This window comes from Microbacterium soli, from assembly GCF_039539005.1.
In the GTDB taxonomy this organism is placed as follows: Bacteria; Actinomycetota; Actinomycetes; order Actinomycetales; family Microbacteriaceae; genus Microbacterium; species Microbacterium soli.
The window spans coordinates 56,170-111,211 of sequence record NZ_BAABCP010000001.1; the positions used below are offsets into that span (position 1 = coordinate 56,170).

A 55,042-nucleotide genomic window follows, 5' to 3' on the forward strand; every position below is an offset into this window, starting at 1 on the left:
AACAGCGCCGTGCGCACCATGCCGACATGCGGCAGGCCGGTCGGCGAGGGGCAGAAGCGCACACGGATGTCTGGCCCGGTGGCGGTGGTGGTGAGGGGGTGCACAGTAGCCATATCCCGTCGATTCTACCGGGGCGGATGCTGCGCCCGAAGCCGCGCATCAGGCGACGCCGAAGCCCGTCAGCGGATGCGCCCGAGCGGCGACAGCACGGTGATGGCGACGACGAACACGAGCGCGACGATGCTGAGCCCGCCGTAGCCGAAATGCGTGAGCACCGGGCCCGCCGCGGCCGCTCCCACAGCCGCGGTGAGACTCATGAGCGAGTCGCTGATCCCCTGGCGCCGAGGACGCCGCGGCACCGTCGACGACTCGGTCAGCAGTGCGGCGCCGGCGACCGTGGCGGCGCTCCACCCGAGACCCAGCAGCACCAGGGCGATCATGACGCCCGCCGGGTTCTCCCCCGCGACGATGGCCGTCACCAGTGACGCCGCCAGCACGGCCTGTCCCAGCAGCACCACGCGGATCCTCCCCCACCGGTCGGCGAGGATGCCGAACACCGGCGACAGCCCGTACATCCCGGCCACGTGCAGGGCGATCGTGATGCCCACGAGCAGCGTCACATCCGTGCTGGAGGGCATCCCGCCGCCCATGCCGTGCGCCATGTGCTTGAGATGGATGGGCGTCATCGCCATGACAGACGCCATCACCGCGTGCGACCCCGCCACGGCGAAGATCGCATACCGTGCGGCCACCGGATGGTCCTCACCGGCTCCCAGCACCGCCGCGCGCGAGGGCGACTCGACCATGCGCAACGCCGTGAGCAGCGGATCCGGCCGCAGCGCCACGAGATACAGCACGAGGGCGGCGGCCTGGGCGACGAAGGAGAACAGGTATGAGCCGGTCAGCGGCGGCATCCCGACCGCCTGGCCGACCACCTCCCCCGGCGTCAGCAGCAGCGGACCGGCCACACCGCCGACCGTCGTCGACCACACGACGATCGACAGATCGCGGCCACGATGCTCGGGCGAGGCGAGGTCTGCGGCCGCGAAACGGGACTGCAGGTTTCCGGCGTTGCCCATGCCGATCATGACGATCCCGACCAGCAGCAGCGGGAACACCCGCCAGGCCGCCGCTGAGATCACCACGGCGATGCCGATCAGCGCCAGCAGGTTCCCCGCCGTCAGCGACAGCCGCCGGCCCCGCCGGGCCGCGAAGCGGGCGAGCGGGATCGCGAACGCCGCGGCGCCCAGGGTGACGGATGCCGTGGCCAGGCCCGACAGCGCATCGTCGCCGGACAGGTCCGCCGCCAGCAGCGCCCCCAGCGACACGGTCGCACCGAAGGCGATGCCGCCCAGCACCTGCCCGAGCGACAGCACACGGACGGTGCGCCGTTGCACGGCCCTGAGCCGGTCGGCGGTCAGCGTGCTCACGGGGTGGGCGGCGCGTCCCGCACCGGGTTGCGCAGCGTCCCGATCCCCGTGATCTCGATCTCGATGGTGTCGCCGGCCTGCACCGGTCCGACGCCGGCGGGGGTGCCGGTCATGATGACGTCGCCCGGGAGCAGGGTGAACACCGCCGAGGCGTAGGCGATGATGTCGGCGACGGAGTGGATCATGTCCGTCAGCGGGGCCTGCTGGCGGACCTCTCCGTTGACCCGGGTCTCCAGACGCGCAGACTCTGCGTCGAACTCCGTCTCGATGACCGGGCCCAGCGGGCAGAAGGTGTCGAAGCCCTTCCCGCGCGTCCACTGCCCGTCCTTGCGCTGCAGGTCGCGTGCCGTGAAGTCGTTGCCCACCGTGTACCCGAACACGTGGTCGAGCGCGTCATCGGCCGAGACGTTCTTCGCGATGCGTCCGATGACGGCCACCAGCTCGCCCTCGTATTCGGTGCGCTCCGAGATCGCCGGGCGCACGATCGTGTCGCCGGGCCCGATCACGGAGGTGTTGGGCTTGAGGAACAGCAGCGGCTCCTCGGGCGCCACGTTGCCGAACTCCGCGGCATGCTCGTGGTAGTTGCGACCCACGCACACGACCTTCGAGCGCGGGATCACCGGCGCGAGCAGTGCCGCATCCGACAGCGGGATCCGCTCGCCCGTCGTCTCGAACCCGGCGAACATCGGGTCACCGGAGAGCACGACGAGTTCGCCCTCATCGACGATGCCGTACCGGATGCCCTCACTGTGACTGAATCGTGCGATCTTCATCCGGACAGCCTAGTCGGGGTCCGCCGAGCCTCAGGCGTCGAGCCGGTGCAGCCAGCCATGCCTGTCCTCACGGCGGCCGTACTGGATGTCGGTGAGCTCCTCGCGCAGCGACAGCGCCAGCTCGCCCAGAGGCTGCACGTCTTCGAAGCCCTCCGCCACCAGCGCGCCGATGGGGGTGACCACGGCGGCCGTGCCGCACGCGAACACCTCGACGATGTCACCGGACGCCACACCCTCGCGCCACTCGTCCAGCGAGACGTCACGGCGCTCGACGGTCAGGCCGCGGTCCTCGGCCAGCTGCAGCAGCGAGTCGCGCGTGATGCCCTCGAGGATCGACTCCGAGGCGGGTGTAGCCAGGTGCCCATCCTTGAAGACGAACACGATGTTCATGCCGCCGAGCTCCTCGACATGGCGATGCTGGTCGAGGAAGACCACCTGGTCGCAGCCCTTGTCGTTCGCCTCGGCCTGCGGGAGCAGGCTGGACGCGTAGTTGCCGCCCGTCTTCGCCGCGCCCGTGCCGCCCTTGCCCGCCCGCGCGTAGTTCTCGCTGAGCCAGATGCGCACCGGTTTGACGCCGCCGGAGAAGTAGGCGCCGGCGGGCGAGGCGATGAGGTAGAAGCCCACCTTCTTCGCCGGACGCACACCGAGGAACGCCTCCTTCGCGAACATGAAGGGGCGCAGGTACAGGCTCTGGTCTTCCCCGGAAGGCACCCAGGCCCCGTCGACGGCGATGAGCTCGTGCAGCGCCTGGATGAAGTACTCGGTGGGCAGTTCGGGCAGTGCCAGGCGACGGGCGCTGTTCTGCAGCCGGGCCGCGTTGCGGTCGGGACGGAAGGTGTGCACGGAACCGTCGGTATGCCGGTACGCCTTGATGCCCTCGAAGATCTCCTGTCCGTAGTGCAGCACGGCCGCGGCGGGATCCAGGGAGATCGGACCGTAGGGCTGCACGCGCGGACGGTGCCAGCCGCCCTTCTCCGACCAGCAGATGTCGACCATGTGGTCGGTGAAGTGCAGGCCGAACCCGGGGTTGCGCAGGATCTCCTCCCGCTGGGCGGTGCTGGCGGCCGCGAGGTTCTTCGTCACGGCGAACGTGAGTTCACCGGCGGGTGCGCTGGTCGTGGTGTCGGTCATGTCTGTCCTCGGTCGGGGTGCGGGCGGCGATGCGCGCGTATTGTCAGATTACGCCTGAAGCCCGGCGATCACGGCGTCGCCGATCTCGCTGGTCCGGCGGGTGCCCTCGCGGGCGGCGATGTCCTGCTCGACGGCGCGCTGCACGCGTGCGGCCTCGTCGCGCAGCCCGAGGTGTTCGAGCAGCATCGCGACGGAGAGGATCGCCGCCGTGGGGTCGGCCTTCTGCTGTCCCGCGATGTCCGGCGCCGAGCCGTGCACGGGCTCGAACATCGAGGGGAAGGCGCCGTCGGGGTTGATGTTCCCCGAGGCTGCCAGGCCGATGCCGCCGGTGACGGCGCCGGCCAGATCGGTGAGGATGTCGCCGAAGAGGTTGTCCGTGACGATCACGTCGAAGCGGGACGGGTCGGTCACGAGGAAGATGGTGGCGGCGTCGACATGCAGATAGTCGACGGCGACGTCGGGATGCTCGGCGGCGACCTCGTCGACGATGCGCTTCCACATGCCGCCGGCGTGCACGAGCACGTTGGTCTTGTGCACGAGGGTGAGTCGGCGGCTGCGGCGCTCGGCGAGGTCGAACGCGTAGCGCACCACCCGCTCCACACCGAAGGCGGTGTTCACGCTGGTCTCGTTGGCGACCTCTTGCGGGGTGCCGCGCCGGATGCTGCCGCCGTTGCCGACGTACGGCCCCTCGGTGCCCTCGCGCACCACGACGAAGTCGATCTCGCCGGGGTTCGCGAGCGGTCCGGATGCTCCGGCGAACAGCTTCGAGGGGCGCAGGTTCACGTAGTGGTCGAGCTCGAAGCGCAGCCGCAGCAGCAGACCGCGCTCGATGTTGGCGTCCTTCAGACGGGGGTCACCGGGCTGTCCGCCGACAGCGCCGAGCAGGATCGCGTCGTGCGCGCGGATGGACTCCAGATCGGCATCCGTGAGCGTGTCCCCGGTCTCGAGGAATCGGCCGGCGCCGAGCGAGAACGTCGTCTTCTCGAACACGACCTCGCTGTCCGCCGTGACGGCGTCGAGCACGCGCTCGGCCTCCGCGATGACCTCTCGGCCGATCCCGTCACCGGGGATGACGGCCAGCTTCACGATACGCGACATGGATCTCCCTTGCACCACGACCGTCCGCCACGCGAGTCGCCGCGGACACGTGCACCAGCGTAGTCGTGACAGGACGCCGGTCCTGACCGCGAGTCGTGCGCTCGGCCCGTGGATGCCGATCAGCGCGGTGTCCGACGACGTTCGGGGCGCAGTGTGACGAGCGCGACGATCAGGGCGCCGCACACCAGTAGCGCGCCGATGATCGAGGTGGTCACGACGCCGGAGCCGAAGGCGGAGGACGCCGCCTCCCACAGTGCGCCGCCGAGACGCTCCGGCAGGCGCCCGACGGCCGTGTAGGCGCCGGCGAGCGTCTCCCGGGCCTCCGCGGCGGCGGCCGTGGGCACCCCTTCGGGAATGCGCAGTGCGCCGCGGTAGAAGGCGGTGATGATGCCGCCCAGCACGGCCGTGCCCAGGACCGCCCCGAGCTCGTACGCCGTCTCGGACACGGCGCTGGCCGCACCCGCTTTCGCGGCGGGGGCGTTCGCGAGGATCAGCTCGTTCGAGATCGTCTCCGCCGCCCCGATGCCGAGCCCCAGCACGACGAACGCGCCCATGAGCCAGCCCGCGCTGTTCAGGCTCGCCGTGGCGGCGACCATCGCGTACCCCAGTGCGGACAGGGACAGCGCGGTCGGCACGACGATGTGCGGCGCCACCCGCCGCGAGATCGGCACCACGCACAGTCCCGCCACGATCATGGCCGCCATCCCGGGCACCAGCGCGAGCCCGGCCACCAGGGGCGACAGGCCGATCACGAGCTGAAGCTGCTGCGACACGAAGTACAGGAAGCCGACCAGGGCGATGATGCTGAGCAGGTTGACGAGGATCGCCCCGCTGAAGCCGCCCCGGCGGAACAGGGTCATGTCGAGCATCGGATGCGCTGCGCGCCGCATCCGCCGCACGAACAGGGCGGCGGCAGCCGCACCGGCCAGCAGCAGCACCGCGGCCAGCGCATTCACCCCGTCGACGGCCAGTGATTTGATGGCGAAGACGACGGGAGTCATCGCCGCCATCGACAGCAGGATTCCCAGCGGGTCGATCCGACCCGGATCGGGGTCGCTGCTCTCCGACAGCAGCCGCAGTCCGCCGATCAGCAGCGGCACGAGGACGGGCACCGCGATGAGGAACACGGCTCCCCACCAGAAGTGCTCGAGCAGGATGCCGCCGACGACGGGTCCGAGCGCGGATCCGGCGGAGAAGGCGGCGGCCCACACCGCGATGGCCAGGCGACGCTGGTCGCGATTGCGGAACACGGAGCGCAGCAGCGACAGGGTGGACGGCATGAGCATCGCCCCGAACACGCCCAGGACCGCGCGGGCGGCGATGAGGAGCCCCGCCGTCGGCGCAAAGGCCGCGATCGCGGACGTCACCGCGAAACCCGTCGCTCCGATCAGCAGCATCCGTCGCCGTCCGAACCGGTCTCCCAGCACCCCCATCGTCACGAGGAGACCTGCGAGCACGAGCGAGTAGACGTCGATGATCCACAGCTGCTCGGTGCCGCTGGGCGCCAGCGCCAGCGAGATCTCGGGGATCGCGAAGGCCAGCACCGTGTTGTCGACCGACACGAGCAGCACGGGCAGCATCAGCACGATCAACGCCGCCCAGCCGCGCGCTCCCACGCGCGGGCCGTCCTCGTGCAGGAGCGGGATCGTCCCCGTCGTGGACATGACGCGCCTTCCCATTACTTAACCGTCCAGATGGTATAGTAACACAGACAGGAACCATGACCGTCAGAGTCGGAGGCACCATGCCGCGCCCACCGCTGGCCCGCGAACGCGTACTGGACGCGTACGAGGACCTGCTCATCGCCGAGGGTGAGCGCGCGGCGACGCTCGACGCCGTCGCCAAGGCCGCCGAGGTGTCCAAGGGCGGGCTACTCTATCATTTCCCCTCGAAGGACGACCTGGCGGCCGGTCTCGCAGAGCGCCTGGCCGCCCTGACCGCCGCCGACCTGGCGCGCATGCGCGCCGCCGCGGAGGGTCCCATCGCCTACTACATCCGAACCTCGGTGATGGAGGACGACGCGCTCGATCGCGCCCTCATCGCCACCACACGGCTCGCACAGGGCGGCTCATCCGCCGCATCCGCAGCGCTGCGCGAATCCCGCCGGTTGTGGGCGGAGGCCATCCGCCCCCACGTGCGCGACGAGGCCGCGCTGGATCTGGTGATGCTTCTCAGCGACGGACTGTACTTCAACAACTCGCTCGCCGACCCCGACGGCGACCCCGGCGACAGCGTCCCGTCGGGTGCCGCGCTCGCGCGGCTCATCGAGCTGGTTCAGACCTCGGTGATCTCCACCTGACGGAACAGGTCGGCATCGATGGCGGCGCTGATCTCGGCCAGCAGCTCGTCGGTCACCGGCGAGTCCAGCGTCAGCACGCTGAGCGCCTGCGCGCCCGCAGCCTCACGCGCGACCTGCATGCCGGCGATGTTGATGCCCGCCTCACCGAACTTCTGGCCGAAGACGGCCACAATGCCGGGGCGGTCGGTGTACATCATGACGACGTGGTGCTTCTCGATGGGCAACTCGATGGCGTGGTCGTTGATGGCGACGAGCTTCTCGACCTGCTTGGGACCGGTCAGCGTGCCGGACACCGACAGCTGCGAGCCGTCCGAGAGCGCACCGCTCAGTGTGATGACGTTGCGGTACTCCTCGCTCACGTCGTCCTTGAGCAGCCGCACGGTCACACCGCGCTGGTCGGCCAGCAGCGGGGCGTTGACGTACGACACGGTGTCACTGACGATGTTCGTGAAGACGCCCTTGAGCGCGGCGAGCTTCAGCACGCTCACGTCGTAGTCGTTCAGCTCGCCGTGCACCTCGACGTCCAGGCTGGTCAGCGGCGACTGCGAGAGCGCCGAGAAGATCTGGCCGAGCTTCTCCACCAGCGCGATGCCGGGACGCACGTACGGGTCGATGACACCGCCCGCGACGTTGACGGCATCCGGCACCAGGTCTCCGCCCAGCGCGAGGCGCACCGAGCGCGCCACCGACACACCGGCCTTCTCCTGCGCCTCGACGGTGCTGGCGCCCAGGTGCGGGGTGACGACGACGTTCGGCAGGCTCAGCAGCGCGTGGGCGGTGCTGCCCTCCGCCGGCGGCTCGGACGTGAACACGTCCAGACCCGCACCGGCGATCTCACCGGCGACGAGCGCCTCGTACAGATCGGCCTCGTCGATCAGGCCGCCGCGGGCGACGTTCACGATGAAGGCGGTCTTCTTCATCGCGGCGAACTGCGCGGCGCCGATCATGCCCGTCGTCTCGGGGGTCTTGGGCATGTGGATGGTGATGAAGTCGGACTCGGCGGCGAGCTCGTCCAGCGACACCAGCTGCACGCCCAGCTGCTGCGCACGAGAGCTCGTGACATACGGGTCGTAGGCGATCACGCGCATGTCGAAGGCGTTCATCCGCGCGGCGACGAGCGCACCGATGCGGCCGAGCCCCACGATGCCGATGGTCTTCTCGAACAGCTCGGCGCCCGTGAACGAGCTGCGCTTCCACGCCCCGCCGGACAGCGACGCGTTCGCGGCCGGGATGCGGCGGGCGAGGCTGAGGATGTGACCGATGGTCAGCTCCGCGGCGGAGACGATGTTGGAGGTCGGTGCGTTGACGACCATGACGCCCGCGGCCGTGGCCGCCTTGATGTCGACGTTGTCCAGGCCCACGCCCGCGCGGGCGATGACCTTGAGGTTGGGGGCGTGCGACAGCGCCTCGGCATCGACCTTCGTCGCGGAGCGGACGAGCACGGCATCCGCGTCGGCGAGGGCGGCGAACAGCGCCTCCCGGTCCGTGCCGTCCACCTGCCGCACGTCGAAGTCGGGGCCGAGGGCCTCGACCGTGGCGGGAGAGAGGACCTCGGCGAGGAGGACGACGGGCTTGGACGCTGACTGGTTCGACACAGATATCCTTCGGGGCATCACACGGTGGAGGGCGGTCGATGCGCCGCACGCCGTCGGGGCACGATCGGGACACACATTACCGCAGGCCGACGACCCGTCCCGACCATGTGTCGCCCGGGGCACGGATGCAAGGGCCTCCGCTCGGCGCGAAACGTCAGCCCAGCAGCGTCGTCGCGTTGCGCAGCGTGTAGCTGAGCGTGTCGAGCCAGAACACGGCACTGAGACCGAGACCGGCCAGCATCACGAGCAGGAAGACGCCCAGCGTCCGACGGCGCGTGACCGCCAGCACCGCGACGAAGACGACGACCGGCAGCACAACGGGCAGCAGGAGCAGGATCCACGCCGTCCCGACGATCCCGATCTGCGCGAACTGGATGAGCTGGAACACCGCCGTCCACACGATGAACGCATACGCTAGCCCCAGGATGCCGGTGAGCACGCCGCGCAGCACCCGGCCAGGGCGTGACGTCGGCATGGGGGTCATGGAGTCAGCGCTCACAGCACGCCCCCTCCCCCGGCGACGACGAACGGCCAGGGCACCAGCAGCAGCGCGCCCAGGACGAGTGCGGCCATCCGCACCCACGTCTTCGCGTGGCGTGTGGCCACGACGGATGCCGAGAACCACAGCGCCGGGGCGAGCACGGCCGCCCACAGTCCGGCCTGGTACAGCGGCGCGGGGAGCAGGATCGCCGCACTGCCGTGCACACCGGTCCCGCCGAGGAACCACCCGATGGTGTACAGCAGATACACGCCGCCGAGGACGCCGAGCATCACCAGGCTCACCGTGCTCAGCGCCTGCGGCTCGTCGGACGTCGCGGTCGCCGCGCCGGATCCGGTCACGGGATCCTCGGCGAGTGCGCCCCCGGATACCGGGTCCGTCACGTGCTCGAGGCTCGGAGCAGAGGGCGCCGCCGTCTCCTCCGCCGCGGCGGACTCCCTGCGACGCGGCTCGGAGCGGAGCCCCTCGAGCTCGTCATCGCCCTCCCAGCTGAGCGCGTCGTCATCGCCGTCGGATCTCATGTCTCCAGCGTACCGACACGGAGGTCGCCCCCTCCCACTAGGCTCGGGGGCGACACCACACCGGGAGGAAACGTGGCACAGAGCAGTGAGAAGGACGTCCAGCAGGAGTCCGCGGCATCCGCCGCCGACCGCACCTGGACGCCGACGGCGGAGGCGAAGAAGAAGGCGACCACGTTCCGGTGGATCGCCGTCGCGCTGTGGGCGCTGGCGATCGCCGGAGAGGCGGTCGGGATCTTCTGGCTGCTGCGGCAGCGCGTCGTCACCACCGAGGGTGGACTCGAGCGCGACCCCGAGACCGGTCTGCTGCAGGAGCAGGTCGCCGCCTCGTCCTTCCCGCAGTGGGCGTTCATCACCCTGCTCGTGCTGCTGGTGGTCATCGCGGCGCTCTCGATCACGGGCTCCGTGCTGTGGAAGAAGGCCAACCGCCTCGACCCCGCCAGGAAGTCCGACACGTTCCGATTCTTCGTGCAGAACCAGCTCGGTGCGATCATCGCGATCATCGCGTTCGTGCCGCTGATCATCCTCATCTTCCTCAACAAGGACATGGACAAGGGCCAGAAGGCCACTGCGGGCATCGCCGGCATCGTGCTGGCGGCCATCGCCGCATACTTCGGAGCGGACTTCACCCCGGCATCCGTCGAGCAGTACACCGCCGATCAGTCCACCGTCATCCAGCTGCTCGGCCAGGACGAGGTCACCTGGGTGTCCGGCGGGTCGGTCTACCACGTGTGCGACGAGGTCTCCGACATCCAGACCGGCAGTGAGATCATGTCGGGCACGACCGCGGAGGCCGTGGAGGCGGGCAAGCAGCGGCTGACGCTCAAGTTCGCCTCGGAACTGCGCACCTGCGATCTGCCCGTCCCCGAGAACGCCGAGGAGATCACCGACGCGCTGCGTCAGATCCAGGACGGCCGGACCGTCACCCTGCCCGCCCCCGTGTGGGGTGAGGGCGTCACCGCCCCGGCCGTCGTCGAGGACGCCGCCCCGGCAGCGGACTGACACCGCCGGTTCGAAGACGAGAAGGCGGGCATCCTCATCGGGATGCCCGCCTTCCGTATGCGGATGCGGGGATCAGCGCGCGGCGCTGCCCTCCACGTAGTCCTCGTCGGTCTGCTTCCAGGCGAACAGAGCACGCAGCTCCTTGCCGGTGCTCTCGATGGGGTGGCCCTGCTCCTTCTCACGAAGGGCCAGGAATTCCTTCGCACCGTTGTCCTGGTCGTCGATGAAGCGCTTGGCGAACGCGCCGGACTGGATGTCGCCCAGCACCTCCTTCATGCGGTCCTTGACGCTGCTGTCGATGATACGCGGGCCCGACACGTAGTCGCCGAACTCTGCGGTGTCGGAGATCGACCAGCGCTGCTTGGCGATGCCGCCCTCCCACATCAGGTCGACGATGAGCTTGAGCTCGTGCAGCACCTCGAAGTACGCGATCTGCGGCTGGTAGCCCGCCTCGACGAGGGTCTCGAAGCCCGCCTGCACGAGGTGGCTCATGCCGCCGCACAGCACGGCCTGCTCGCCGAACAGGTCGGTCTCGGTCTCCTCCGTGAAGGTCGTCTTGATGACGCCGGCACGGGTGCCGCCGATGCCCTTCGCGTACGACAGCGCCAGCGCCCAGGCCTGGCCGGAGGCGTCGCGCTCGACGCCGATGATGTCCGGGATGCCGCGGCCCGCGACGAACTCGCGACGCACGGTGTGGCCGGGCGCCTTCGGGGCGACGAGGATGACGTCGACACCGTCGGGAGCGTCGATGTAACCGAAGCGGATGTTGAACCCGTGTGCGAAGGCGAGGGCCTTGCCCGCGGTCAGACGGTCCTTGATGGACTCCGTGTAGATCGTGCGCTGGTGCTGGTCGGGCGCGAGGATCATGATGACGTCGGCCCACTCGGTGGCGTCGGCGACGGTCTTGACGGGGAAGCCCGCCTCCTCGGCCTTGGCGATGGACTTCGAGCCCTCCTTGAGGGCGATGGCCACCTCGACGCCCGAGTCGCGAAGGTTCATCGCGTGGGCGTGGCCCTGCGAGCCGTAGCCGACGATGGCGACCTTCTTGCTCTGGATGATCGACAGGTCGGCGTCGTCGTCATAGAAGATCTCAGTGCTCACGTGTTTCTCCTTGGTTGTGGGTTCGTGTGCGGCCCCGGAAAGGCTACGGGGCCCTGTGGTCTCAGCCGCGCAGGACGCGCTCAGTGATGCTCTTGCCGCCGCGCCCGATCGCGAGCAGGCCCGACTGCGCGAGCTCCTTGATGCCGAAGGGCTCGAGAGCCCGCAGCAGCGCCTGCACCTTGCCCTGATCGCCGGTCACCTCGATGACCAGTGCGTCGGGCGCGTAGTCGACGACGGAGGCGCGGAACAGGTTCACGACCTCGAGCACGTTCGAGCGGGTGTTGTTGTCGGTGCGCACCTTGATGAGCATGTGTTCGCGCTGCACGGACGACGGCTGCTCGAGCTCGACGATCTTGATGACGTTGATCAGCTTGTTCAGCTGCTTGGTGACCTGCTCGAGCGGCTGGTCCTCGACGTCGACCACGACGGTGATCCGCGAGATGCCCTCCACCTCGGTGACGCCCACCGCGAGCGACTCGATGTTGAAGCCGCGACGGGCGAACAGGCCCGCGACGCGGGTCAGGATGCCGGGGGTGTCCACCACCAGCAGGCTCAGCACATGCGATGCCATGGTTCAGTCCTCCTGCTCGAAGGCCGGCGCGTGGTCACGCGCGTACTGGATGTAGCTGTTGCTGAGCCCCTGCTTGACCATGGGCCACACCATCGAATCCGCCGACACCACGAAGTCGATCACGACCGGACGGTCGTTGGTGTCGAGGGCGAGCTGGATGGCGGCATCCACCTCTTCCTCCTTCTCGACACGGATCGCGAGACACCCGTATGCCTCCGCGAGCTTGACGAAGTCCGGGATGCGGACGGTGCCGGCGCCCGTGTTCAGGTCGGTGTTGGAGTGTCGGCCGTCGTAGATGAGCGTCTGCCACTGCCGGACCATCCCCAGCGAGGAGTTGTTGATGATGGCGACCTTGATGGGGATGTTGTTGATGGCGCAGGTGGCGAGCTCCTGATTGGTCATCTGGAAGCATCCGTCGCCGTCGATCGACCACACGATGCGATCGGGCTCGGCAACCTTGGCTCCCATGGCCGCGGGGATCGAGTACCCCATCGTGCCGGCGCCGCCCGAGTTCAGCCACGAGTTGGGGCGCTCGTACTTGATGAACTGCGCCGCCCACATCTGGTGCTGGCCGACGCCGGCGGCGTAGATGGCCTCCGGTCCGGTCAGTTCCCCGATGCGCTGGATCACGTACTGCGGGGAGAGCAGGCCGTCGGTGGTGGGTGCATAGCCGAGCGGGTACTCGGAGCGCAGCCCGTCCAAGTACGACCACCACTCCTCGGTGTCCGGCTCGGCATCGCCGATCGTGCCGCGGAAGGCGGTGTCGAGGTCGACGAGCACGTCCCGCACATCCCCCACGATCGGCACATCTGCGGTGCGGATCTTCGAGATCTCGGCGGGGTCGATGTCGACGTGCACGATCTTCGCCTTCGGAGCGAACAGGGACACCTTCCCGGTCACGCGGTCGTCGAAGCGTGCGCCCAGGGACACGATCAGGTCGGCCTCCTGCAGCGCCAGCACGGCCGGGACCGTGCCGTGCATGCCCGGCATGCCGAGGTGCTGCGCATGCGAGTCGGGGAACGCGCCCCGCGCCATGAGCGTGGTGACCACGGGCGCACCCGTGGATTCGGCCAATGCCAGCAGCTCGGCCGAGGCGCGGCCGCGGATCACCCCGCCGCCGACGTACAGCACGGGCTTCTTGGCCTCGGCCAGCAGCGTCGCCGCGGCCTGGATCTGCTTGCCGTGGGCCTTGGTCACCGGACGATAGCCTGGCAGGTCCAGCTTCGGCGGCCACACGAACGGGACGACGGCCTGCTGCGCGTCCTTGGTGATGTCGACCAGGACCGGACCCGGACGTCCGGTCGAGGCGATCTCGAACGCCGCGGCGATGGCTGCGGGGATCTCCTCCGCGCGCTTGACGAGCACCGAGTGCTTGGTCACCGGCATGGTGATGCCGACGATGTCGGCCTCCTGGAAGGCATCCGTCCCCATGAGCGTCGAGAACACCTGACCGGTGATCGCGACCAGTGGCACGGAGTCCATATAGGCGTCGGCGATGGCGGTGACGAGGTTGGTGGCGCCCGGACCGGAGGTCGCGATGCACACGCCGACCTTGCCGGATGCCGACGCGTACCCCTCCGCCGCGTGTCCGGCACCCTGCTCGTGCCGCACGAGGATGTGGCGCAGGCCCGAGGCGTCCATGAGAGGGTCGTACACCGGGAGGATGGCTCCTCCCGGCAGCCCGAACACATCGGTGACGCCCAGGTTCTCGAGCGAGCGGACGACCGCCTCCGCTCCGGTCATCTCGGGAGCGGAGGCGGCGCGCGCGGGTGGCCGCGGCACGGCGGGTGCGGGATCAGGAGGTGTCATGTCATTCCTTGATGTCTGAACGTTGCGTCTGCTGCTTCGGATCAGCCGCGAGCCCGACCGACGGGTCAGCCGGTCACGGCCCCCTGCGCTGCGGAGCGCACGAGACGCGAGTACTTGGCGAGGACGCCACGGGTATAGCGCGGAGGAAGGGGCTCCCAGCCCTCACGGCGGGAGTTCAGCTCAGCCTCCTCGACGAGTAGCTCGAGGGAGCGAGCCGCGATATCGACCCGTATCAGATCACCATCGCGCACGAAGGCGATCGGACCTGCGTCCACCGCTTCGGGTGCTATGTGGCCGATGCAGAGGCCGGTTGTGCCGCCTGAGAATCGCCCGTCCGTCAAGAGTAGTACATCTTTTCCGAGGCCAGCGCCCTTGATCGCGCCGGTGATCGCGAGCATCTCGCGCATGCCGGGACCGCCCTTCGGGCCCTCGTAGCGGATGACGACGACGTCTCCGGCCTTGATCTCGCCCTCGGCGAGGGCGTCCATCGCGGCGCGCTCGCGCTCGAACACGCGGGCGGGCCCCTCAAAGACCGTGGCGTCGAAGCCGGCCGTCTTCACCACGGCACCCTCCGGAGCCATCGAGCCGTGCAGGATCGTGAGGCCACCGGTCGGGTGGATCGGGTTGTCGAAGGTGCGGATGACTTCACCGTCGATGGGGTCCGGGTCCAGCTCGCGCAGGTTCTCGGCCACGGTCTTGCCGGTGACCGTCAGCGCATCGCCGTGCAGGAAGCCCTCGTCGAGCATGGCCTTCATGATCACGGGGATGCCGCCGTGACGGTCCACGTCGTTCATCACGTACTCGCCGAACGGCTTCAGATCGCCCACGTGGGGCACCTTGTCGCCGATGCGGTTGAAGTCGTGCAGGCTCAGCTCGACGCCGGCCTCGTTGGCGATGGCCAGCAGATGCAGGACGACGTTGGTCGATCCGCCGAGGGCCATCGCCAGGGAGATGGCGTTCTCGAACGCCTCCTTGGAGAGGATGTCCTTGGTGGTGATCCCCTGGCGGAGCAGGTTCACGACGGCCTCGCCGGAGCGATGCGCGAAGTAGTCGCGGCGACGGTCCGCGGCAGGCGGGGCGGCCGAGCCGGGGAGGCTGAGGCCCAGGGCCTCCGCGACGGATGCCATGGTGTTGGCGGTGTACATGCCGCCGCACGCTCCCTCACCGGGGGCGAATGCGCACTCGATGCGCTTGAGGTCCTCCTCGCTCATGAGACCGGCGCGACACGCCCCGACGCCCTCGAACGAGTCGATGATGGTGATGTCCTTCTCCGTGCCGTCGGAGAGCTTGACCCAGCCGGGCGCGATGGACCCGGCGTACAGGAAGACGCTGGACAGCCCCAGACGGGCACTGGCCATGAGCATGCCGGGGATGGACTTGTCACAGCCCGCCAGCAGCACGCTGCCGTCCAGGCGCTCGGCCATCATGACCGTCTCGACGGAGTCGGCGATGACCTCGCGCGACACGAGCGAGAAGTGCATGCCCTCGTGGCCCATCGAGATGCCGTCGGAGACGGAGATGGTGCCGAACTGCAGCGGGTAGCCGCCGCCGGAGTGCACGCCCTCCTTCGCACCCTGGGCGAGACGGTCCAGGCTGAGATTGCACGGGGTGATCTCGTTCCAGCTGGACGCGATGCCGATCTGTGGTTTGTCCCAGTCCGCGTCCCCCATCCCGACGGCGCGGAGCATGCCCCGCGAGGTCGTCGCCTCGAGTCCGTCGGTGACGACCCGACTTCGCGGCTTGATGTCGATTTCGGCGGGCGCGCCGGGCGCGCCGGAAGAGTCTTCATGGGTGGACATGACGGAAGTCTATTCCCGACCGGCGGCGCGTTCGGTCGCAATGACGTCCAGAAGCCGCGCGATGTCCTGTGGGGAGTCCACCCGCAGGGTCGCCGCGGTCTCCCCCGGTCCCACTCGCACGCCCAGATCCTCGTCGCCGAGCACGCGCAGCGCATCCTCGTCGGTGACGTCGTCGCCGGCGAACAGGATGCCGGTGGCGCCCGTGCGCGCCCGCAGTGCGGCGATCGCGGCGTCCTTGCCCTCGTCGCGGGACGAGAACTCCAGGATCCGGTCGCCCGTCCGACGCCGCCAACGGGAGGCCCGACGGGCCATCACCTCGTCGACCGCGGCGAACGCCGCCCGCTCCACGGCCGGGTCGGCGGGCCGACCGTGGACGCCCACTCCGAACGTCTTCCGCTCCAGCTCGACTCCCGGGTAGGCCGTGAGCAGCGGTTCGAGCTCGTCGAACAGGGATTCGCGCAGCGCGCGCTCCTGAGCGCTCTCCGCGACATCCGCCTCGCCCTCACCGGGGTACCAGTACTGTGCGCCGTGGGAGCCCGCGAGGATCACCGGAGAATCATCGTCGTGCTCGGCGATCTCCCGCAGGTGCACGAGGCTGCGGCCGGAGATGAACGCCACCCGGGTGTCGGGCATCGCGGAGAGGCGCCCCAGCGCCGCGACGGTCTCCGGCAGCGCTCTGGCGCTCATCGGGTCCGGAACCAGGGGCGACGCCGTGCCGTCGAAGTCCAGCGCGACCAGCAGCACCGGCGTGCGGGCGATCGCGGCGACGGCGGGATCAGGGACGTCCTGAGTCCAGGCGCGCGTCATGACGCCGCCCCCTGTCCCGGGACCGGCTGATGGCGCTGTGCGGCGGCCCGTTCCAGGGCCGTCAGGAACGAGCGCGACCAGGCGTCCACGTCATGCTCCAGCACGCGCTTGCGCATCGACCGCATCCGCCTGCTCTGCTCCTCGCGCGGCATCTCGATCGCGGTGATGATGGCGTCCTTCATGCCCTCGATGTCGTGCGGGTTGACGCGCACGGCCTGACGCAGCTCGTCCGACGCACCGGTGAACTCGCTGAGCACGAGCACGCCGCGATTGTCGATGCGGGTGGCCACGTACTCCTTCGCCACGAGATTCATGCCGTCGCGCAGCGCGGTGACGAGCATGACGTCGGCGGCGAGGTACATCGCCACCATCTCCTCGCGCGGGAACCCCTGGTGCAGATACCGGATGGCGGTGTGCCCGAGCGTGTCGTGGTCGCCGTTGATGCGGCCGATGGCCAGTTCCACCTCATCGCGCAGATGCATGTAGGCGTCCACGCGGGCCCTGCTGGGGCTGGCGACCTGGATGAAGGCGACGTCTTCGACGCTGATGCGCCCCTGGTCCAGCAGCTCCCCGTACGCCTTGATGCGGTGCCGGATCCCCTTGGTGTAGTCCAGTCTGTCCACACCCAGCAGGATGCACCGGGGATTGCCCAGACCCTCGCGGATCTCCACGGCGCGGGCGCGGATGTCCGGCCGACGCGCCAGCTCACGGTACGGTCCGGTGTCGATGGAGATGGGGAACGCCTTGGCCTGAGTGCGACGCCCGTCGGGCTGCGTGATCGAGTTGGCCGTGGTCTCATGGCCCAGCCTGCGCCGGACGGCGGCGACGAAGTTGGCGGCGTCCTGAGGACGCTGGAAGCCGACGACGTCCGCCCCCAGCAGGCCTCTGAGCACCTGATCGCGCCAGGGCAGCTGGGCGTACAGTCCGTGCGCGGGGAACGGGATGTGGTGGAAGTAGCCGATCGTGACATCGGGGCGCAGCTCTCGCACCATCTCCGGGACCAGCTGCAGCTGGTAGTCGTGTACCCACACCGTGCCGTTCCTCGCCGCTGTGGCGGCGGCCGACTCGGCGAAGCGCCGGTTCACGGAGACGTACGCGTCCCACCACTCCCGGTGATACTGCGGCGGAGCGATCACATCGTGGTACAGCGGCCAGATGGTGTCGTTCGCGAAGCCCTCGTAGTACTGCTCGATGTCCTGCTCGCTGAGGGTGACGGGGATCAGTCGGATGCCGTCGGCATCGAACGGGGAGAGCTCCAGGTCCGGCATTCCGGCCCAGCCCACCCACGCCCCGTCGACGTTGCGCATCATGGGCTCCAGCGCCGCGACCAGCCCGCCCGGGGAGGTGCGCCAGATCTCCTCCCCGTCAGGGGCGATCACGCGGTCCACCGGCAGCCTGTTGGCGACGATGACGAACTCGGCGGTGACCATGGATGCTCCTCTGCTCGGTGCTTCCAGGCTACCCAGCCCGCCGAGCGACGGCCGACCCCGTTGCCCGGCCCGAGGAGGCGGATCAGCGCCGCACGGGAGTCAGCAGCCTGTTCATGACACCCGCCGCCACGACCACGCCGGCCGCCGCCAGCGGCATGAGCAGGGCGGGTCCCGTGCCGGCGCGTTCGGCGATCTCACCGGTGAGCGCCGCCGCGGCCGCCTGCCCGACGACGACCCCCGAACCGAGCATCGTCATGACCGTGGCCGAGCGCCCCAGCGGGCTGCGCGCGGCGCCCAGGCTGTAGAGGGTGACGAGCGTGGGGCCGACGCCGACGCCGAGAACGGCAAGCGCGATGGTCATGCCCGTGACGCTTCCCGCCGTCGCCAACAGGATCGTCCCCGCCAGGAGGATGCCGGCGAAGGCCAGCCAGCGCATGTGCAGGGTGAATCGTGCGGGCAGCCAGGCCACACCCAGTGCGAGCACGGCCGAGCCGATCCCCATCACCCCGTACAGCAGCCCGGCCTGCTCGGCCGCACCGCGATCGTCCATGAACGAGGTCAGCGCGGTCAGCGCCGCACCGAAGAACAGTCCGACACCGAAGATGCCGACCACGACCACCAGCAGCGACGGACGGAACAGCTCGGAGGCCGCGGACGGTGCCGCGCCGTCCGCCGCACGCGAGGCGGACACCTCGCGGCCCGTGGGATGCAGCGCGAAGGCGCCCACGAAGATCAGCGTGAGCAGGGATGCCAGGGCGATCGGCGCCCACGGGGCGATGAGCGATGCCAGCACGCCGACGAGGAACGGGCCGAACACGAACACCGACTCATCGGCGGCGGACTCGTAGGACATCGTGGCGGAGGTGGTGCGCGCACGCCGCTCGCGCGGCATCCGTTCGTCGATGATCGTCACCAGACGCGAGCGGGACATCGGTGCGACCTGTGGAGCGGTGGCGCCCACGGTGAAGGCCGACAGCAGAACGAGCGCACCGGACGCCGGACTGTACACGACCACCGCGAAGACGGCGAGCATGAGGGCGTTGAGGACGGCGACGATCACGAGCACCGGGCGCTGCCCGTACCTGTCGGCGGCGGCACCGAGGAACGGGCCGACCACAGCGGTGCCCACACCCACGGCCGCGGAGGTGAGGCCGCCCAGCGAGAGCGAGTCGCGGGCGGTGACGACGACGGTGAGCACCCCCACCACCATCATCGCGAACGGCAGGCGCGCGATGAACGCGATGAGGAAGTACGGCAGGCCGGCCAGGCGCAGCAGGCTCGGTGAGGACGATGGGGAGGTCTGTGTCATGACTCTCGGGCGACGGGGACTGCTCCCACGTCGCCGGGTCGGGTGCCGCCGCTGTCCGCCGGGGTGCCGACGGCCGGTAGATACACAGCTGGAACTGTCAACGAGCCTACCCGAACCGGGCGTGCCCTCGACTAACGTGAAGGCATGCGGTATCTCTTCGGCACGGGACTCATCGGCGCGATCACGGCCGGACTGTCGCTGCTGCGCGGCTCCCGCGAGGCGCCCATCACGTGGCGCGCCGTGCTGGCCTGGATCAGCTGGGGCATCACGCTCGCACTGGCCATCGGCGCGGCGAGGGACATGCGCCGCGCCGAGCGGGGTCTCACCGTCGCGATCGACTCGCCGCTCGCGCCGAAGCAGCACAAGCGCGCGAAGAAGCAGCTCAAGGCCATCGAGAAGGCCGCCAAGGCGACCAGGCGCTGACGACCGCCTCCACCGGCCGCGCCCCGTCAGCGGGTGAGGATGAGCGCCTCGCCCTGGCCGCCGCCGCCGCACAGCGCCGCGACGGCCGTGCCCGAACCGCGCCTGCTCAGCTCGTGCGCGAGGTGCACGACGAGTCGGGTGCCGCTGGCACCGATCGGATGCCCGATGGCGATCCCCCCGCCGTGCACGTTGACGATGTCGCTGGACAGGCCCAGCTGCTGCTGCGAGCGGGCGACGACCGCGCCGAAGGCCTCGTTGATCTCCACGAGATCGAGGTCGGCGGCCGTGATCCCCTGCTTCCGCAGGGCGCGCTCGATCGCGCGCACGGGCTGCTCCTGCAACGAGTTGTCCGGCCCCGCGGTCTGCCCGTTCGCGCCGACCGCCGCGAGCACGGGCCATCCGCGGTCCTCCGCGTTCTCCCGCGTCGTGACGACCACGGCGGCCGCACCGTCGGAGATCTGCGAGGAGTTCCCCGCGGTGATGGTGCCGCCCTCGGCGAAGGCCGGGCGCAGGCCCGCGAGGGTCTCGACGGTGGTCTGCGGGCGGATGCCCTCGTCCTTGGTGAGCACGAGCGGGTCGCCCTTGCGCTGCGGCACCGTGACCGGGACGATCTCGGAATCGAAGACGCCTTCGGCCTGACCGGCGGCGGCGCGCTGGTGCGACAGCGCGGCGACCTCGTCCTGCAGCGCGCGGGTCATGCCGTAGCGGGGGTTCTGCCGCTCGGTGGAGGCGCCCATGCTCTCCTTGTCGTACGCGTCCGTCAGGCCGTCGTACGCCATGTGGTCGAGCACCTCGATGCTGCCGTACGCCCAGCCGTCACGGGAGCCCATCAGCAGATGCGGGGCACGGGTCATCGACTCCATGCCGCCGGCGACGACGGTGGTGGCGTCCCCCGTGCGGATCATGCGAGCCGCGTCGATCACAGCGGTCAGGCCGGACAGGCACACCTTGTTCACGGAGCTCGCAGGGACGTCCCAGCCGATGCCGGCGCCGATCGACGCCTGCCGGGCGGCGTTCTGACCGGAGCCGGCGGCGAGGACCTGGCCCATGACCACCGCGTCGATGCTCTCGGGACCGATGCCCGCCTGCTCGAGTGCGCCGCGGATGGCGAACGACCCCAGCTGCGGGGCGGTGAACGGGGCCAGCTGCCCCTTAAGCCGCCCCTGCGGGGTGCGGGCGGCGGCGACGATGACGATGTCGCTCATGAGTTCTCCTTCAGGTTCTCCGAGACGGTCAGGGCGGGCTCGGTCGCGTCGATGACGTCCTGCACGCTCACGCCCGGCGCCGTCTCCACGAGGAGCAGCCCGTCGGGCGTGACGTCGATGACGGCGAGGTCTGTGATGATGCGGTCGACCACTGCCCTGCCGGTCAGCGGCAGCGAGCACTTGTCGACGATCTTGGCGGATCCGTCCTTGGCGACGTGCTCCATGAGGATGATGACCCGTCCGGCACCGTGCACGAGGTCCATGGCACCGCCGGGTCCCTTGACCATCTTCCCGGGGATCATCCAGTTGGCGAGGTCGCCGTGCGCGGACACCTGCATGGCGCCGAGGACGGCGGCGTCGATCTTCCCGCCGCGGATCATGCCGAAGCTCGTGGCGGAGTCGAAGAAGGCCGAGCCCGGCAGCAGGGTGACGGTCTCCTTGCCCGCATTGATGAGGTCGGGGTCGACGTGCTCCTCGGTGGGGTAGGGGCCGACGCCGAGGATGCCGTTCTCGGACTGCAGCACGACCGTCACGCCATCGGGCACGTGATTGGGGACGAGGGTCGGCAGTCCGATGCCGAGGTTGACGTACGAGCCGTCGGCGAGTTCCTGGGCGGCGCGCGCCGCCATCTGGTCGCGGGTGAGCGCCATGTCAGGCTCCTTCCACAGTGCGGACGGTGCGTCGTTCGATGCGCTTCTCGATGCCCGCGCCGACCTCGACGATGCGGTGCACGAACACGCCTGGCAGATGGATGCCGTCGGGGTCGAGATCACCGGGCTCGACGAGCTGCTCGACCTGGGCGATGCAGATGCGGCCGGCCATCGCGGCGAGCGGGTTGAAGTTGCGCGCGGCCTTGTTGAACACGAGGTTGCCGTGCCTGTCGCCCTTCAGGGCGTGCACGAGGGCGAAGTCGGTGGTGATGGACTCCTCCAGCACGAATTCGCGCTGGACGCCGTGCACGTCGAAAATGCGGGTCTCCTTGACGGGCGAGGCGACGGCGACCGTCCCGTCGGGGCTGTAGCGCCGGGGCAGACCGCCCTCGGCGACCTGCGTGCCGACACCGGTCTGCGTGTAGAACGCGGCGATGCCGGAACCGCCCGCCCGCAGCTTCTCCGCGAGGGTTCCCTGCGGCGTCAGTTCGAGCTCGAGGTCTCCTTCGAGGAACTGGCGCTCGAACTCCTTGTTCTCCCCGACGTATGACGAGGTCATCTTCCGGATCCGCCGCGCACCCAGCAGGACTCCCAGACCCCAGTCGTCGACCCCGCAGTTGTTGCTGACCACGCTGAGGTCCGTGGTGCCCTGCGCGAGCAGCGCCTCGATGAGAGCCATGGGGTTGCCGGAGAGCCCGAACCCGCCGACGGCGAGCGATGCCCCGTCGGGGATGTCGCCGACGGCCTCCGACGCCGTCGCGAACTGCTTGTCGATCACTGTGCACTCCTTCGTGACTGTCCGTCTCCAGCATCCGCCCGCCCGATCGGAGCGGCAAGCCGATGCTTGCGATGTGGTCACGAACCCGGATAGCGTCCATATTATGGAATCGGCGGCATCGAGCAGGAGAACCGTCCCCGGCGCGCAGGCGATCGCCCGCGCCTCCGCTCTGCTGCGCCTCGTGTCCGCATCGGCCGACGGCGGATCCCTGCAGCAGCTGGCGAAGGACGCCGGTCTCAGCCGCTCCACCGCGCACCGACTGCTGACCGCGCTGAAGCTGGAGGGACTCGTCGACCAGGATCCCGCCACGTCGCGCTGGACGACAGGCCCTGAGCTGTATCTCATGGGAACGGCGGCCGCATCCCGCTACGACATCACCGAGCTCTCGCGAGACATCGTGCGCTCCCTGGCGGTGAAGACCGAGGAGAGCGCGTTCCTGTCCACCCGCCGTGCGGACGAGACGGTGTGCCTCATCCGGGAGGAGGGTTCCTTCCCGATCCGCTCCTTCGTGCTCAGCGAGGGCATCCGCTTCCCCCTGGGCGTCGCCAGTGCCGGCATCGCCATCCTGTCCTTCCTTCCTGACCACGATGTGGATGCATACCTCTCGCGCCATCCCGAGCTCGAGGAGCGCTGGGGCCCTGCCCACGGGCCCGGGCCGATGCGCCGTCGTCTGCAGGAGACCAAAGCACGCGGCTACGCCCTCAACCCCGGGCTCATCGTGGAGGGGTCCTGGGGCATCGGCGCCGCCGTGTTCGACCGCGAGGGCAGGGCGGAGTGGGCGCTGAGTCTGACCGGGGCGGAGTTCCGTTTCGGCCCGGACCGCCTCCCCCAGCTGGGTCGCACGCTGCTCGCCCATGCTCATCAACTGTCGTCCCGCATCGCGAGCGTCAGGCGCTGACCCCGTCGCCGCGGTGCGGCGGGGGCCGTGCCGCGTCGCCGCCCCGTGGCGTCGGATGGGCTACATATCTTTCGGTATATACTCAATGGTATGAATGCAGCTGATGCGATCTCCTCGATCGTGCTGTCCGCGCACACCCTCGCGCGCATCGCCGCCCGAGACGCCGGCAATGAGGCGCCCTCCGCGCAGTGGCGCGCCCTGAGCATGCTCGAGCAGCACGGCGGAATGCGCCTGGGGGAACTCGCTCGGGCGACCCGCACCACGCAGCCGGGCATGACACGACTCGTCGGCGCTCTGGAGCAGTCCGGTCTGGTGACGCGCTCATCGGATCCCGCGGACACCAGGGTGACTCTCGTCGAGGCCAGCCCCGAAGGGCGAGCGCAGCTGCAGGCATGGCGCACGCAGCTGCGCGACACTCTCGCACCGCGGTTCGCCGACCTCGACGAGGAGGATTGGTCCGCGCTGCAGCGCGCGGCGCTCATCCTCCGCGAGCACACGCAGGAGCACGGCGAAGGGACGACGAAGTGAGCGGAACACCGCAGGGATCCGTCTGGCGCCAGCCCCCGCAGGTCTGGGCGGTCGCGTTCGCGTGCGTCGTGGCGTTCATGGGCATCGGCCTGGTCGATCCCATCCTCCCGGCGATCGCCGATTCCCTTCAGGCGAGTCCCGTCGAGACCGAGCTGCTGTTCACGAGCTATCTGCTGGTGACCGGGCTGGCGATGCTGGTGACCAGCTGGATCTCCAGCCGCATCGGCGCCAAGCGCACGCTCCTGCTGGGCCTCGGCCTCATCGTCGTGTTCGCCCTGCTGTGCGCGGTCAGCGGAAGCGTCGACGCCGTGATCGGGTTCCGTGCAGGATGGGGCCTGGGTAACGCGCTGTTCATCTCCACCGCGCTGGCCACGATCGTCGGCGCCGCCGTGGGACGCAGCGGCGCGGCGATCGTCCTCTATGAGGCGGCACTGGGGCTCGGGATCGCGATCGGACCACTGCTGGGCGGTCTGCTCGGCGAGGTGAGCTGGCGCGGACCGTTCTTCGGCGTCGTCGTGCTCATGGCCATCGGCTTCCTCGCCGTGCTCATCCTGGTGCGCGACGAGGGCGGTGCGCGCGAGCCCATGCCGCTGTCCGCGCCCATCCGGGCGCTGCGTCGCCCGGCACTGGCCCTCCTGGCCGTCGCCGCTCTGTTCTACAACATCGGCTTCTTCGTGCTGCTGGCCTTCTCACCGTTCCCGCTTGGCTTCGGCGCGATGGGGATCGGACTGACCTTCTTCGGCTGGGGCGCGGCGCTGGCGATCACAAGCGTCTGGGCAGCCCCCGCGCTCATGCGCAGGATGTCGAGGATCGCCGTCATCCTCATCACGCTCCCCCTGCTGGCGGTCGATCTGCTCGCGGCGGGTCTGACGGTCGCGAACCCTGCTGGGCTGGTGACGTGCATCGTGATCGGCGGACTGCTTCTGGGCGTGATGAACACCGTGCTCACCGAGGCGGTCATGGAGTCCACCGACCTGCCGCGCGCTGTCGCATCATCCGCGTACTCGGCGGTGCGCTTCCTGGGCGGGGCCGTGGCTCCTCCTGCTGCGGCCGCCCTCGCCCATGCGTTCGGCGACACGGTGCCGTACCTGTTCGCCGCGACGTCGGTGCTCATCGCCGTGCTGACCGTCGCCGCCGGTCACCGCGCCCTCGCAGGTGCCGATGAGACGGGCGGCGACGTACCGGACGACGGCGAGGCTATCCTCATAGGCGACGCAGCCTGAGCGTCCCGGACTGAGGAGGCGCCGCATGACCGAACCCGACCAGCTGCCCGCGCGCAGCAGGATCGTGCAGGAACGACTTCGGGCATCCGGGATCCCCGGCCGCATCGTCGTGCTGCCCGCTGCCGCCCGCACCGCCGCGCTGGCGGCAGCGGCGATCGGATGCCCGGTGGGCGCCATCGCGAACAGCCTCGTCCTGCTGGCGGATGAGGAGCCCATCCTCGTCATGGCCAGCGGCGCGCATCACGTCGACCTCGACCTGCTGGCAGGCCGGATCGGCGCGCAGACGGTGGTCATGGCGCCGCCCGCCACCGTGCGCTCCGCGACGGGCCAGGTCATCGGCGGGGTCGCTCCGACCGGGCACCCGGCACCGCTGCGCACCTACCTGGATGCCCGGCTGCGCGAGCATGATGAGATCTGGACAGCGGGTGGAACGCCGGAGACGGTCATGCCCCTGAGCTTCGCCCAGCTGGAGGCGCTCACCTCCGGCGAGACGATCCCCGTCGCCTGATCTCGCTTCCGGCAGCGGTCACTCGACCATGAGGTCGTCGATCTCGAGGTCCTCATCGAGCAGGCAGTAGATGATGAGGTCGGGGTACTCCTCCGGCGCGATGTACAGCAGAGTCATGCCGCCGTCGCCGAAGACCACGACGCCGTCCAGGGTGATGTCGTCCCTGAGCGCGGCGAGTTCCTCGGCCCGCTCCTCATCGTCCTCATCCTCCGTGCTCGCCTCGATCAGCTCCTCGACCACCTCGCGGTCCCTGGCGTCGAGGATGTCCTCGGTCAGGCGCGCCAGTGCGTGCTGCACGGTCTCCTGCATGGCGTCCAGGTCCGGAAGGTCCTCGCGCGCGACGTCGTCGAAGTCCTCGAGATCATCGTCGTCGTCATCCTCGTCGTCGCGTTCGAAGTCCTCGTCGAACGCGTACTCCACGGTGACTCGGCGACCGCCGGGCAGGACGGCATCGGCGGTGAGTGCGCCGTCCTCATCGGTGTCGATGTCTTCGAGCTCGATCATGACAACCTCCTTGGACGACATGATGTCACCGCGTCACGCCGGGCGGAAGAGCGGCCGTCGCATGCGCTCGCCGGCATGAAGAGGACCCACGCCGACGTCGTGCACATCGATTCGCGCGACGAGTTCGACAACCCGCCGACCATCGGCACGTGCACCTGGTCGACTCCGTGGAGGAGTCCGCGGATCCCCTGCGCGGCGGTGCGGCCGGGGGCTGAGCAGAAGAAAGGCCCCGGATGCTGGCGAGAGCCGCCGGGGCCTGTCCGTGCGCCCCCTGGGACTCGAACCCAGAACCCATTGATTAAGAGTCAATTGCTCTGCCATTGAGCTAGAGGCGCATGCCGGGAGATTTCCCGGCCGAGGAACTACATTACCAGCGCGCGGGAACCGCACAAAATCCCCCTCGCATCTCGGGCGCGTTGCACATCGTTTCACGACCGATATACAGGAGGCCGTTCCCGCCGACACCCCCGGTCTATCCTGTTGAGGTGACCGCCCCTCTGCCCGGCACGGTTCTCCGCGCCGACCTCGAACTCGCCCTGCGTCTGGCGGATGCCGCCGACGCGCAGACCCTGCCGCGATTCGATGCCCCCGATCTCGAGGTGTCCCTCAAAGCCGACCGGTCGCATGTCACTGACGCCGATCTGGCGACGGAGCGAGCCATCCGCGGCATCCTCCACGCCGAGCGGCCGCAGGACGGCATCCTCGGCGAGGAGTACGGCTCCGAGGGCGACACGAGCAGGCAGTGGATCATCGACCCCATCGACGGGACGGCGAACTTCCTGCGCGGCGTGCCGCTGTGGGGCACCATGATCGCGCTGGCCGTGAACGGCGTCCCCCAGGTCGGGGTGGTCAGCATGCCCGCGCTCCGCCGTCGCTGGTGGGCGTCGTCGGGCGGCGGTGCCTGGACCACCACGAGCGGCGAAGACCGCCGGCTGGCGGTGTCGGATGTGGCGTCCCTCGACGACGCCAGCGTCAGCTTCCAGAGCATCGAGCAGTGGACGGATGCCGGGCGCCTGCCGGAGCTGCTCGCACTGGCCCAGCGGGTGTGGCGTGATCGTGCCTACGGCGACGTCTTCAGCTACATGCTGCTGGCCGAGGGCCGCATCGACATGGTGGCGGAGTTCGACGTCAAGCCCTACGACATCGCCGCGGCGGTCCCGATCGTCCGAGAGGCCGGTGGACGCATGACGGCGTTCGACGGCACGGACACCCTGTCCGCGCTGTCCGCCCTGGCCACCAACGGCATCCTCCACGAGCCCTTCCTCGCCCTGTTCCGCGACGTGACGCACCCCTGAGCACCACGCACTCCTCCCCCACGGATCACATGAAAACCCGACTCCCCCTCGCTCTCGGCATCCTGCTGACCGCGCTCTGCCTCGCCGCCTGCGGATCCCCCGCCGCGCCCGGCACGACAGCGCCCACCACGAAGACGCCCGATGTGCCGAAGGAGACGGCCACCTCCGAGCCCGTGCAGCAGACCAGTCCCCCGCCCACGATCCCGACGCCGACGTGCGAGACGATCATCTCGGAGGGTACCGTCCGCGCCCTCCAGGAGCAGGGCTGGACATACGAGCAACGGGAGTTCCGAATCGGCGACGTCCCCGTCGAATCGGGCCTGGAATGCATGTGGGCGGACTACACCACGGCATCCGATCACGGCCAGATGTACGCGTGGGGACTTCTGAGTTCCGAGCAGTCGCGCACGGCGCAGGCGGGCCTGCAGACCGACGGATGGCTGCGCTCGTCAGAGGACGGCAGGACGTACTTCACGGAGGATCCCGCCTACGCGATCGCAGTCGATGACGAAGGCTACGGGATGACGTACGAGTTCGGCGACGGCTGGGTGAAGTTCGCCGACACGAAGCAGGGTCTGCTGCTCATCGAGTGGGGTGACTGACCCACACTGGAACATGGGAGGCGCCGCCTGTCCGGCGGCACCGCACGATCACTTGTCGTCGCGCTGATTCCAGTTGTCGCTGCGCTTCGTGGCGGAGCCGCGCTGACGCATGGCGTACGCGAGGGCGATGCTGACGACGAGGAGGCCCGCGGTGAAGACGACGCCCTGAGCGGTCGGAAGGCTCCAGGAGATCCCGAACAGATAGAACCCGCCCACGAACAGGGCGATGAACACGATGAAGTCGACCACGCCGATTTCCTTCCGATTCTCGGACAACCACTCCAGTTTAGTGCTCTCGGCGCCCTCATCGGCGACCACGTGTCCCGGCGGGGTCACGCTAGATTGAAGTCATGCTGAGGATGTCATCGTGACCGCCGGTGCGCGTCCGGCGAGGCGTGGACGCCCCGGTCATGCCCGCGAGGATGTCATCCGCGCGGGCGTCGAGCTGTTCAACGAGCAGGGGTACGATGCCACGTCGGTGTCGGATCTGACGGGCCGCCTGGGCCTGACCAAGTCGGCGCTGTACCATCACGTGGATTCGAAGGAGCAGATCCTCCAGATCGCATTGGAGGATGCGCTGGGCGGGTTGGAGCAGGCGCTGGCGGATGCTCTGCAGCAGCCGAGCGCCGCAGAGCGGCTCCAGACGATCATCCGCGGCGCCGTGCGCGTGCTCACCGATCGGCAGCCGCAGGTGACCCTGCTGCTCCGCCTGCGGGGCAACAGTGAGATCGAGACGGCGGCCCTGGCGAGAAGACGCCGCTTCGACCGCACGGTCACCGCGCTGATGCGCGAGGCGCAGTCCGAGGGGCTCGTCCGCTCCGACCTGGACGCCGGTGTCGCGACGCGCCTGATCTTCGGCATGATCAATTCGGTCGTCGAGTGGTACCGACCCGACGGTCCCGTGGATCCGGATCTGCTGCGCGAGGAGATCCTGCGGGTGGCACTGGGTGGGCTCGCCGCACGCACCTGAGCACTGCTGCTGCCCGTTGTCGAGGCGAGAGGATGGGAGAACACGGGGATGCCCGAGATGCTCGCATCCGCCGTGCTGTCCGCCGACCGCAGGTACCGCTTCCGGCTCTCACGGGTCGCTGCGTGCGACGGATCCCGCCGTTCTGCGGCGCACGGACGATCCCGTCGGGCCCGACGACGACAGCCACCTCTCCGCCGTATGTCCCGCCCGGTGACCTCGCACCTCAGCCGAGGAATCGGAAGGCGTCCGCGTCGAAGAGTGTGACCTTCATGGACCCGGCGTTCGTGTCGGCGGCTCGTACCCGCGCATAGACGGCATACCCGACCCCGACGGCGCGTTTGAAGTCACGGGACGCCTGCAGCAGGCCGTCGCGGTCGATGGACATGCGCTCCGTGTAGTGCATGGAATGCGGCCCGTCGGTGCGGGTGTCGTCCCAGGCCAGGACGACCTCCAGGACGTCCCGAGGGATGCCCTCCGCATACACGTGCACGGTGATGGAGTAGATCCCGGTCAGGTGCACGAGGTTCGTCGCCCTGGACGTCCTCGCCCCCTCCGTCGTGTTCAGCCAGAAAGCGTCGCCGGGAGCGAGCACCCGGCCCGCTCCCCGCGCGTTCGGGTCCTCATGATGGTGATGGATCACTTCCTTCTCCTCGCTCGGCTGACCGGTCGATGCAACGGAGCCGGCGGGTTGCGCCTGCCCGACGACACGGCTCTTGTCGAAGACCTCCCACACGGCAGCGGGTGTCGCACGCCCGATCACCTCGACGTGCACGTGCGGGCCGGTGACCCGGGTACCGCTCTGACCGACCCATCCGATCACATCGCCCTCCCGCACCCGCTGCCCCGCTCTCACCGGCGGCGGCCGGTCCTGGTGGGCGTACCCGACCGTCGCTCCCATGTCGTAGCGGATCACCGTCCACTGACCGCCCGCAAGGTTCCTCGTCAGGCGCAGCACCGTGCCGGGACCGGATGCGAGGATCGGCTTGCCGAGCCATGCAGAACCGCGCAGGAAGTCGATGCCGGTGTGGCCCACGTAGGTGTACGGGTCCGGCCCCGGCGCCGGCAGCTTGGGCATGGGTCCTCCGTCGGGCGAATGCGGGAGCTTCCCAGCAGAGTAGCCGGAATGCCGTCCTCACGAAGGGAGGATCGATCGTCTGGTGCCCGAGGCGCGACGCGCCGCACGCATGAGAAGGCCCCTGCATCGCTCACAGAAGTGAACGATGCAGGGGCCTCCCACAGCGACAGCGGCTGGTGTTCCGGATCGCTTCGCTCACCAGTCTGTGGAGCTGGGGGGAATCGAACCCCCGTCCGACGCTGCTAACCCACGTCTTCTCCGGGCGCAGTCTGTGAAAGCGTTCTGCTCGGCTCCGACCTTTGTCACAGACACCCAAGTCGACGAGCCCAGTCTGGGAAGAGTCCCACGCGGCGTCCAGACGCCACCGCGCAGCAAGACCCCTAGATGACGCCAGGGTCCGTAGCGGGATCACCTACGGTCTGACGGACTATCGGGCTCGCTTATGCAGCGAGGGCGAAGTCGTTGCGCTTTGCATCGGCAACTATTGTTTTGCAGGGATCGTTCACGAGATGACCCTGCCTCCTCGGCCCGCTTCTCGTCGGTACACAGGCGCCGTCGAAACCGATCAGCCCCGTGGCCCCTCTCGCGAAGGAACCGCTGTCGCACTGTGGAATTACCAATCGGATGCTGTCGCACCCGAGCATCACAGACTACAACGAATCCGCCGGGTCCGCCATTCCGCTCGCACGGATCTCGTGCCGCCGGGGGTCCGTGACGTACAGTCGCAGTCATGAGCGACGTGATCATCACCGTCCGCGGCGAGCACGAGCTGCGCGTCGCCCCCGAGCGCGCCACCGTCCACCTCGCTGTGAGCGGCGACGGCGCGGTCCAGGACGAGGTCGTCGCGGCCGTCCTCGCCGCTGCCGCACCGGTGCGGGAGGGCCTCGAGGAACGGCAGCGCGCCGGGACCGTCGACGAGTGGACCAGCCGACGCCTCGGCGTGCATTCCGAGCGCCCGTGGAGCAGCGAGGGGAGGCAGCTCGCGCCGGTGCATCGCGCGACGGTCGAGTTCACCGCGACGTTCTCCGACATCCCGGAGATGTCGCTGTGGGTCTCCGGCGTGTCCGCGGAGGATTCCGTGAGCATCGGCGAAGTGCGCTGGCATCTGACCCCGCAGACGGAGGCTGCGCTCGAGCGCGAAGCGGCGACGCTGGCCGTGGGCGCGGCCGTCACGCGCGCCCGTGCCTATGCGGAGGCGCTCGGCCTCGATGATGTCACGCCGCTGGAGATCACCGATCGTGGACTGATCTCGACCGGTGCCCCCGCGCAGCCGAAGGCCGTCATGATGCGCGCCGCGATGGACTCGGGCCCCGTGATGCGGTTCCAGGCCGATGAGATCACCGTCTCGGCGACCGTGGAGGGTCGATTCCGCGCACACTGAGTGGTGCCGGTGTACGCGCCGGCCGTGAGTCAGTCCACCGCGTAGGGGCCGAGTTCGGCCGCGAGCCGCTCCGACACGTGCGCGTGCACGCGCGTGCCCGTCTCCTCGTGCACGGCGGAGAGCAGCACGCCCGTCTCGTGGACGGCGGAGATCAGTTCGCCGCGGTCGTACGGCACCAGGGCGTGGACCTCCACGGCCGGCATCGGCAGCATCCGCTCGATGGCGTCGCGCAACTCGTCGATCCCCTCACCGGTGCGGGACGACACGAAGTACGCACCGGGCGCCAGCCCGCGCAGCACCAGCCGTGCGTCATCGCCGACGAGATCCGCCTTGTTGAACACGACGATCTCGGGGATGCTCCGTGCACCGACGTCGCCCATCACATCGCGGACGGTCTGCAGCTGCGCGGAGGGGTCGGGATGCGAACCGTCCACGACGTGGACGATGACATCGGCCTGGCCGACCTCCTCGAGAGTGGATCGGAACGCCTCGACGAGCTGGTGGGGCAGATTGCGCACGAAGCCGACCGTGTCGGTGAGCGTGTAGACCCGGCCGTCATGCGTCTCGGAGCGTCGCACGGTGGCATCCAACGTGGCGAACAGCGCGTTCTCCACCAGCACCCCGGCGCTGGTGAGGGCGTTGAGCAGGCTCGACTTGCCCGCGTTGGTGTATCCGGCGATCGCGACGGAGGGGATCGTGTTGCGCTTGCGCTCGGCGCGCTTCGCATCCCGAGCGGGAGCGAACTCGCGGATCTGCCTGCGCAGCTGCGCCATGCGGGTGCGGATGCGGCGACGGTCGAGCTCGATCTTCGTCTCGCCGGGGCCGCGCGAGCCCATGCCCGCCCCCGCCGCGCCCACCTGTCCACCGGCCTGACGGCTCATGGACTCGCCCCAGCCGCGCAGCCTCGGCAGCAGGTACTCGAGCTGGGCGAGCTCGACCTGGGCCTTGCCCTCGCGGCTCTTGGCATGCTGGCTGAAGATGTCGAGGATGACGGTGGTGCGGTCGATGACCTTGACCTTGACGACGTCCTCCAGCGCACGGCGCTGGCTGGGTGCCAGCTCCGTGTCGGCGATGACGGTGTCGGCGCCGACGACCGCGACGATGTCCTTCAGCTCCTGCGCCTTGCCCCGACCGAGGTATGTCGCCGGATCAGGATGCGGCCGCCGCTGCAGCACGCCGTCCAGCACGACCGCACCGGCGGTCTCGGCGAGTGCGGCGAGCTCGCGCAACGAGTTCTCCGCATCCTCCTGCGCCCCCTGGGGGTACACGCCCACCAGCACGACGTTCTCCAGGCGCAGCTGCCGGTATTCGACCTCTGTGACGTCCTCCAGCTCGGTGGAGAGTCCGCTGACGCGGCGCAGCGCATGCCGGTCCTCGAGATCCCACTGCTCGCCGTCGCCGACACCGTGCGCGACGGTGTCCTCGTCCTGGAGGGCCTGCGCGGCACCGAACACCTTCGCCTCGGTGCGCGGCTGCGCATGCGCGAGGACGCGATCCAGGGCATCCGCCGTGGTGTCCTCGTCGTCGGTCTTCGTCATCCGGTCCTTTCCTCTGGCTGCTCTGCGCGCAGGGCGCCTTAACCTTAGCCCCGCCGTCCGGTACGCTCACTGCATGCCGTCCGACCACTACTTCAGCGCGGCGCCGGCGAGTGCGGAGAACCTCCGCACCATCCGTGTCACCCTCGCGGGGCGGGAACTGGAGGTCACCACGGCCAGTGGCGTCTTCAGTCCCGACCGTCTCGATGCCGGAACGGCCGTCCTGCTCGCGAACATGCCCCCCCTGCCGCCGGGCGGGGACTTCCTCGACCTGGGCTGCGGATGGGGCCCCATCACGATCGCCATGGCCATGGCCTCCCCGCATGCGACGGTGTGGGCCGTGGACGTCAACGAGCGCTCACTGGATCTGACCCGTCGGAACGCGCACGACCTGGGCCTCGCCAATGTGAACGCCGTCACACCGGACGATGTTCCCGGCGACATCGTGTTCCGCACGATCCGCTGCAACCCACCGATCCGTGTGGGGAAAAACCGACTGCACGGCATGCTCGAGCACTGGATCCCCCGGCTCGACGAGCACAGCGACGCCTGGATGGTCGTGCAGCGCAATCTCGGGTCCGACTCGCTGCAGCGTTGGATGGCGGCGACGTTCACGCCCGGATACAGCGTGCGCCGCGCCGCGACCGGGAAGGGTTATCGCGTGCTCAAGGTGCGTCGGCACGGCACTCCGCCGACGGCTCCGATCAGCCTCGACGCCTGAGCGCCTCTCGCTCAGGCGAGGTCGATCTCGCCGCGATACACCAGCTGCGCAGGGCCCGACAGTGCGACGTGCTCCCCATCCTCGGCGGGGAACATCCGCACGCCCAGCGTGCCGCCCGGCACCTCGACGCGCCACTGATGCGGAGCGCGCTCACCGGCCCAGTACCGCACGGCGAGTGCCGATGCCACCGCACCGGTGCCGCAGCTGAGCGTCTCTCCCGACCCGCGTTCGTGAACCCGCATCCGCACCCGGCCGACGCCGTCGCGCACGAGCGGGTCGCCCGGCACGACGAACTCCACATTGGCTCCCTCCGCGGGAGCAGGATCCAGAAGCGGGGTGGGGTTCAGATCAAGACCGGCAAGCTCCTCCTCGGAGGCCAGTGCCACCACGACATGGGGATTCCCCACGTCGATCCCGAGCCCGGGACGTGCCACGTCGAGCCCCGCCGCCCGTGCCAGAGGTTCGCCGCCCGCGAGGCGCCAGCGTCCCAGATCCACCTGATAGCCCGTCTCGCCGCGCATCACGTCGCGGACGCCGACTCGGGTGCCGATCGGGAGGGTGGAGCCGGGCTCGAGCGTCGCCTGTCCCGAGCGCAGCAGGTAGTGCGCGAAGACGCGGATGCCGTTGCCGCACATTTCCGACACCGAGCCGTCGGCGTTGCGGTAATCCATGAACCACTCGGCGTCGGGGTCCTCGGCCAATGCGGCCGCGCCCTCGGCGATGGCACTCGACCGCACGACGCGCAGCACGCCGTCGGCGCCGACACCGAAGTTCCGGTCGCAGAGCGCCTGCACCTGGCTCGGTGTGAGTTCCAGTGCCCCATCGGGATCCTCGATGAGCACGAAGTCGTTGCCGGTGCCGTGCCCCTTGGTGAATGCGACCATGCGGACCAGTCTATTCAGCGCGCAGCACCCGGTACCGACCGCACAGGAAGTTCCGGTTGCGCGCCGCGTCGATCAGCTCGAGGTCGAGGGCGCGCGGGAGCACGGGTGCCCCTGAGCCGAGGGTGACCGGCGCGTACTGGATCCACACCTCGTCGATCAGCCCGGCATCCGCGAACCGGCCGACCAGCTCTCCCCCGCCGACGAGCCAGATGTCCTTGTCGCCGGCGGCCCCCACCATCTCGCCGTGCACCGCGCGGACATCCTCCTGCGTGAGCCGGATGTCGGCGCCGTCTGGTATGTCGAGCTCGCGATGCGTGAACACCCATGCCGGCAGCGTGTAGTCCCAGCCGCCCTCGTCGTGCCGCATGACCCATTCGTAGGTGTGCGCGCCCATCGCCATCGCACCGAGGCCTTCGCGGAACCCCGCATAGGCCATCGGACCGGCCTCGTCGATGTCCTGTCGCAGGAGCCAGTCCAGCGAATGGTCGGCGGTCGCGATGAATCCGTCCAGGCTGGAAGCGGTGTAGTAGTGCGTGGTCATCACTCCATCGTGACGAAGGCCACCGACATCGACGATCCCGTCAGCCGTCGACGAGCCCCACCGGAGCCACTGCGCCGGCCTCGAGCCATTCGATGTCCGGGTAGCGTTTGAACCACGACACCTGCCGGCGTGCGTACCGACGCGTAAGCGCCTGCGTCTCCGCGATGGCCTGCTGCTCCGTCACCCTGCCCGTCAGCTGAGCGAGCGCCTGCGCGTAGCCGATGGCCCGGGAGGCGGTCGCACCGCGCTCCAGTCCGGCATCGCGGAGGCCCGCCACCTCGTCGAGCATGCCTTGCGCCCACATCCTCTCGACACGGCGGTCCAGGCGCTCGACGAGGGTCTCGCGCTCCATGTGCATGCCCAGGATCCTGGTCTCCGGATGCCACAGCTCCGGCTTCTCGGGCAGTGCCGCGCCGTGCGTCGCTCCGCCCTGCTCGAGCACCTCCAGTGCCCGCACGATGCGACGGCCGTTCTTCGGGTCGATCCGCTCCGCCGTCGCGGGGTCCTGCTGCTGCAGCCGAGCGAGCATCGCTCCGGCGCCGAGCTCGTCGAGCTCGCGCTCCAGCCGCGCGCGCACCGCCGCGTCCCTGGGCGGGAAGCGGAAGTCGAAGATGACACTGGAGACGTAGAGTCCGGATCCGCCGACGAGGATGGCGTCGCCGCCGCGGGCATGGATGCCCCGGATCGCCTCCCGGGCCAGCGGCTGGTACCAGGCGACGGCGGCCTCCTCGGTCACGTCGCGGGCGTCGAGCAGGTGGTGCGGGATGCCGCGGCGTTCGGCGATGCTGAGCTTGGCCGTGCCGATGTCCATGCCGCGGTACAGCTGCATGGCATCCGCATTGACGATCTCGGCGCGGCTGCCGCGATCGCGCAGCGCCTCGGCCAACTGCAGTGCGAGTTCGCTCTTCCCCGTCCCCGTGGCACCGACGACCGCCCACACGCGCCCGGTCACGCAGCATCCTGTCCGGCAAACGGCACGACCCCGCGGATCGGCGCGTCATCGCATCCGATCGGCGACAGTTCTGCGGATTCGTGCAGAACCGCGAGCGAGGGCGACGCGAGGATGCCCGTCACACCCCGGCGCGCAGCGTGGGCAGCCCCAAGGACACCGTGCGCGGCGCGCCGGATCCCTCGGAGGCGGCGGGCACGCCGCAGCTGGCCGCCTGCGCGCGGTCCCAGGCGTCGCCGCCGCGCGTGCGCCGGATGCGCAGCGGTGCGCCGGTCGGATCGTCGGCCAGCAGATGGAACGGCGCACCGTGCGTGATCCTGACCGTCACCACATCGCCGGGACGGGGCAGCTCGGAGCCAGGAGTCACCTCGAAGTGCACCAGGCGGTTGTCCTGCGCGCGACCGGTGAGGCGGTGCGTCTCGGCATCCTTCTTGCCCTCGCCGACCGAGACGAGAACCTCGACCTCACGGCCGACCTGCTTCTGGTTCTCCTCCAGCGAGATGCGCTCCTGAAGGGCGATCAGACGGTCATAGCGCTCCTGGACGACCTCCTTGGGGACCTGGTCCGCCATGGTGGCCGCCGGAGTGCCCTCGCGGACGGAGTACTGGAAGGTGAACGCGCTGGCGAACCGGGCCTGCTCGACGACGCGCAGGGTGTCCTCGAAGTCCTCGTCGGTCTCACCGGGGAAGCCGACGATGATGTCGGTGGTGATCGCAGCATGCGGGATGCGCTCACGCACCCGCTCGAGGATCCCGAGAAAGCGTTCGCTGCGGTAGGACCGGCGCATGGCCTTGAGGATCCTGTCGCTCCCGGACTGCAGCGGCATGTGCAGCTGGGGCATGACGTTGGGCGTCTCCGCCATTGCGGCGATGACGTCGTCCGTGAACGCGGCCGGGTGCGGGCTGGTGAAGCGCACTCGCTCCAGCCCCTCGATCTCGCCCGCCGCGCGCAGCAGCTTGCCGAAGGCCTGCCGGTCGCCGAACTCGACGCCGTAGGAGTTCACGTTCTGTCCGAGCAGGGTGACCTCGATGGCCCCGTCGTCGACGAGGAGTCTGATCTCGCTGAGGATGTCTCCCGGACGGCGGTCCTTCTCCTTGCCGCGCAGGCTCGGGACGATGCAGAACGTACAGGTGTTGTTGCAGCCCACCGAGATCGACACCCACCCGCTGTATGCGGAGTCTCGCCTGGTGGGCAACGTGGACGGGAAGACCTCGAGCGCCTCGAGGATCTCCAGCGCAGCCTCGTTGTTGTGCCTGGCGCGCTCGAGCAGTCCCGGCAGGGAGCCCATGTTGTGCGTGCCGAACACGACATCCACCCATGGAGCCTTGTCGAGGACCGCCTGCTGATCCATCTGCGCGAGACAGCCGCCGACGGCGATCTGCATGCCCTCGTGCTTGTCCTTGCGGGACTTGAGGTGCCCGAGCGTGCCGTACAGCTTCCCTGCGGCGTTGTCGCGCACGGCGCAGGTGTTGAGGACGACGACGTCGGGGTCCTCCCCCTCGGGCACCGGCACATACCCCGCGCTCTCCAGCGATCCGGAGAGCCGCTCGGAGTCGTGCACGTTCATCTGACAGCCGAAGGTGCGGACCTCGTAGGAGCGCCGACGCCCGTCGGCATCGATCGCGGCCGGCGAGGGCGCGATGATCGTCGGTTCGGAGGAGAGAAGAGCCATGATCCAGCCATTCTACGATCTGTCGCGGGAATCGGCATCGAGCGCCGTGCGGAGAGCCACGAGGATCAGTCGGCCTCCACGAAGCGGACTCCGCTCCGCCCGCCCCCGCCTGCCTCCTCGAGCGCCGTGCGTGCGGCGCTCATCGCCACCGTACCCCCGTAACCGCGCCGCGCCAACTGCCCCAGCAGTCTGCGCAGTGCCGTCTCGGGCTCCAGTCGCGTCATCCCCGGGGCCTTCGAGCGCGCGTATTCCAGGGCCCGCTCGGCATCATCATCGGGAAGCTCGTCCAGCGCATCCGCGATGAGCTCGCGCGGGATGCCGCGTTGCGCCAGTGTCCGGGACAGGGCGACCCTCCCCTCTCCCCTGCGCTCCACACCCGATCTGACCAGAAGCTGCGCCAGCGTGCGGTCGTCGAGGTAACCACGATGCTGGAACTCGTCGATGATCTGCTCGATCGTCTCCCGGTCGGCGTCGGTGCGGCGCAGCACCGAGCGCGCCTCGGAGACGGAAAGCTGTCTGCCGCGAAGTCTGCGCACGAGCACCTCCTGCGCGCGCAGACGAATCTCCTCCATTCCCTCCCCCGCATCGTCGTCGTGCGGACCGTCCGCGACCGCGGAGTGCACTCCCGCGCGCGACCGTCCGTCCAGCAGGGCGGAGCTCCAGAGCCTGTCCTCGCCCGTCCGACGGGGGATTCCGCCCCCGGTGTCGGCTCGCGACCCGGCCCCCGACCCCGAACGGGGGCCGTCCTTCGGCGCGCGCCGCCCGCCGAAGATCGGGGTGATGGGTGCGAGAGGCTCCTCGTCGTCATGCTCCATGGCCGGCTCCGGTCTTCGACAGATGCCGACTCATCACGCCGGGCGACGCTCTGCCAGCTCGTCGGCCGGGGCCTCTTCCACGGCCTTCACTCCGATGCCGAGCTTCTGCTTGATCCTGGTCTCGATCTCGGCGGCGATGTCCTCGTTCTTGACGAGGAAGTTGCGCGCGTTCTCCTTGCCCTGACCGAGCTGGTCGCCGTCATAGGTGTACCAGGAGCCGGACTTCTTGACGATGCCGTGCTCGACGCCGAAATCGATCAGACTGCCCTCGCGGGAGATGCCCACGCCGTAGAGGATGTCGAACTCGGCCTGCTTGAACGGCGGCGCCATCTTGTTCTTGACGACCTTGACGCGCGTGCGGTTGCCGACGGCCTCCGCCCCGTCCTTCAGAGTCTCGATACGCCGGATGTCCAGACGCACCGAGGCATAGAACTTCAGGGCCTTTCCACCGGCCGTGGTCTCGGGCGAGCCGAAGAAGACGCCGATCTTCTCGCGCAGCTGGTTGATGAAGATGGCGGTGGTCTTCGTCTGGTTGAGGCCACCGGTCAGCTTGCGAAGCGCCTGCGACATCAGCCTCGCCTGCAGGCCGACGTGCGAGTCGCCCATCTCGCCCTTGATCTCGGCCTCCGGCACGAGGGCGGCGACGGAGTCGATGACGACGAGGTCGATCGCACCGGAGCGGATCAGCATGTCAGCGATCTCGAGCGCCTGCTCGCCGGTGTCGGGCTGGGAGACCAGCAGCTGGTCGATGTCGACGCCCAGCTTGCGGGCGTACTCCGGATCCAGCGCGTGCTCCGCGTCGATGAAGGCGGCGATGCCCCCCGCGCGTTGCGCGTTGGCGATGGCGTGCAGGGTGAGGGTGGTCTTCCCCGAGGACTCCGGACCGTAGATCTCGATGATGCGTCCGCGTGGAAGCCCGCCGATCCCGAGGGCGCTGTCCAGGGCGATGGACCCGGTCGGGATCACCTCGACAGGAGCGCGCTCGTCGCTTCCCAGCCGCATGATGGACCCCTTGCCGAACTGGCGCTCGATGTGCGCGAGCGCGGAGTCCAGTGCCTTCTCGCGGTCGTCTGTGGATGGCATGATGTGCTCCTTGATGTCTCGAAAACTGCCGCCTGTAGGCTGTCGCGGCTTCTCCCGGCCGGATCGGCTCTGCGACAAGGCGCATGGCTTGTGCCACGTCCATCACGCTAGAGGCGGCCTCCGACATCGCGTCGGGGAATCCGCGTTCTGTGGAGGGAAATCGCACGAGAACCACTTGTGCAGAACGATACGCGCACATCGAACACATCTTCGACGACACGCCGAACGGCGCATCCCGAGATTCGATTAGCGTCTGCGCGGCTCCAACCGTCCCACCCCGTAGCGGCGCTGTGCGGGGACATCCGTCTCTTCGCACAGCGCCATCCAGATGTCTCGGGGCGGCACCCCGGCATCCAGCGCCTCCTGCGCCGACATCCCGATCCCGCCGAGGATCAGATCGTGGGTGAGGGTCTCGCCACGGCTGCCGAACTCGTCGCTGACGGCGCGCAGGAACTCGCTGCGTCTCATCCGGAACCGAGACCGTTCAGCGCAGGGAAAACTCGGGCTCGACGGACGCCACCAGCTCGTCCGGAACGACGTCGGGGAATCCGCTCAGCCCCTCGAGCACGGAGATGCGGTCTCCGACCTCGCGCATGATCGTCGAGATGGGGACGTCGAGCGCATCGGCGACCGATGCGAGGATCTCGCTGGAGGCCTCCTTCTGACCTCGCTCGACCTCGCTCAGATACCCGAGGGCCACGGATGCCTTGCTCGCCACCTGGCGGAGGGTGCGCCCCTTCTGCAGGCGGAAGTCCCGCAGCACATCGCCGATCTCCTGTCTGACAAGGATCATCGGAACCTCCTCTCCACGTCTCCACTCCGATCGCGTTCCGAGTGGATCGCCAGTCTAGCCTGATCGGATGATGCCGAATCTACTGTGTCTCGCTGTGCTTCAGTTGTGAAGGATCTGCCTGGAATCATCATGCCGTGTCGCTGCTTGAGCACGTTCATGACAACCGACGCCCGGCATCGGCTATTCCCCGGCGGCCTGCAGGGCCAGCGCGATGGCGGCCTCCACGGCCCGGCACCGGATCTCGGCACGGGATCCCGTGAACACGTGCGCCGCCGCGCGGACGCCGCCCGGCGTCGCCACGCCGACGTGCACGGTGCCCACGGGCTGACCGTCGGGCGACTCCGGGCCGGCGATGCCCGTCGTGGCGATGCCGATATCGGCCGCCCGCCCGTCCACAGCCACCGCGCGCCGCACGCCGTCCGCCATCTGACGGGCGACCTCCGGGTGCACGGGTCCGTGTGCTGCCAGCAGCGCCGCGTCCACGCCGAGGAGCGTGCGCTTGAGCTGCGTCGCGTAAGCGACGACACCGCCCAGGAGCACGACGGACGCACCGGGCACCGACACGATCTCGGAGGTCACCGCTCCCCCGGTCAGCGACTCCGCCACACCGAGGGTCCAGCCGCGTTCTCGGAGGACTGCGACCAGTCCCGATGCCGTCATGCCGCACCCCGGGATCCGCGCACCTGCGCGAGCACGTAGTCGATGCCGCTGAGCACCGTGAGCACGAGCGCGAGGATCATGAGCACGAGCGTGACGGCCGTCCACACCGGCATCCCGATCCACACCTGCAGCGGCAGCAGGGCCCAGCCCAGCGCGACACCCTGCACGACAGTCTTGATCTTCCCCATCCACGCGGCCGCCACGACGTGCTCGTGCATCACCGTGAGGCGGTGCACGGTGATGCCCCACTCCCGGACGAGGATGATGATGACGATCCACCACGGCACTTCGCCGAGGACGGCCAGCCCCAGGAAGCCCGCCCCGGTCAGGAGCTTGTCCGCGATCGGATCCCAGAGCCTGCCGAAGTCGCTGACGACGTCGTGACGGCGGGCGAGGTATCCGTCGACCCAGTCGGTGGATATCGCCAGGATGAACAGCCCGCCGGCGACCCAGCGCATGACGAGATCGTCCGCGCCGGCCGCGCCGGCCAGCAGCAGGAGGACGAAGAAGACCACCGCGAGCGGGATGCGCGCGACCGTGATCGCGTTGGGCAGCTGCCTCGGAATCGCCATCAGTCGCGCCCCGTCAGGCCCCAGGCGTCCTCATCGCCGTCGTCTTCGCTCTCGACGACGGGAAGACCCTGGAACTGGTCATCGACGGGATCGGGAAGGCGCCTGTCCTGCCCGGCCGACGGCGCCTGCGTCGCTGCCGGAGCGGGCGCGTCCTCACCGCGCAGCTTCGCCAGCACGGCGGGGAGCTGCTCGCTCGTGACCAGCACATCGCGGGCCTTCGATCCCTCGGAGGGGCCCACGATCCCGCGCGACTCCAGCAGATCCATGAGCCGCCCCGCCTTCGCGAAACCGACGCGCAGCTTGCGCTGCAGCATGGACGTCGATCCGAACTGCGAGGAGACGATGAGCTCCGCGGCCGCCAGCAGCACCTCGAGGTCGTCCCCGATGTCCTCGTCGACGTGCTTCCTGCTGCCCTCCGCCGCCTCCTGCACGTCCGCGCGGTACTCGGGGCGCGCCTGATGGGTGACGTGCTTGACGACTGCGGCGATCTCGCTCTCATCGACCCAGGCCCCCTGCAGTCGGAAGGGCTTGGAGGACCCCATCGGCGAGAACAGGGCGTCACCCTGACCGATCAGCTTGTCGGCGCCGGGGGCGTCGAGGATGACACGGCTGTCGGTGACGCTCGTGACGGCGAAGGCCAGCCGTGAGGGCACATTGGCCTTGATGAGCCCTGTCACGACATCGACGCTGGGGCGCTGCGTGGCCAGCACCAGGTGGATCCCCGACGCGCGCGCCAGCTGGGTGATGCGCACGATGGAGTCCTCGACGTCGCGCGGGGCGACCATCATCAGGTCGGCGAGCTCGTCGACGACCACCAGCAGGTACGGGTACGGCTTCAGCACCCGCTCGCTGCCCACCGGCGGCTCGATCTCGCCGTTTCGCACGGCGCGGTTGAAGTCGTCGATGTGGCGGTAGCCGAACGACGCCAGGTCGTCGTACCGCATGTCCATCTCCTTCACGACCCACTGCAGCGCCTCGGCGGCCTTCTTCGGGTTCGTGATGATGGGTGTGATCAGGTGCGGAACTCCCGCATAGTTGGTGAGCTCGACCCGCTTGGGGTCGATGAGGACCATGCGCACGTCAGCCGGCCGTGCGCGCATGAGCAGGCTCGTGATCATCGAGTTCACGAAGCTCGACTTGCCGGACCCGGTGGACCCCGCCACCAGCAGATGCGGCATCTTGGCGAGGTTCGCGACGACGATCTTCCCGCCCACGTCCTTGCCGACGCCGATGGTCAGCGGATGCGTGCTCTTCTGCGCCGCGGGGGAACGGAGCACGTCGCCCAGCGCCACGGTCTCCTTGTCGACGTTGGGGATCTCGATGCCGATCGCGCTCTTCCCGGGGATCGGCGAGAGGATGCGGACGTCGTTGGAGGCCACGGCGTAGGCGAAGTTGTTGCTCAGCTGAAGGATCTTCTCGACTTTGACGCCCCGTCCGACCTCGATCTCGTACTGGGTGACCGTCGGTCCGCGCGAGAAGCCGGTGACCCTGGCATCCACCTTGAACTGCTCGAGCACGCTCGTGATCTGCGCGATCGTGTGATCCGTCGCCTCCGACCTGGTCACCGGCGGCGGACCGGCCTTGAGGAGCGTCGGCGCGGGCAGCACGTAGGGCGCCGCAGGCGGCTGCGGTCCGTCGGATCCGGGCCCTGCGGTGCCGAAGCCGTCCAGCCCGGGAAGCTCCCCCGTGGAGCCCGCGTCGTCCAGCAGCGCGGTGGTGTTCTGCTCGTCGAGCATCCCCGTCAGCGCACTGATGTCGGTGAGGACCTCGGTCGCGGCGTCCTGAGGCGCCGCATCGACGATGACGGCCTGCTCGTAGGCGGCCTTGGTGCCGGGCTCGTCGAGGAGGGCCGTGGGAGCCTCCGACGCGTCTCCCCCGTCGGGGTCCTCCTCGCGACCGGTCCTGTTGCGCCGCCACCACGGCAGCGACTCGGCGTCGACCGGAGTCTCATCGACCGGCGTGGTTCGCAGTGGGCGCTCGGCGCCGAACATCCAGGCGTACAGGTCGCCCAGCCGCTGTCCGATGCGATGGGGGGGAGTCTTCGTGAGGACCAGGACACTCAGCAGCGTCAGCAGACCCAGCACGATGTAGGCGACCGCCGAGGTGAGATGCGCGAGGGGCTCCCCCAGCATCCAGCCGAACAGACCGCCCGCCGCACTCAGCTCGGGCATCCCGTCCCTGGGCTGCGGACGTACGAGCCCGCCGAGCGCGTCGACCTTCGCCGCGGCCACATGGCAGATGCCCGCGAGCGCCAGCACGAAGAATCCGAAGCCGATCCCGATCCGCCCGTTGTCGTTGACGGAGGACGGATGCCGGAACAGCCAGCCCGCCAGCAGCAGGAGCAGAACCGGGAGGATGAACGCCACCCGTCCGACCAGCAGACCCCACGTGTACGCGCTGACGGTCTGTGCGACGGGCTCGCCGATGAAGAACCACTCCACGACAGCACCCGCGCCCGCCAGCAGCACCAGCAGCAGCGGGAACCCGTCGCGACGCTGCTCCTTCTCCAGGGACTCCGGTCCGAACGCACGGAACAGACCTCCCACGCCATGGGCGATGCCGAGCCACATGCGCGCGGCGACGGGCGGGCGGTCCGCCTCTCCGACGTACCGCTTCGGGGATGGGGCCGCCTTGGCGCCGGAGCGCGAAGTCGTCTGCCGCTTGGATCGCGACGGGGACGTCGCGGACGCGCGCTCGGACTTCGCAGTGCTCCTGACCATGCTTCCACGCTACGGCCAGAGACCGACATCCCCTCGCAGTGACGCGGGTTTCCGCGGTAATACGAGGAGTGCGCGGCGCGTCTGGCCGCACCGTGCGCCGTCCCGCGGCGGCGCCCTTCGGCTACGCCTCGATGACGAGCGGGACGATCATCGGACGGCGCCGCAGCTTCTGGTTGATCCAGCGTCCGATCGTCCGTCGCACGATCTGCGAGAGGGCGTGGTTGTCACGCACGCCGTTGCCCGCGGCCTCCTTGAGCGCGGCGACGATCTTCGGCGCGACGTCGTCGAAGACCCGATCCTCCTCCGCGACGCCGCGGGCGTGGATCTCCGGTCCGGAGATGATGCGGCCGGTCGTGGAGTCGACGACGACGATGATCGAGACGAAGCCCTCCTCGCCGAGGATGCGGCGGTCCTTCAGATCGGCATCCGTGATCCCACCGACCGTCGAGCCGTCCACGTAGACGAAGCCGATGTCCAGCTGGCCGGCGACCCTCGCCACGCCGTCGCGCAGATCCACGACCGTGCCGTTGGAGCCCGCGATGGTGCGATCCTCGGGAACACCGGTGTCCTGCGCGAGCTTGGCGTTCGCGATCAGGTGCCGGTGTTCGCCGTGCACGGGGAGCACGTTGCGGGGCTTCAGGATGTTGTAGCAGTACAGCAGCTCGCCGGCGGCCGCGTGCCCGGAGACGTGCACCTTTGCGTTGGCCTTGTGCACGACATGCGCGCCGAGCTTGGTCAGCCCGTCGATGACGCGGTACACGGCGTTCTCGTTGCCCGGGATCAGGCTGGAGGCCAGGATGACGGTGTCACCGGGGCCGGGTTCGATGGCGTGATCGAGGTTGGCCATCCTGCTGAGCACGGCCATCGGCTCGCCCTGCGACCCGGTGGACATGTACACGATCCGGTCGTCGGGCAGGTCCCGGGCCTTCTTGTAGTCGATGAGCACGCCGTCGGGCACCTTCAGGTAGCCCAGTTGCTCGGCGATGGTCATGTTGCGCACCATGCTGCGCCCGAGGAAAGCCACGCGGCGGCCGTGGAGGTGAGCGGCGTCGATCACCTGCTGCACGCGGTGCACGTGGCTGGAGAAGCTCGCGACGATGACCCGACGCGGGGCCTTGCCGATGACCTGGTCCAGCACGGGTCCGATCGAGCGCTCCGTGGGAGTGAAGCCGGGTACGTCGGCGTTCGTCGAGTCGACGAGGAACAGGTCGACGCCCTCATCGCCCAGTCGTGCGAAGGCGCGCAGATCCGTGATGCGGCCGTCCAGCGGCAGCTGATCCATCTTGAAGTCACCGGTCGCGAGGACGAGCCCCGCGGGCGTGCGGATCGCGACGGCGAGGGCGTCCGGGATGGAGTGGTTGACGGCGATGAACTCGAGATCGAAGGGGCCGACCTTCTCCCTCTGCCCTTCCTTCACGGTGAGGGTGAAGGGCTTGATGCGGTGCTCCTTGAGCTTCGCCTCGACGAGCGCGAGTGTGAGCCCCGACCCGATCAGCGGGATGTCCTGCTTCAGACGCAACAGGTACGGGACGGCGCCGATGTGATCCTCGTGGCCGTGCGTGAGCACGACCCCGACGACGTCATCGAGACGATCCCTGATGGGTTCGAAGTCCGGGAGGATCAGATCGACTCCGGGCTGGTGCTCCTCCGGGAAGAGCACGCCGCAGTCGACGATGAGGATCTTGCCGTCGAACTCGTAGGTGGTCATGTTGCGACCCACCTCACCGAGACCGCCGAGCGGGGTGACGCGGAGCGTTCCCAGCGCAAGCGGTTCGGGAGCGGCGATGGGGGTGGACATTCACGTCTCCTTGTCGGGCGCCGCGGCGCCCGTTCGTTGCGATTCAGCGCGTGTGCGCACCGATCGGTCTCGTGCTGCGGCGCACGCTCATCGCGTGGTGCCGTGCACCTTCGGCAGTGCACCGCCTGCGGCCGCGTTGCGGTCGGGGCGGAAATTCGAGAAGTCGGCCCCGGGCACATCGTGGACCAGCGCGAGCTCGTCCTCGATGATCGCGGCCTCCCACTCCTCCGGCCCGACCAGCGGAAGTCGCACACGCGGACTGTCGATGCGGCCCAGTCCGTGCAGGATGTACTTGGTCGAGACGGTTCCCGGAACGTGGGTCATGACGGCGCGCACGAGCGGCTCGAGTCGCTTGTGCTCGGCGGTGGCCGCCTTCAGGTCGCCGCGATTGACGGCGTCGATCATGGTGCGGTACGGCGCCGAGGTGATGTTGGCCGTCACACCGACGAGTCCCGTCGCCCCGATGGACAGGTGCGGCAGAACGTTTGTGTCGTCGCCCGAGAAGTACATCAGGTCGGTCTGGTTGAGCACCCGGCTCACCTCGGAGAAGTCGCCCTTGGCGTCCTTGACGGCGAGGATGTTGGGATGCTTGGCCAGTCGCAGGATCGTCTCGTACTTGATGGGCACACCGGTGCGGCCCGGGATGTCGTAGAGGATGACGGGAAGATCCGTGGCGTCGGCGACGAGACGGAAGTGGGTCAGGATGCCCGCCTGCGTGGGCTTGTTGTAGTACGGCGTGACGATCATGATGCCGTCCGCGCCGGCCTTCTCACTGGCCTTGTACAGCTCGATGGCGTGCGCGGTCTCGTTCGACCCGCCACCGGTGATGATCTTCGCCCTCCCGGCCGAGACGTCCTTGCCGACCTCCACCAGACGCAGCTTCTCATCGTCGGTGAGGGTGGAGGTCTCGCCGGTGGTGCCGGTGACGACGATCCCGTCGGCTCCGCCGCTGATGACATGATCCATGTGCTTCTCGACAGCCGGCCAGTCCACTTCACCGTCGGCGGTCATCGGGGTGACCAGCGCGACGAGGACCTGTCCGAACGGATTGTCGATGTGCGTCATGCACTCAGAGTATCGCGTCGGATGCCCGTTCACCTGTTCGAGACGAAGCCGGCCTCGGCTCGGCGCGAGCGCCGACCGTATCCCTTCCGCACCGGCAGGACGCGCTCAGACGCGCCCGCGCCGCGCCACGCCCGCTGTGATCCTGCTCGGCAGCACGCGCGTCAGTGCGACGATGATCTTGTACCGCACGGACGGGATCGACAGCGCCCGCCCCTTCGCGGCATCCCGCAGCGCCTCGCCGACGACGAGCGGCGCGTCGAGCCACATCGGCGCCGGTACGCCCTCGCGTCCCGGTGCCAGTCCCATCCGCTCGTGGAACGTGGTGTGCGTGAAGCCCGGGCAGACGGCCGTGACCGTGATGCCGTCACGACCGTACTCCGCGTTCGCCCAGCGGCTGAATCCGATCAGCCAGCCCTTGCAGGCCGAGTACGTCGACCGCGAGATGAACCCGGCCACGGATGCCACGTTGATGATCCGCCCGCCGCGGCCGCGCATGGCCCGGATCGCCGCGTGCATGAGCCGCATGGACGCTTCGACGTGCACCCGCAGATGGCGCACCTCGTCGTCGATGTCGTTGTCGGCGAAGTGCAGCGGCAGACCGAAGCCCGCGTTGTTGATCAGCAGGTCGATCGGCTTCCCGGCTTCCGCGATGCGTTCCGCGACTCGCACCGCATCCGTCTCCCGGGAGAGGTCGGCGACGAGAATCTCCGCGTCGACGCCCTGCTCGTCGCGCAGCTCGGCCGCGAGCGTCCGCAGTGCGGCGGCGCCGCGCGCGACGAGCACGAGATCCGCGCCCTCCGCCGCCAGTCGGCGGGCGAATTCCGCGCCGAGGCCGGCGCTGGCACCCGTGATCAGTGCCGTGGGCATCAGCGCTCGTATCCCAGGAAGCGGTAGCGGATGCCGGTGCGCGACGTCTGCCACGGTCCCTCGGAGGCCAGGCGCCAGCCTTCGCGTGACGGGGCGAAGGCGTCGCCGGCGACGGCCAGGTCGAGCTCGGTGACCTCCAGGCGGTCGGCGCGGTCGATCACCTGTCGGAACACGTCGGAGCCGCCGATGAACCACATCCGATCGAGCCCGTGCGCGGCCTCGTCGGGATCTGCTGCGCGCCGTGCTCCCTCCGCCGTCCAGGCCGCCCGCCGGGTGATGACGATGTTCTCCCGGCCCGGCAGCGGACGGAACCGCTCCGGCAGCGACTCCCAGGTCCGCCGCCCCATGATCACCGGAGACCCGTACGTGACCTCCTTGAAGTGCGCGAGATCCTCCGGGACGTGCCAGGGCATCACCCCGTCGGCCCCGATCACTCCGCCTTCGGCCTCGGCCCAGATCAGGCCGATCCGGCTCACACCGCCACCGCCGCACGGATCGCGGGGTGGTGCTGGTAGCCGACGACCTCGAAGTCCTCGTAGCGGTAGTCGAAAACCGAGTCCGGCACGCGGGTGATCCGCAGCTCCGGGTACGGGAAGGGCTCCCGGCTCAGCTGCTCGCGCACCTGATCGACGTGATTGTCGTAGATGTGGCAGTCGCCGCCGGTCCACACGAAGTCGCCGGGCTCCAGGCCGGTCTGCTGTGCCACCATCAGGGTGAGCAGCGCGTACGAGGCGATGTTGAACGGCACGCCCAGGAACATGTCCGCACTGCGCTGGTACAGCTGGCAGGACAGTCTCCCGCCCGCGACGTAGAACTGGAACAGCGCATGACACGGTGCCAGTGCCATGTCGGGGATATCGGCGGGGTTCCAGGCCGAGACGATGAGCCTGCGGGAGTCGGGTGTCGCCCTGATCTGCTCGATGACCTGGGCGAGCTGGTCGATGCTCCCCCCGCCGGGCGCCGGCCAGGAGCGCCACTGCACGCCGTACACGGGGCCGAGGTCACCGGAGGCATCCGCCCATTCGTCCCAGATGGTGACGCCGTGCTCCTGCAGCCAGCGCACGTTGGAATCGCCGCGCAGGAACCACAGCAGCTCGTACGCGATGGACTTGAAGTGCACGCGCTTGGTGGTGATGAGGGGGAACCCCCGGGAAAGGTCGAAGCGCAGCTGCCGGCCGAACACGCTGGTCGTCCCCGTCCCGGTGCGATCGTCCTTGTGCGTGCCATGCTCGAGCACGTCGCGGAGCAGGTCCTCATAGGGCGTGGAGACCTCATGGGGCGTGGAGGGTTCGGCGCTCATGAGGGCAAGGATACCGGCGGCACCGCGCGACGGCGCCGCCCACGTTCCGTCACATCGGGCCGGAGGTGATGCCCGTCGGCGTATCCTGTCGATCATGCCCCTGACATCCGCACTGCTCGTCGTCATGGCGCTGTCGGTGCTCGCGGTGGTGCTCGGCGTGATCTGGCGCGCGCGCGATGGCCGTCGTCGCAGCGGCGTCGACACGCCGTCCGCCGACCTCGCGGAGTTGGGCGCGACCGCCGGGCGTGTCGCTCTCGTCCAGTTCAGCACCGACACCTGCGCTCGTTGCCCCCAGGTGCGACGGATGCTGCAGGGCATCGCGGCGGACCATCCCGGCGTCGACCACGTCGACGTCGATCTCACCCACCGACCGGATCTCGCCCGGCGGCACCGGGTGCTGAGCACCCCGACGGTCTTCCTCGTCGACTCCCGCACCACGGTCGCGGCCCGTTTCGTGGGAGCGCCGCGGCGCGCCGACGTCGAGGCCGCGCTGACCGAGCTGTCCGTACTCCAGGAGGCGTCATGACCCCGTCTGCTCACGCCGGCGGCATCGATCCGCGCGGCCCGCGCTTCTCCGCGTCGATCACCGCTGTGCTGCTCCTGGTGGCCACCTTCCTCGGGCTCACCGGCCTGGCCGCGCAGAGCGGCACGGCATCCTTCGGCTGGTTCGCGTATCAGCCGCTGGCGGGCTCGACCTTCGCCTCCGAGTGGGCCATCCGGTCGGCCTCCCCCGGTCAGCGGGTGCTGGACCCCGCCTTCCTGCTGACGCTGCTCATCGCCGCGCTGTTCCTGTGGGGCGTCCTCTCGCCGAAGACCTCGCCCTGGAGTGTGCTCTTCCGTCGCACCGTGCTCCCTCGACTGGCTCCGCCCGCCGATCTCGAGGATCCGCGCCCGCCGCGTTTCGCGCAGGGCGTCGGCCTTTTCGTCGTGGCCGTGGGCCTCGTGCTGCATCTGATCGGCGTGCCGCTGGCCCTGCCGATCGCGACGGCGGCAGCTTTCATCGCCGCCTTCCTCAACGCGGCCTTCGGCTTCTGTCTGGGCTGCCGGCTGTATCTGCTGCTCCAGCGGGCGGGCCTGGTCGGCCGCAGCGCCCCCGCCGTGTGAGCCGAAGGTACCGCAGTCGCACCAGGGCTGGGTAGGCTTGCGGGAGGGAGCGAACCCGCTCCGCATGCGACATGCGATCTGTGGAGGACACATGGCCATCACCAGCGAAGCCGCCGCGACCTGGACGGGCTCCCTCGTCGAGGGGACCGGCACTGTCGCGTTCTCGAGTTCGAATCTGGGTACGTTCCCCTTGGACTGGAAGGCCCGCAGCGAAGGCTCACAGACCACGACGACGCCCGAGGAGCTCATCGCCGCCGCGCACGCCTCGTGCTTCAGCATGGCGCTCTCGCACGCCCTGTCGGAGAACGGCACGCCCCCGGAGCGCGTGAACACGTCGGCGTCGGTCACCTTCAAGCCCGGAACCGGGATCACGGGCAGTCACCTCAACGTCAACGCGACCGTGCCCGGTCTCAGCCCCGAGCGGTTCCAGGAGCTGGCCGAGGAGGCGAAGGTCGGCTGCCCCGTCTCGCAGGCACTCGCGGGGATCGAGATCACTCTCGAGGCGAGCCTGGCCTGACGCCCTTCCACGTTCAGGAGTGCTCGCGCGCAAGCCCGATCGCGGTGCGGATGCTGGCCCTGGCGTCCTTGCGACGACCTGCCGAATCCTGCACGACGCCCAGCCGGTACCGCGCCTTCCAGTCCGCGGGCGCGGCATCGGCGGCATCCGTGTACCGGCGCAGGAACGGCTCGACGTCCTCCGGACGCAGGCGACCACTGGGGGTGAGGTCGGCGGGTGCCTCCGGCATACCGCCCTCCGCGTCGAGGAGACGCCCGAGCCGGTCGGCGGACAGGCCGAACTGCATCTCACGCACCAGTGCCCACCCGCCGATGACGGCGAGGGCGATCAGCGCGATCCCCATGCACACCGAGATCAGCGTGCCGGTCGTGAAGAACAGCACCGCGAAGTATCCCGCGATGAGGACGTACAGGAGCAGTGCCGCGCCCATCAGGGCGACGCTGATGCGGGTGGTCACGAACGGGTTCCGATGCCGATGTCGATGATGTTCTCCAGCCCCACCACGATGCCGTGCGCGTCACGGGCGAACGGGAGCGCGAGCCGGATGCCCGGCGCGTACGCCGCCGCGGAGTCCGCCGTGTCGTGCACGATGCTCAGAGTCTCGCCCGGGCCCGACAGGATCGCCTCCTGACGTGCGATGACACCGGGCCGACGCAGCGAATGCACGGGGATGCCCGCGACCTGCTGCCCGCGGGCGCGCTGATCGACGTGCGGGGCGTGGAACGGCCCGCTCTCGATCCTGGCATCCGTCATCAGTTCGGCCGTGCGCACGGCCGTGCCGCTGGGCGAGTCGATCTTGGTGTCCCGATGCGATTCCACGATCTCCGCGAAGGGGAAGAACGGCGCGGCGGCGGCCGCCAGCGCGGTGCCCAGCGCGGAGCCCAGCGAGAAGTTCGGGATGAACACGACACCCGATGCGTCGGACGCGACGAGCGGACGCACGAGCGAGATGCGCTCCTGGGACCATCCCGAGGTGCCCACCAGGACGTTGACGCCGCTCTCCAGGGCGGCGCGCACCACCTCGATGCTCACCGCGGGCGTGGAGGCGTCGACGATGAGATCGGCGCCCGCCAGTTCGCGGAGGTCGCTCCCGGATCCGAGCACATTGCGCACCGTGAATCCATCGAGCTCATCGATGACCGCATGGATGATGCGGCCGAGCCTGCCTGACCCGCCGACGAGGGCAACCTGAGTCGTCATGCCTCCAGTCTAGGTTCGCCGTGGAGACGCCCGGCTCCCGTGACGACGATTCACACCGGTGGGCCGTCGGGCAGCCCGGTGCGAAGCTCCATCGGCAGATGCCCGAGGTCGTTGTGACTGAGCAACGTCCAGGGTCTGCCCTGCTTCTGGGCGATGACGCTGAGCCCGCAGTGCGCCTGGTTCAGGGTCAGCCATCGCCAGTCGGGCGCGCCGAGCACCTCGCGCACGAACCAGGCGATGACGAAGTTGTGCGTGATGAGCACCTCGTGCACCTCGCCGTTGCGCCGTTGCAGGAACTCGCCGACGGCGTCCGTCATCTGCGCGCGCCCGGCTTCGACCTCGGCTTCGCTGACGGACCCGAAGAACGACTCGTACGCCGACGGCGTATCCTCATCCATCCCGGTGGGCACGCAGTCGAACAGCAGCGCCGAGGGCGCCGGGTCGACCGAGGGCAGCCGGGCGGCGATCGAGCGTGCGGTCTCCGCGGCCCGCAGCAACGGAGAGTGCCAGACGGCGTCCAGGGGAAGGCCCGAGAGTCTGTCGGCGATCAGCTCGGCCTGCCGCTGACCCCGTGGCGAGAGCGGACCGTCGTCGATGCCGTGCTCGGCGTCCTGGTGCTCACCGTGTCTGACCAGATATATGTAGTGCGTCACAACCCTGCTCACTTCATGCCGCCGCGTTGCGGCGCCTCCAGCTTAGGGCACCCCGCATGCACCGGTCGGGGACGAGACGCCCGACATCAGTCTCCGGCGCGGGAGAGCTCAGCCAGCTGCGTGCGGGACAGCGAGACCCCTGCGCCCTGCATGAGCTCCTCGATGTGCGCGGGCGCGAACGCATTGACGATCGGAGCGACGACGGTGCGCTGCGCGAGCAGCCAGGCGATCGACACCGCGGCGACGGGCACCGCCAGCTCGGCGGCCACGATGTCCAGTGCGCGCAGGACGCGGATGCCGCGCCGGTTCAGATGCGAACGGATCTGCTGTCCCCGTACGCCGACGACCTCGGACCTGCTACGGTGACGCCCGGAGAGGAAGCCGTGCTCGAGCGCATGCGAAGGCGTCACGGCGAGACTCTGCGCAGCCGCGACCAGCCGCAGGTCGCCCTCGAAGGCGTCTCGGCGCACGAGGTTGTACGGCTCGTCCAGCACATCCAGTCTCGGATACCCCGCCGAGGCGAGGATCCTGGCCTCCACGAGGCGTTCGGGGGTGAAACGGAACCCGCCGACTGCGGAGATCTTGCCCGCCTCCCTGAGCCACTCCACCGTGGCCAGGGTGTCCTCGAGATCGGACGTCTCGTCCAGGGAGGCGTCGAGGTACAGCACGTCGATGCGGTCCGTGCCGAGTCTGGTGAGCGATGCCTCCACGGCACGGACGAGGTTCACCGAGTCCAGCCCCGGGTTGTCGGCATGGGTGCCGATGCGAACGCTCAGCACGACCCGATCACGGCTGCCGCGCGAACGCAGCCACTGCCCGACGATGTGCTCGCTGCGGCCGCCGGAGTAGCCGTCGGCGGTGTGGACGGCGTTGCCGCCGAACTCCAGGTACCTGTCCAGCAGCAGGTGGCTGGTGGGCAGATCGACATTCCACCCGAACTCCGCAGCGCCCAGCATCAGCGGGAAGACGGAGAACCCCGTCTCGCCCAGTGGGACGCGGATCGTCTCGCCGACGCCGGGGCCGAGGACGGGGATCGGAGCGGAGGGATGCGTGTCGACGGCATCTTCGGCGCGCGACCGCCTGTCGGCCGCGCCACCGGAGAAGATCCTCATCCCCCACCCCCGTGAGATCTGTCACGCATCCTGATGCGTACTTCGAGAGTAAGTGACGATCCGGCCTCGAAAGGCCGGGAAGTCGACCCGTGCGGGAACTTCTCGTAACGATCCGGTCACGCATACACCGGCCCGGTGCCGCACGATCTCTCGCGCGGCACCGGGCCGTCCGCTCGGATGCCGACGACGCGGCACCCGGAAGGTCACGCCTCTGCGGGCTCCTCGGTCTTCTCCGCGGCGGCGGGGGCGTCGTCGAGCACGGGCTCGAGGGACAGCTTGCCGCGGTCGTCGATCTTCGTGATGCGCACGAGGATCTTCTGGCCGACCGAGAGGACGTCGCCGACGTCCTCGACCCGCTTGCCACCGGCGAGCTTGCGCACCTCGGTGACATGCAGCAGCCCGTCCTTGCCGGGAAGCAGCGAGATGAAGGCGCCGAAGCCGGCGATCTTCACGACGGTCCCGAGGAACTGCTCGCCGACCTCGGGGTTGGTGGGGTTGGCGATCGCATTGACCTGGGCGCGCGCGGCCTCTGCGGACGGGCCGTCGACGGCGCCGATGTACACCGTGCCGTCCTCCTCGATCGAGATCTGCGCACCGGTCTCATCCTGGATCGCGTTGATCGTCTTCCCCTTCGGGCCGATCAGCTCGCCGATCTTGTCGACCGGGATCTGCACGCTGATGACGCGCGGTGCGGTGGGCGCCATCTCATCGGGCGCGTCGATCGCGGCGTTGAGCACGTTCAGGATCGTGAGGCGGGCCTCGCGCGCCTGCGTGAGAGCGCCGGCGAGGACGTCCGACGGGATGCCGTCGAGTTTGGTGTCCAGCTGGATGGCCGTGACGAACTCGCTGGTGCCGGCGACCTTGAAGTCCATGTCGCCGAGCGCGTCCTCCGCTCCGAGGATGTCGGTGAGCGCCGCGTAGCGGGTCTGGCCGTCGACCTCGTCCGAGACCAGGCCCATGGCGATGCCGGCCACCGGCGCGCGCAGCGGCACACCGGCGTTCAGCAGCGACAGCGTCGAGGCGCACACCGAGCCCATCGACGTCGAGCCGTTGGAGCCGAGGGCCTCGGAGACCTGGCGGATCGCGTAGGGGAACTCCTCGCGCGTGGGCAGCACCGGCACGAGCGCGCGCTCGGCGAGGAAGCCGTGCCCGATCTCGCGACGCTTGGGCGAGCCCACCCGGCCCGTCTCTCCGGTGGAGTACGGCGGGAAGTTGTAGTGGTGCATGTAGCGCTTGTGCGTCACCGGCGAGAGCGAGTCGATCTGCTGCT

59 protein-coding genes, 1 tRNA gene and 1 other RNA gene (2 of these 61 running past the window's edge) are annotated in these 55,042 nt (G+C 69.3%); 15 read left to right on the forward strand and 46 right to left on the reverse strand.

Translation table 11 applies throughout. From position 1 onward, the window contains the following. The 6 genes from gltX to ABD770_RS00320 all read right to left on the reverse strand — a co-directional run. Positions 1-113 carry the beginning of a glutamate--tRNA ligase gene (gltX, locus tag ABD770_RS00295; RefSeq protein ID WP_344817491.1) on the reverse strand. Its footprint begins 1,396 nt before the window's first position, so the window shows 113 of its 1,509 coding nt (coding positions 1-113); it begins with the start codon at positions 111-113; its stop codon lies off the left edge, out of view. Positions 114-179: 66 nt separating this feature from the next. Next, the gene (locus tag ABD770_RS00300; RefSeq protein ID WP_344817492.1) at positions 180-1,430 is read right to left on the reverse strand and encodes an MFS transporter; all 1,251 of its coding nucleotides are present in this window, start codon (positions 1,428-1,430) and stop codon (positions 180-182) included. After that, complete coding sequence (locus tag ABD770_RS00305; protein WP_344817493.1) at positions 1,427-2,203, reverse strand: fumarylacetoacetate hydrolase family protein; 777 nt, start codon at positions 2,201-2,203, stop codon at positions 1,427-1,429. Before ABD770_RS00305 ends, ABD770_RS00300 begins: the two co-directional genes overlap by 4 nt. Positions 2,204-2,233: 30 nt before the next feature. Further along, entirely contained in the window at positions 2,234-3,334 is a 1,101-nt protein-coding gene (locus tag ABD770_RS00310; protein ID WP_344817494.1) for a branched-chain amino acid aminotransferase, read from the reverse strand. Positions 3,335-3,382: 48 nt separating this feature from the next. After that, entirely contained in the window at positions 3,383-4,432 is a 1,050-nt protein-coding gene (locus tag ABD770_RS00315) for a 3-isopropylmalate dehydrogenase (RefSeq protein ID WP_344817495.1), read from the reverse strand. A 119-nt stretch (positions 4,433-4,551) separates the two neighbouring features. Beyond that, positions 4,552-6,096 carry an MFS transporter gene (locus ABD770_RS00320; protein WP_344817496.1) on the reverse strand — a complete coding sequence of 515 codons (1,545 nt, stop codon included), beginning with the start codon at positions 6,094-6,096 and terminating at the stop codon, positions 4,552-4,554. Positions 6,097-6,176: 80 nt separating this feature from the next. Here ABD770_RS00320 and ABD770_RS00325 point away from each other — a divergent pair, with 80 nt between their 5' ends. Then, positions 6,177-6,731, forward strand: coding sequence for a TetR/AcrR family transcriptional regulator (locus tag ABD770_RS00325; protein ID WP_344819824.1), 555 nt, complete (start codon positions 6,177-6,179; stop codon positions 6,729-6,731). On the opposite strand, the gene serA is transcribed toward ABD770_RS00325, so the two are convergent. The 3 genes from serA to ABD770_RS00340 all read right to left on the reverse strand — a co-directional run bounded on the left by serA (position 6,707) and on the right by ABD770_RS00340 (position 9,346). Next, positions 6,707-8,326, reverse strand: coding sequence for a phosphoglycerate dehydrogenase (gene serA / locus ABD770_RS00330; protein WP_344817497.1), 1,620 nt, complete (start codon positions 8,324-8,326; stop codon positions 6,707-6,709). The two genes, ABD770_RS00325 and serA, sit on opposite strands and share 25 nt — an antisense overlap. A gap of 154 nt (positions 8,327-8,480) precedes the next feature. Beyond that, positions 8,481-8,825, reverse strand: coding sequence for a hypothetical protein (locus ABD770_RS00335; protein ID WP_344817498.1), 345 nt, complete (start codon positions 8,823-8,825; stop codon positions 8,481-8,483). Then, complete coding sequence (locus ABD770_RS00340) at positions 8,822-9,346, reverse strand: DNA polymerase III subunit gamma/tau (protein ID WP_344817499.1); 525 nt, start codon at positions 9,344-9,346, stop codon at positions 8,822-8,824. The genes ABD770_RS00335 and ABD770_RS00340 overlap by 4 nt, the downstream gene beginning before the upstream one ends. A 72-nt stretch (positions 9,347-9,418) precedes the next feature. Here ABD770_RS00340 and ABD770_RS00345 point away from each other — a divergent pair, with 72 nt between their 5' ends. After that, positions 9,419-10,345 carry a hypothetical protein gene (locus ABD770_RS00345; RefSeq protein WP_344817500.1) on the forward strand — a complete coding sequence of 309 codons (927 nt, stop codon included), beginning with the start codon at positions 9,419-9,421 and terminating at the stop codon, positions 10,343-10,345. Positions 10,346-10,417: 72 nt separating this feature from the next. Here the strand turns inward: ABD770_RS00345 and ilvC are convergent, their stop codons facing one another. The 7 genes from ilvC to ABD770_RS00380 all read right to left on the reverse strand — a co-directional run bounded on the left by ilvC (position 10,418) and on the right by ABD770_RS00380 (position 19,171). After that, positions 10,418-11,446: a ketol-acid reductoisomerase gene (ilvC, locus tag ABD770_RS00350; protein ID WP_344817501.1), complete on the reverse strand. Its 1,029-nt coding sequence runs from the start codon at positions 11,444-11,446 to the stop codon at positions 10,418-10,420. A 61-nt stretch (positions 11,447-11,507) separates the two neighbouring features. After that, positions 11,508-12,017: an acetolactate synthase small subunit gene (ilvN, locus tag ABD770_RS00355; protein WP_344817502.1), complete on the reverse strand. Its 510-nt coding sequence runs from the start codon at positions 12,015-12,017 to the stop codon at positions 11,508-11,510. A gap of 3 nt (positions 12,018-12,020) precedes the next feature. Then, complete coding sequence (locus ABD770_RS00360) at positions 12,021-13,760, reverse strand: acetolactate synthase large subunit (protein WP_425562755.1); 1,740 nt, start codon at positions 13,758-13,760, stop codon at positions 12,021-12,023. Between the two features lie 131 nt (positions 13,761-13,891). Then, positions 13,892-15,625, reverse strand: coding sequence for a dihydroxy-acid dehydratase (gene ilvD / locus ABD770_RS00365; protein ID WP_344817504.1), 1,734 nt, complete (start codon positions 15,623-15,625; stop codon positions 13,892-13,894). Between the two features lie 9 nt (positions 15,626-15,634). Beyond that, the gene (otsB, locus tag ABD770_RS00370) at positions 15,635-16,432 is read right to left on the reverse strand and encodes a trehalose-phosphatase (RefSeq protein ID WP_344817505.1); all 798 of its coding nucleotides are present in this window, start codon (positions 16,430-16,432) and stop codon (positions 15,635-15,637) included. Then, positions 16,429-17,862 (reverse strand): alpha,alpha-trehalose-phosphate synthase (UDP-forming), encoded by a 1,434-nt coding sequence (locus ABD770_RS00375; RefSeq protein WP_344817506.1) that lies wholly within the window; start codon positions 17,860-17,862, stop codon positions 16,429-16,431. The genes otsB and ABD770_RS00375 overlap by 4 nt, the downstream gene beginning before the upstream one ends. A gap of 82 nt (positions 17,863-17,944) precedes the next feature. Beyond that, the gene (locus ABD770_RS00380) at positions 17,945-19,171 is read right to left on the reverse strand and encodes an MFS transporter (protein ID WP_344817507.1); all 1,227 of its coding nucleotides are present in this window, start codon (positions 19,169-19,171) and stop codon (positions 17,945-17,947) included. A gap of 144 nt (positions 19,172-19,315) precedes the next feature. Between ABD770_RS00380 and ABD770_RS00385 the strand changes: the two genes are divergently transcribed. Further along, positions 19,316-19,594, forward strand: a complete 279-nt coding sequence (locus ABD770_RS00385; RefSeq protein WP_344817508.1) for a hypothetical protein — start codon at positions 19,316-19,318, stop codon at positions 19,592-19,594. 26 nt (positions 19,595-19,620) lie between these two features. On the opposite strand, the gene ABD770_RS00390 is transcribed toward ABD770_RS00385, so the two are convergent. Genes ABD770_RS00390 through ABD770_RS00400 form a run of 3 tightly spaced genes read right to left on the reverse strand, consistent with a single transcriptional unit; the run spans position 19,621 to position 22,227 of the window. Further along, complete coding sequence (locus tag ABD770_RS00390; RefSeq protein ID WP_344817509.1) at positions 19,621-20,799, reverse strand: acetyl-CoA C-acetyltransferase; 1,179 nt, start codon at positions 20,797-20,799, stop codon at positions 19,621-19,623. Next, on the reverse strand, positions 20,796-21,449 hold the full coding sequence (locus ABD770_RS00395; protein ID WP_344817510.1) for a CoA transferase subunit B: 654 nt from the start codon (positions 21,447-21,449) through the stop codon (positions 20,796-20,798). Before ABD770_RS00395 ends, ABD770_RS00390 begins: the two co-directional genes overlap by 4 nt. A gap of 1 nt (position 21,450) precedes the next feature. Continuing rightward, positions 21,451-22,227 carry a CoA transferase subunit A gene (locus ABD770_RS00400; protein ID WP_344817511.1) on the reverse strand — a complete coding sequence of 259 codons (777 nt, stop codon included), beginning with the start codon at positions 22,225-22,227 and terminating at the stop codon, positions 21,451-21,453. Positions 22,228-22,330: 103 nt separating this feature from the next. Here ABD770_RS00400 and ABD770_RS00405 point away from each other — a divergent pair, with 103 nt between their 5' ends. From ABD770_RS00405 to ABD770_RS00420, 4 genes are all read left to right on the forward strand, one after another. Continuing rightward, positions 22,331-23,125, forward strand: coding sequence for an IclR family transcriptional regulator (locus ABD770_RS00405; RefSeq protein WP_344817512.1), 795 nt, complete (start codon positions 22,331-22,333; stop codon positions 23,123-23,125). Between the two features lie 90 nt (positions 23,126-23,215). Continuing rightward, a complete protein-coding gene (locus tag ABD770_RS00410; protein ID WP_344817513.1) occupies positions 23,216-23,653 on the forward strand; it encodes a MarR family winged helix-turn-helix transcriptional regulator in 438 nt (145 codons plus the stop codon). Then, on the forward strand, positions 23,650-24,876 hold the full coding sequence (locus ABD770_RS00415) for an MFS transporter (RefSeq protein WP_344817514.1): 1,227 nt from the start codon (positions 23,650-23,652) through the stop codon (positions 24,874-24,876). Before ABD770_RS00410 ends, ABD770_RS00415 begins: the two co-directional genes overlap by 4 nt. 25 nt (positions 24,877-24,901) lie before the next feature. Beyond that, positions 24,902-25,384, forward strand: coding sequence for a YbaK/EbsC family protein (locus tag ABD770_RS00420; protein ID WP_344817515.1), 483 nt, complete (start codon positions 24,902-24,904; stop codon positions 25,382-25,384). Between the two features lie 18 nt (positions 25,385-25,402). Here ABD770_RS00420 and ABD770_RS00425 read toward each other — a convergent pair whose 3' ends face one another. Next, a complete protein-coding gene (locus ABD770_RS00425; RefSeq protein ID WP_344817516.1) occupies positions 25,403-25,888 on the reverse strand; it encodes a hypothetical protein in 486 nt (161 codons plus the stop codon). 263 nt (positions 25,889-26,151) lie between these two features. Further along, positions 26,152-26,223, reverse strand: a tRNA-Lys gene (locus ABD770_RS00430). Positions 26,224-26,373: 150 nt separating this feature from the next. Here ABD770_RS00430 and ABD770_RS00435 point away from each other — a divergent pair. Together ABD770_RS00435 and ABD770_RS00440 are read left to right on the forward strand one after the other, a co-directional pair. Further along, the gene (locus ABD770_RS00435) at positions 26,374-27,183 is read left to right on the forward strand and encodes an inositol monophosphatase family protein (protein ID WP_344817517.1); all 810 of its coding nucleotides are present in this window, start codon (positions 26,374-26,376) and stop codon (positions 27,181-27,183) included. A 29-nt stretch (positions 27,184-27,212) separates the two neighbouring features. Continuing rightward, positions 27,213-27,785: a hypothetical protein gene (locus ABD770_RS00440; protein WP_344817518.1), complete on the forward strand. Its 573-nt coding sequence runs from the start codon at positions 27,213-27,215 to the stop codon at positions 27,783-27,785. Positions 27,786-27,833: 48 nt separating this feature from the next. Here ABD770_RS00440 and ABD770_RS00445 read toward each other — a convergent pair whose 3' ends face one another. Then, entirely contained in the window at positions 27,834-28,061 is a 228-nt protein-coding gene (locus ABD770_RS00445; RefSeq protein WP_344817519.1) for a hypothetical protein, read from the reverse strand. 91 nt (positions 28,062-28,152) lie between these two features. Here ABD770_RS00445 and ABD770_RS00450 point away from each other — a divergent pair, with 91 nt between their 5' ends. After that, positions 28,153-28,755, forward strand: a complete 603-nt coding sequence (locus ABD770_RS00450; protein ID WP_344817520.1) for a TetR/AcrR family transcriptional regulator — start codon at positions 28,153-28,155, stop codon at positions 28,753-28,755. Between the two features lie 223 nt (positions 28,756-28,978). Here the strand turns inward: ABD770_RS00450 and ABD770_RS00455 are convergent, their stop codons facing one another. Both ABD770_RS00455 and ssrA read right to left on the reverse strand, forming a co-directional pair. Next, positions 28,979-29,830 carry a M23 family metallopeptidase gene (locus ABD770_RS00455; RefSeq protein ID WP_344817521.1) on the reverse strand — a complete coding sequence of 284 codons (852 nt, stop codon included), beginning with the start codon at positions 29,828-29,830 and terminating at the stop codon, positions 28,979-28,981. A 203-nt stretch (positions 29,831-30,033) separates the two neighbouring features. Continuing rightward, positions 30,034-30,403, reverse strand: a transfer-messenger RNA (tmRNA) gene (gene ssrA, locus ABD770_RS00460). Positions 30,404-30,560: 157 nt separating this feature from the next. Here ssrA and ABD770_RS00465 point away from each other — a divergent pair. Then, entirely contained in the window at positions 30,561-31,211 is a 651-nt protein-coding gene (locus ABD770_RS00465) for an SIMPL domain-containing protein (protein ID WP_344817522.1), read from the forward strand. 29 nt (positions 31,212-31,240) lie between these two features. On the opposite strand, the gene hflX is transcribed toward ABD770_RS00465, so the two are convergent. Then, positions 31,241-32,749 carry a GTPase HflX gene (gene hflX / locus ABD770_RS00470; protein WP_344817523.1) on the reverse strand — a complete coding sequence of 503 codons (1,509 nt, stop codon included), beginning with the start codon at positions 32,747-32,749 and terminating at the stop codon, positions 31,241-31,243. Between the two features lie 73 nt (positions 32,750-32,822). Here hflX and ABD770_RS00475 point away from each other — a divergent pair, with 73 nt between their 5' ends. Further along, positions 32,823-33,467 carry a class I SAM-dependent methyltransferase gene (locus ABD770_RS00475; protein ID WP_344817524.1) on the forward strand — a complete coding sequence of 215 codons (645 nt, stop codon included), beginning with the start codon at positions 32,823-32,825 and terminating at the stop codon, positions 33,465-33,467. Positions 33,468-33,478: 11 nt separating this feature from the next. Here the strand turns inward: ABD770_RS00475 and dapF are convergent, their stop codons facing one another. From dapF to ABD770_RS00555, 16 genes are all read right to left on the reverse strand, one after another. Further along, positions 33,479-34,351: a diaminopimelate epimerase gene (gene dapF, locus ABD770_RS00480; protein WP_344817525.1), complete on the reverse strand. Its 873-nt coding sequence runs from the start codon at positions 34,349-34,351 to the stop codon at positions 33,479-33,481. A 10-nt stretch (positions 34,352-34,361) separates the two neighbouring features. Next, positions 34,362-34,892 carry a dihydrofolate reductase family protein gene (locus tag ABD770_RS00485; RefSeq protein ID WP_344817526.1) on the reverse strand — a complete coding sequence of 177 codons (531 nt, stop codon included), beginning with the start codon at positions 34,890-34,892 and terminating at the stop codon, positions 34,362-34,364. Between the two features lie 40 nt (positions 34,893-34,932). Continuing rightward, positions 34,933-35,844 carry a tRNA (adenosine(37)-N6)-dimethylallyltransferase MiaA gene (gene miaA, locus ABD770_RS00490; RefSeq protein WP_344817527.1) on the reverse strand — a complete coding sequence of 304 codons (912 nt, stop codon included), beginning with the start codon at positions 35,842-35,844 and terminating at the stop codon, positions 34,933-34,935. 118 nt (positions 35,845-35,962) lie between these two features. Then, positions 35,963-37,513, reverse strand: a complete 1,551-nt coding sequence (gene miaB / locus ABD770_RS00495) for a tRNA (N6-isopentenyl adenosine(37)-C2)-methylthiotransferase MiaB (protein WP_344817528.1) — start codon at positions 37,511-37,513, stop codon at positions 35,963-35,965. Between the two features lie 65 nt (positions 37,514-37,578). Beyond that, positions 37,579-38,328 (reverse strand): regulatory protein RecX, encoded by a 750-nt coding sequence (locus ABD770_RS00500; protein ID WP_344817529.1) that lies wholly within the window; start codon positions 38,326-38,328, stop codon positions 37,579-37,581. Between the two features lie 33 nt (positions 38,329-38,361). After that, entirely contained in the window at positions 38,362-39,411 is a 1,050-nt protein-coding gene (recA, locus tag ABD770_RS00505; RefSeq protein WP_344817530.1) for a recombinase RecA, read from the reverse strand. 246 nt (positions 39,412-39,657) lie between these two features. Further along, the gene (locus ABD770_RS00510; protein WP_344817531.1) at positions 39,658-39,879 is read right to left on the reverse strand and encodes a DUF3046 domain-containing protein; all 222 of its coding nucleotides are present in this window, start codon (positions 39,877-39,879) and stop codon (positions 39,658-39,660) included. 16 nt (positions 39,880-39,895) lie between these two features. Continuing rightward, complete coding sequence (locus ABD770_RS00515) at positions 39,896-40,204, reverse strand: helix-turn-helix domain-containing protein (RefSeq protein ID WP_344817532.1); 309 nt, start codon at positions 40,202-40,204, stop codon at positions 39,896-39,898. 180 nt (positions 40,205-40,384) lie between these two features. Then, entirely contained in the window at positions 40,385-40,864 is a 480-nt protein-coding gene (locus ABD770_RS00520) for a CinA family protein (protein ID WP_344817533.1), read from the reverse strand. Then, positions 40,861-41,436, reverse strand: coding sequence for a CDP-diacylglycerol--glycerol-3-phosphate 3-phosphatidyltransferase (pgsA, locus tag ABD770_RS00525; RefSeq protein ID WP_344817534.1), 576 nt, complete (start codon positions 41,434-41,436; stop codon positions 40,861-40,863). Before pgsA ends, ABD770_RS00520 begins: the two co-directional genes overlap by 4 nt. Next, the gene (locus ABD770_RS00530) at positions 41,436-44,156 is read right to left on the reverse strand and encodes a DNA translocase FtsK (RefSeq protein ID WP_344817535.1); all 2,721 of its coding nucleotides are present in this window, start codon (positions 44,154-44,156) and stop codon (positions 41,436-41,438) included. Before ABD770_RS00530 ends, pgsA begins: the two co-directional genes overlap by 1 nt. 121 nt (positions 44,157-44,277) lie before the next feature. Beyond that, complete coding sequence (locus tag ABD770_RS00535; protein ID WP_344817536.1) at positions 44,278-45,954, reverse strand: ribonuclease J; 1,677 nt, start codon at positions 45,952-45,954, stop codon at positions 44,278-44,280. 87 nt (positions 45,955-46,041) lie between these two features. Further along, the gene (gene dapA / locus ABD770_RS00540; protein ID WP_344817537.1) at positions 46,042-47,019 is read right to left on the reverse strand and encodes a 4-hydroxy-tetrahydrodipicolinate synthase; all 978 of its coding nucleotides are present in this window, start codon (positions 47,017-47,019) and stop codon (positions 46,042-46,044) included. Positions 47,020-47,124: 105 nt separating this feature from the next. Continuing rightward, positions 47,125-47,886 (reverse strand): SDR family NAD(P)-dependent oxidoreductase, encoded by a 762-nt coding sequence (locus ABD770_RS00545; protein WP_344817538.1) that lies wholly within the window; start codon positions 47,884-47,886, stop codon positions 47,125-47,127. Continuing rightward, complete coding sequence (locus ABD770_RS00550) at positions 47,886-48,362, reverse strand: dihydrofolate reductase (RefSeq protein WP_344817539.1); 477 nt, start codon at positions 48,360-48,362, stop codon at positions 47,886-47,888. The genes ABD770_RS00545 and ABD770_RS00550 overlap by 1 nt, the downstream gene beginning before the upstream one ends. After that, positions 48,359-49,186, reverse strand: coding sequence for a thymidylate synthase (locus ABD770_RS00555; RefSeq protein ID WP_344817540.1), 828 nt, complete (start codon positions 49,184-49,186; stop codon positions 48,359-48,361). The genes ABD770_RS00550 and ABD770_RS00555 overlap by 4 nt, the downstream gene beginning before the upstream one ends. A 94-nt stretch (positions 49,187-49,280) precedes the next feature. On the opposite strand from ABD770_RS00555, the gene ABD770_RS00560 reads away from it, so the two are divergent. The 3 genes from ABD770_RS00560 (at position 49,281) to ABD770_RS00570 (ending at position 50,807) form a co-directional block, all read left to right on the forward strand. Continuing rightward, entirely contained in the window at positions 49,281-49,712 is a 432-nt protein-coding gene (locus ABD770_RS00560) for a thioredoxin family protein (RefSeq protein WP_344817541.1), read from the forward strand. Continuing rightward, a complete protein-coding gene (locus ABD770_RS00565) occupies positions 49,709-50,290 on the forward strand; it encodes a DUF4395 domain-containing protein (RefSeq protein WP_344817542.1) in 582 nt (193 codons plus the stop codon). Before ABD770_RS00560 ends, ABD770_RS00565 begins: the two co-directional genes overlap by 4 nt. A 91-nt stretch (positions 50,291-50,381) precedes the next feature. Next, entirely contained in the window at positions 50,382-50,807 is a 426-nt protein-coding gene (locus ABD770_RS00570) for an OsmC family peroxiredoxin (RefSeq protein WP_344817543.1), read from the forward strand. A gap of 13 nt (positions 50,808-50,820) precedes the next feature. Here ABD770_RS00570 and ABD770_RS00575 read toward each other — a convergent pair whose 3' ends face one another. From ABD770_RS00575 to ABD770_RS00595, 5 genes are all read right to left on the reverse strand, one after another. After that, positions 50,821-51,264 carry a hypothetical protein gene (locus tag ABD770_RS00575; RefSeq protein ID WP_344817544.1) on the reverse strand — a complete coding sequence of 148 codons (444 nt, stop codon included), beginning with the start codon at positions 51,262-51,264 and terminating at the stop codon, positions 50,821-50,823. Then, positions 51,261-52,007 carry a 4-hydroxy-tetrahydrodipicolinate reductase gene (locus ABD770_RS00580; protein ID WP_344817545.1) on the reverse strand — a complete coding sequence of 249 codons (747 nt, stop codon included), beginning with the start codon at positions 52,005-52,007 and terminating at the stop codon, positions 51,261-51,263. The genes ABD770_RS00575 and ABD770_RS00580 overlap by 4 nt, the downstream gene beginning before the upstream one ends. 50 nt (positions 52,008-52,057) lie before the next feature. Continuing rightward, positions 52,058-52,660, reverse strand: coding sequence for a histidine phosphatase family protein (locus tag ABD770_RS00585; protein WP_344817546.1), 603 nt, complete (start codon positions 52,658-52,660; stop codon positions 52,058-52,060). A gap of 86 nt (positions 52,661-52,746) precedes the next feature. Further along, the gene (locus tag ABD770_RS00590) at positions 52,747-53,772 is read right to left on the reverse strand and encodes an aldo/keto reductase (RefSeq protein ID WP_344817547.1); all 1,026 of its coding nucleotides are present in this window, start codon (positions 53,770-53,772) and stop codon (positions 52,747-52,749) included. A 203-nt stretch (positions 53,773-53,975) separates the two neighbouring features. Beyond that, positions 53,976-55,042, reverse strand: the final stretch of a protein-coding gene (locus tag ABD770_RS00595; RefSeq protein ID WP_344817548.1) for a polyribonucleotide nucleotidyltransferase. It continues 1,207 nt past the right edge of the window; the window shows 1,067 of its 2,274 coding nt (coding positions 1,208-2,274); its start codon lies off the right edge, out of view; it ends in the stop codon at positions 53,976-53,978.

Excerpts from the sequence above, each read along its gene's own strand:
- ABD770_RS00305 (WP_344817493.1), bottom strand. The coding sequence starts at position 2,203 with ATGAAGATCGCACGATTCAGTCACAGTGAGGGCATCCGGTACGGCATC.
- ABD770_RS00310 (WP_344817494.1), bottom strand. The coding sequence starts at position 3,334 with ATGACCGACACCACGACCAGCGCACCCGCCGGTGAACTCACGTTCGCC.
- ABD770_RS00315 (WP_344817495.1), bottom strand. The coding sequence starts at position 4,432 with ATGTCGCGTATCGTGAAGCTGGCCGTCATCCCCGGTGACGGGATCGGC.
- ABD770_RS00320 (WP_344817496.1), bottom strand. The coding sequence starts at position 6,096 with ATGTCCACGACGGGGACGATCCCGCTCCTGCACGAGGACGGCCCGCGC.
- ABD770_RS00325 (WP_344819824.1), top strand. The coding sequence starts at position 6,177 with ATGCCGCGCCCACCGCTGGCCCGCGAACGCGTACTGGACGCGTACGAG.
- ABD770_RS00340 (WP_344817499.1), bottom strand. The coding sequence starts at position 9,346 with ATGAGATCCGACGGCGATGACGACGCGCTCAGCTGGGAGGGCGATGAC.
- ilvN (WP_344817502.1), bottom strand. The coding sequence starts at position 12,017 with ATGGCATCGCATGTGCTGAGCCTGCTGGTGGTGGACACCCCCGGCATC.
- ABD770_RS00360 (WP_425562755.1), bottom strand. The coding sequence starts at position 13,760 with ATGACCGGAGCGGAGGCGGTCGTCCGCTCGCTCGAGAACCTGGGCGTC.
- ilvD (WP_344817504.1), bottom strand. The coding sequence starts at position 15,625 with ATGTCCACCCATGAAGACTCTTCCGGCGCGCCCGGCGCGCCCGCCGAA.
- otsB (WP_344817505.1), bottom strand. The coding sequence starts at position 16,432 with ATGACGCGCGCCTGGACTCAGGACGTCCCTGATCCCGCCGTCGCCGCG.
- ABD770_RS00375 (WP_344817506.1), bottom strand. The coding sequence starts at position 17,862 with ATGGTCACCGCCGAGTTCGTCATCGTCGCCAACAGGCTGCCGGTGGAC.
- ABD770_RS00380 (WP_344817507.1), bottom strand. The coding sequence starts at position 19,171 with ATGACACAGACCTCCCCATCGTCCTCACCGAGCCTGCTGCGCCTGGCC.
- ABD770_RS00385 (WP_344817508.1), top strand. The coding sequence starts at position 19,316 with ATGCGGTATCTCTTCGGCACGGGACTCATCGGCGCGATCACGGCCGGA.
- ABD770_RS00390 (WP_344817509.1), bottom strand. The coding sequence starts at position 20,799 with ATGAGCGACATCGTCATCGTCGCCGCCGCCCGCACCCCGCAGGGGCGG.
- ABD770_RS00395 (WP_344817510.1), bottom strand. The coding sequence starts at position 21,449 with ATGGCGCTCACCCGCGACCAGATGGCGGCGCGCGCCGCCCAGGAACTC.
- ABD770_RS00405 (WP_344817512.1), top strand. The coding sequence starts at position 22,331 with ATGGAATCGGCGGCATCGAGCAGGAGAACCGTCCCCGGCGCGCAGGCG.
- ABD770_RS00410 (WP_344817513.1), top strand. The coding sequence starts at position 23,216 with ATGAATGCAGCTGATGCGATCTCCTCGATCGTGCTGTCCGCGCACACC.
- ABD770_RS00420 (WP_344817515.1), top strand. The coding sequence starts at position 24,902 with ATGACCGAACCCGACCAGCTGCCCGCGCGCAGCAGGATCGTGCAGGAA.
- ABD770_RS00425 (WP_344817516.1), bottom strand. The coding sequence starts at position 25,888 with ATGATCGAGCTCGAAGACATCGACACCGATGAGGACGGCGCACTCACC.
- ABD770_RS00440 (WP_344817518.1), top strand. The coding sequence starts at position 27,213 with ATGAAAACCCGACTCCCCCTCGCTCTCGGCATCCTGCTGACCGCGCTC.
- ABD770_RS00455 (WP_344817521.1), bottom strand. The coding sequence starts at position 29,830 with ATGCCCAAGCTGCCGGCGCCGGGGCCGGACCCGTACACCTACGTGGGC.
- ABD770_RS00465 (WP_344817522.1), top strand. The coding sequence starts at position 30,561 with ATGAGCGACGTGATCATCACCGTCCGCGGCGAGCACGAGCTGCGCGTC.
- hflX (WP_344817523.1), bottom strand. The coding sequence starts at position 32,749 with ATGACGAAGACCGACGACGAGGACACCACGGCGGATGCCCTGGATCGC.
- ABD770_RS00475 (WP_344817524.1), top strand. The coding sequence starts at position 32,823 with ATGCCGTCCGACCACTACTTCAGCGCGGCGCCGGCGAGTGCGGAGAAC.
- dapF (WP_344817525.1), bottom strand. The coding sequence starts at position 34,351 with ATGGTCGCATTCACCAAGGGGCACGGCACCGGCAACGACTTCGTGCTC.
- ABD770_RS00485 (WP_344817526.1), bottom strand. The coding sequence starts at position 34,892 with ATGACCACGCACTACTACACCGCTTCCAGCCTGGACGGATTCATCGCG.
- miaB (WP_344817528.1), bottom strand. The coding sequence starts at position 37,513 with ATGGCTCTTCTCTCCTCCGAACCGACGATCATCGCGCCCTCGCCGGCC.
- ABD770_RS00500 (WP_344817529.1), bottom strand. The coding sequence starts at position 38,328 with ATGGAGCATGACGACGAGGAGCCTCTCGCACCCATCACCCCGATCTTC.
- recA (WP_344817530.1), bottom strand. The coding sequence starts at position 39,411 with ATGCCATCCACAGACGACCGCGAGAAGGCACTGGACTCCGCGCTCGCG.
- ABD770_RS00510 (WP_344817531.1), bottom strand. The coding sequence starts at position 39,879 with ATGAGACGCAGCGAGTTCCTGCGCGCCGTCAGCGACGAGTTCGGCAGC.
- ABD770_RS00515 (WP_344817532.1), bottom strand. The coding sequence starts at position 40,204 with ATGATCCTTGTCAGACAGGAGATCGGCGATGTGCTGCGGGACTTCCGC.
- ABD770_RS00520 (WP_344817533.1), bottom strand. The coding sequence starts at position 40,864 with ATGACGGCATCGGGACTGGTCGCAGTCCTCCGAGAACGCGGCTGGACC.
- pgsA (WP_344817534.1), bottom strand. The coding sequence starts at position 41,436 with ATGGCGATTCCGAGGCAGCTGCCCAACGCGATCACGGTCGCGCGCATC.
- ABD770_RS00530 (WP_344817535.1), bottom strand. The coding sequence starts at position 44,156 with ATGGTCAGGAGCACTGCGAAGTCCGAGCGCGCGTCCGCGACGTCCCCG.
- ABD770_RS00535 (WP_344817536.1), bottom strand. The coding sequence starts at position 45,954 with ATGTCCACCCCCATCGCCGCTCCCGAACCGCTTGCGCTGGGAACGCTC.
- dapA (WP_344817537.1), bottom strand. The coding sequence starts at position 47,019 with ATGACGCACATCGACAATCCGTTCGGACAGGTCCTCGTCGCGCTGGTC.
- ABD770_RS00545 (WP_344817538.1), bottom strand. The coding sequence starts at position 47,886 with ATGCCCACGGCACTGATCACGGGTGCCAGCGCCGGCCTCGGCGCGGAA.
- ABD770_RS00555 (WP_344817540.1), bottom strand. The coding sequence starts at position 49,186 with ATGAGCGCCGAACCCTCCACGCCCCATGAGGTCTCCACGCCCTATGAG.
- ABD770_RS00560 (WP_344817541.1), top strand. The coding sequence starts at position 49,281 with ATGCCCCTGACATCCGCACTGCTCGTCGTCATGGCGCTGTCGGTGCTC.
- ABD770_RS00565 (WP_344817542.1), top strand. The coding sequence starts at position 49,709 with ATGACCCCGTCTGCTCACGCCGGCGGCATCGATCCGCGCGGCCCGCGC.
- ABD770_RS00570 (WP_344817543.1), top strand. The coding sequence starts at position 50,382 with ATGGCCATCACCAGCGAAGCCGCCGCGACCTGGACGGGCTCCCTCGTC.
- ABD770_RS00580 (WP_344817545.1), bottom strand. The coding sequence starts at position 52,007 with ATGACGACTCAGGTTGCCCTCGTCGGCGGGTCAGGCAGGCTCGGCCGC.
- ABD770_RS00590 (WP_344817547.1), bottom strand. The coding sequence starts at position 53,772 with ATGAGGATCTTCTCCGGTGGCGCGGCCGACAGGCGGTCGCGCGCCGAA.